Origin of the sequence: Segatella baroniae B14 (genome assembly GCF_022024235.1) — a bacterium.
Taxonomy (GTDB): Bacteria; Bacteroidota; Bacteroidia; order Bacteroidales; family Bacteroidaceae; genus Prevotella; species Prevotella bryantii.
The window spans coordinates 819,044-876,714 of sequence record NZ_CP091800.1; the positions used below are offsets into that span (position 1 = coordinate 819,044).

General features: G+C 39.0%; 50 protein-coding genes and 1 pseudogene (2 of these 51 running past the window's edge). 20 read left to right on the top strand and 31 right to left on the bottom strand.

Annotation, left to right across the window (positions count from 1 at the left end):
- The 6 genes from L6469_RS13390 to L6469_RS13415 form a co-directional block, all read left to right on the top strand.
- Positions 1 to 1,041, top strand: the end of a protein-coding gene (locus tag L6469_RS13390) for a SusC/RagA family TonB-linked outer membrane protein (RefSeq protein ID WP_223918717.1). Its footprint begins 2,301 nt before the window's first position; the window shows 1,041 of its 3,342 coding nt (coding positions 2,302-3,342); its start codon lies off the left edge, out of view; its stop codon occupies positions 1,039 to 1,041.
- A 20-nt stretch (positions 1,042 to 1,061) separates the two neighbouring features.
- Positions 1,062 to 2,702 (top strand): RagB/SusD family nutrient uptake outer membrane protein, encoded by a 1,641-nt coding sequence (locus L6469_RS13395; RefSeq protein WP_006283881.1) that lies wholly within the window; start codon positions 1,062 to 1,064, stop codon positions 2,700 to 2,702.
- Between the two features lie 12 nt (positions 2,703 to 2,714).
- Positions 2,715 to 3,605, top strand: a complete 891-nt coding sequence (locus L6469_RS13400) for a hypothetical protein (RefSeq protein WP_006283880.1) — start codon at positions 2,715 to 2,717, stop codon at positions 3,603 to 3,605.
- A 2-nt stretch (positions 3,606 to 3,607) separates the two neighbouring features.
- Entirely contained in the window at positions 3,608 to 4,630 is a 1,023-nt protein-coding gene (locus L6469_RS13405; protein WP_006283879.1) for a thioredoxin-like domain-containing protein, read from the top strand.
- A 7-nt stretch (positions 4,631 to 4,637) separates the two neighbouring features.
- The gene (locus L6469_RS13410) at positions 4,638 to 6,008 is read left to right on the top strand and encodes a TlpA family protein disulfide reductase (protein WP_006283877.1); all 1,371 of its coding nucleotides are present in this window, start codon (positions 4,638 to 4,640) and stop codon (positions 6,006 to 6,008) included.
- 1,195 nt (positions 6,009 to 7,203) lie between these two features.
- Entirely contained in the window at positions 7,204 to 7,866 is a 663-nt protein-coding gene (locus L6469_RS13415; protein ID WP_006283872.1) for an ABC transporter ATP-binding protein, read from the top strand.
- Positions 7,867 to 8,021: 155 nt separating this feature from the next.
- Here the strand turns inward: L6469_RS13415 and L6469_RS13420 are convergent, their stop codons facing one another.
- From L6469_RS13420 to L6469_RS13450, 7 genes are all read right to left on the bottom strand, one after another.
- A complete protein-coding gene (locus tag L6469_RS13420) occupies positions 8,022 to 8,435 on the bottom strand; it encodes a hypothetical protein (RefSeq protein WP_039871361.1) in 414 nt (137 codons plus the stop codon).
- A 158-nt stretch (positions 8,436 to 8,593) separates the two neighbouring features.
- Positions 8,594 to 9,298 carry a hypothetical protein gene (locus L6469_RS13425; RefSeq protein ID WP_006283870.1) on the bottom strand — a complete coding sequence of 235 codons (705 nt, stop codon included), beginning with the start codon at positions 9,296 to 9,298 and terminating at the stop codon, positions 8,594 to 8,596.
- Positions 9,299 to 9,394: 96 nt separating this feature from the next.
- Positions 9,395 to 9,901 carry a hypothetical protein gene (locus tag L6469_RS13430; protein WP_039871359.1) on the bottom strand — a complete coding sequence of 169 codons (507 nt, stop codon included), beginning with the start codon at positions 9,899 to 9,901 and terminating at the stop codon, positions 9,395 to 9,397.
- 122 nt (positions 9,902 to 10,023) lie between these two features.
- A complete protein-coding gene (locus L6469_RS13435) occupies positions 10,024 to 10,647 on the bottom strand; it encodes a hypothetical protein (RefSeq protein ID WP_006283868.1) in 624 nt (207 codons plus the stop codon).
- A gap of 86 nt (positions 10,648 to 10,733) precedes the next feature.
- A complete protein-coding gene (locus L6469_RS13440) occupies positions 10,734 to 11,225 on the bottom strand; it encodes a hypothetical protein (RefSeq protein WP_143067236.1) in 492 nt (163 codons plus the stop codon).
- Positions 11,226 to 11,940: 715 nt separating this feature from the next.
- The gene (locus L6469_RS13445) at positions 11,941 to 12,819 is read right to left on the bottom strand and encodes a DMT family transporter (RefSeq protein ID WP_223918716.1); all 879 of its coding nucleotides are present in this window, start codon (positions 12,817 to 12,819) and stop codon (positions 11,941 to 11,943) included.
- A gap of 16 nt (positions 12,820 to 12,835) precedes the next feature.
- Positions 12,836 to 13,204, bottom strand: coding sequence for a winged helix-turn-helix transcriptional regulator (locus L6469_RS13450; RefSeq protein ID WP_074549999.1), 369 nt, complete (start codon positions 13,202 to 13,204; stop codon positions 12,836 to 12,838).
- Between the two features lie 239 nt (positions 13,205 to 13,443).
- Here L6469_RS13450 and L6469_RS13455 point away from each other — a divergent pair, with 239 nt between their 5' ends.
- The 6 genes from L6469_RS13455 (at position 13,444) to L6469_RS13480 (ending at position 23,382) form a co-directional block, all read left to right on the top strand.
- Positions 13,444 to 13,890 (top strand): cupin domain-containing protein, encoded by a 447-nt coding sequence (locus tag L6469_RS13455; RefSeq protein ID WP_006281128.1) that lies wholly within the window; start codon positions 13,444 to 13,446, stop codon positions 13,888 to 13,890.
- A gap of 333 nt (positions 13,891 to 14,223) precedes the next feature.
- Positions 14,224 to 15,321: a DUF4876 domain-containing protein gene (locus L6469_RS13460; RefSeq protein WP_039869265.1), complete on the top strand. Its 1,098-nt coding sequence runs from the start codon at positions 14,224 to 14,226 to the stop codon at positions 15,319 to 15,321.
- Between the two features lie 16 nt (positions 15,322 to 15,337).
- Complete coding sequence (locus L6469_RS13465) at positions 15,338 to 18,070, top strand: TonB-dependent receptor (protein ID WP_006281126.1); 2,733 nt, start codon at positions 15,338 to 15,340, stop codon at positions 18,068 to 18,070.
- Positions 18,071 to 18,080: 10 nt separating this feature from the next.
- Positions 18,081 to 19,604, top strand: a complete 1,524-nt coding sequence (locus tag L6469_RS13470) for a DUF6850 family outer membrane beta-barrel protein (RefSeq protein WP_006281125.1) — start codon at positions 18,081 to 18,083, stop codon at positions 19,602 to 19,604.
- Between the two features lie 17 nt (positions 19,605 to 19,621).
- Complete coding sequence (locus tag L6469_RS13475; RefSeq protein ID WP_039869261.1) at positions 19,622 to 22,447, top strand: S8 family serine peptidase; 2,826 nt, start codon at positions 19,622 to 19,624, stop codon at positions 22,445 to 22,447.
- Complete coding sequence (locus L6469_RS13480) at positions 22,444 to 23,382, top strand: hypothetical protein (RefSeq protein ID WP_006281123.1); 939 nt, start codon at positions 22,444 to 22,446, stop codon at positions 23,380 to 23,382. Before L6469_RS13475 ends, L6469_RS13480 begins: the two co-directional genes overlap by 4 nt.
- A gap of 88 nt (positions 23,383 to 23,470) precedes the next feature.
- Here the strand turns inward: L6469_RS13480 and L6469_RS13485 are convergent, their stop codons facing one another.
- The 18 genes and pseudogenes from L6469_RS13485 to L6469_RS13570 form a co-directional block, all read right to left on the bottom strand.
- The gene (locus L6469_RS13485) at positions 23,471 to 25,147 is read right to left on the bottom strand and encodes an ABC-F family ATP-binding cassette domain-containing protein (protein WP_006281122.1); all 1,677 of its coding nucleotides are present in this window, start codon (positions 25,145 to 25,147) and stop codon (positions 23,471 to 23,473) included.
- 206 nt (positions 25,148 to 25,353) lie between these two features.
- Positions 25,354 to 26,493: a substrate-binding domain-containing protein gene (locus tag L6469_RS13490; protein WP_006281121.1), complete on the bottom strand. Its 1,140-nt coding sequence runs from the start codon at positions 26,491 to 26,493 to the stop codon at positions 25,354 to 25,356.
- A 236-nt stretch (positions 26,494 to 26,729) separates the two neighbouring features.
- A complete protein-coding gene (locus L6469_RS13495) occupies positions 26,730 to 28,106 on the bottom strand; it encodes a glycoside hydrolase family 43 protein (RefSeq protein WP_006281120.1) in 1,377 nt (458 codons plus the stop codon).
- A 19-nt stretch (positions 28,107 to 28,125) separates the two neighbouring features.
- Positions 28,126 to 29,208: pseudogene (locus L6469_RS13500) on the bottom strand (alpha/beta hydrolase-fold protein); the annotation flags it as partial.
- A gap of 292 nt (positions 29,209 to 29,500) precedes the next feature.
- On the bottom strand, positions 29,501 to 29,824 hold the full coding sequence (locus tag L6469_RS13505; RefSeq protein ID WP_039869268.1) for a hypothetical protein: 324 nt from the start codon (positions 29,822 to 29,824) through the stop codon (positions 29,501 to 29,503).
- Between the two features lie 16 nt (positions 29,825 to 29,840).
- Positions 29,841 to 30,380 (bottom strand): hypothetical protein, encoded by a 540-nt coding sequence (locus L6469_RS13510; RefSeq protein WP_006281117.1) that lies wholly within the window; start codon positions 30,378 to 30,380, stop codon positions 29,841 to 29,843.
- A 49-nt stretch (positions 30,381 to 30,429) separates the two neighbouring features.
- Positions 30,430 to 31,029, bottom strand: coding sequence for a hypothetical protein (locus L6469_RS13515; RefSeq protein ID WP_074803399.1), 600 nt, complete (start codon positions 31,027 to 31,029; stop codon positions 30,430 to 30,432).
- 165 nt (positions 31,030 to 31,194) lie between these two features.
- Entirely contained in the window at positions 31,195 to 31,518 is a 324-nt protein-coding gene (locus L6469_RS13520) for a hypothetical protein (protein WP_074803403.1), read from the bottom strand.
- Between the two features lie 247 nt (positions 31,519 to 31,765).
- Positions 31,766 to 32,089, bottom strand: coding sequence for a hypothetical protein (locus tag L6469_RS13525; RefSeq protein WP_006282825.1), 324 nt, complete (start codon positions 32,087 to 32,089; stop codon positions 31,766 to 31,768).
- Between the two features lie 247 nt (positions 32,090 to 32,336).
- Positions 32,337 to 32,660, bottom strand: coding sequence for a hypothetical protein (locus L6469_RS13530; RefSeq protein ID WP_006282824.1), 324 nt, complete (start codon positions 32,658 to 32,660; stop codon positions 32,337 to 32,339).
- Positions 32,661 to 32,907: 247 nt separating this feature from the next.
- Positions 32,908 to 33,231 (bottom strand): hypothetical protein, encoded by a 324-nt coding sequence (locus L6469_RS13535; protein WP_006282823.1) that lies wholly within the window; start codon positions 33,229 to 33,231, stop codon positions 32,908 to 32,910.
- Positions 33,232 to 33,298: 67 nt separating this feature from the next.
- Entirely contained in the window at positions 33,299 to 34,132 is an 834-nt protein-coding gene (locus L6469_RS13540) for a hypothetical protein (protein WP_039870727.1), read from the bottom strand.
- Positions 34,133 to 34,190: 58 nt separating this feature from the next.
- Positions 34,191 to 35,345, bottom strand: a complete 1,155-nt coding sequence (locus L6469_RS13545; protein WP_006282821.1) for a BACON domain-containing protein — start codon at positions 35,343 to 35,345, stop codon at positions 34,191 to 34,193.
- A gap of 63 nt (positions 35,346 to 35,408) precedes the next feature.
- The gene (locus L6469_RS13550) at positions 35,409 to 36,029 is read right to left on the bottom strand and encodes a hypothetical protein (protein ID WP_074549968.1); all 621 of its coding nucleotides are present in this window, start codon (positions 36,027 to 36,029) and stop codon (positions 35,409 to 35,411) included.
- Positions 36,030 to 36,158: 129 nt separating this feature from the next.
- Positions 36,159 to 37,466, bottom strand: coding sequence for a DUF4302 domain-containing protein (locus tag L6469_RS13555; protein ID WP_006282820.1), 1,308 nt, complete (start codon positions 37,464 to 37,466; stop codon positions 36,159 to 36,161).
- A gap of 13 nt (positions 37,467 to 37,479) precedes the next feature.
- Entirely contained in the window at positions 37,480 to 38,394 is a 915-nt protein-coding gene (locus tag L6469_RS13560) for a putative zinc-binding metallopeptidase (RefSeq protein ID WP_006282819.1), read from the bottom strand.
- A gap of 20 nt (positions 38,395 to 38,414) precedes the next feature.
- On the bottom strand, positions 38,415 to 39,983 hold the full coding sequence (locus L6469_RS13565; protein WP_006282818.1) for a RagB/SusD family nutrient uptake outer membrane protein: 1,569 nt from the start codon (positions 39,981 to 39,983) through the stop codon (positions 38,415 to 38,417).
- A gap of 20 nt (positions 39,984 to 40,003) precedes the next feature.
- On the bottom strand, positions 40,004 to 43,318 hold the full coding sequence (locus L6469_RS13570) for a SusC/RagA family TonB-linked outer membrane protein (RefSeq protein WP_039870725.1): 3,315 nt from the start codon (positions 43,316 to 43,318) through the stop codon (positions 40,004 to 40,006).
- A gap of 489 nt (positions 43,319 to 43,807) precedes the next feature.
- Between L6469_RS13570 and L6469_RS13575 the strand changes: the two genes are divergently transcribed.
- Positions 43,808 to 45,157 carry an MATE family efflux transporter gene (locus L6469_RS13575; protein ID WP_006282816.1) on the top strand — a complete coding sequence of 450 codons (1,350 nt, stop codon included), beginning with the start codon at positions 43,808 to 43,810 and terminating at the stop codon, positions 45,155 to 45,157.
- Between the two features lie 165 nt (positions 45,158 to 45,322).
- Here L6469_RS13575 and L6469_RS14730 read toward each other — a convergent pair whose 3' ends face one another.
- The 4 genes from L6469_RS14730 to L6469_RS13590 all read right to left on the bottom strand — a co-directional run bounded on the left by L6469_RS14730 (position 45,323) and on the right by L6469_RS13590 (position 49,069).
- On the bottom strand, positions 45,323 to 45,457 hold the full coding sequence (locus L6469_RS14730; protein ID WP_256208006.1) for a hypothetical protein: 135 nt from the start codon (positions 45,455 to 45,457) through the stop codon (positions 45,323 to 45,325).
- Between the two features lie 422 nt (positions 45,458 to 45,879).
- A complete protein-coding gene (locus L6469_RS13580) occupies positions 45,880 to 46,998 on the bottom strand; it encodes a competence protein CoiA family protein (RefSeq protein WP_006282815.1) in 1,119 nt (372 codons plus the stop codon).
- 12 nt (positions 46,999 to 47,010) lie between these two features.
- Positions 47,011 to 47,496: a helix-turn-helix domain-containing protein gene (locus L6469_RS13585; RefSeq protein ID WP_006282814.1), complete on the bottom strand. Its 486-nt coding sequence runs from the start codon at positions 47,494 to 47,496 to the stop codon at positions 47,011 to 47,013.
- A gap of 187 nt (positions 47,497 to 47,683) precedes the next feature.
- Complete coding sequence (locus L6469_RS13590; RefSeq protein ID WP_143067196.1) at positions 47,684 to 49,069, bottom strand: IS66 family transposase; 1,386 nt, start codon at positions 49,067 to 49,069, stop codon at positions 47,684 to 47,686.
- 436 nt (positions 49,070 to 49,505) lie between these two features.
- On the opposite strand from L6469_RS13590, the gene L6469_RS13595 reads away from it, so the two are divergent.
- Both L6469_RS13595 and L6469_RS13600 read left to right on the top strand, forming a co-directional pair.
- Entirely contained in the window at positions 49,506 to 49,778 is a 273-nt protein-coding gene (locus L6469_RS13595; RefSeq protein ID WP_006282812.1) for a hypothetical protein, read from the top strand.
- Between the two features lie 190 nt (positions 49,779 to 49,968).
- Positions 49,969 to 50,379 (top strand): hypothetical protein, encoded by a 411-nt coding sequence (locus L6469_RS13600; protein ID WP_050787939.1) that lies wholly within the window; start codon positions 49,969 to 49,971, stop codon positions 50,377 to 50,379.
- A 71-nt stretch (positions 50,380 to 50,450) separates the two neighbouring features.
- On the opposite strand, the gene L6469_RS13605 is transcribed toward L6469_RS13600, so the two are convergent.
- On the bottom strand, positions 50,451 to 51,926 hold the full coding sequence (locus tag L6469_RS13605) for an ATP-binding protein (RefSeq protein ID WP_006282810.1): 1,476 nt from the start codon (positions 51,924 to 51,926) through the stop codon (positions 50,451 to 50,453).
- A 768-nt stretch (positions 51,927 to 52,694) separates the two neighbouring features.
- On the opposite strand from L6469_RS13605, the gene L6469_RS13610 reads away from it, so the two are divergent.
- Entirely contained in the window at positions 52,695 to 53,516 is an 822-nt protein-coding gene (locus tag L6469_RS13610) for a DNA/RNA non-specific endonuclease (protein WP_039870716.1), read from the top strand.
- Positions 53,517 to 53,540: 24 nt separating this feature from the next.
- Here L6469_RS13610 and L6469_RS13615 read toward each other — a convergent pair whose 3' ends face one another.
- Positions 53,541 to 54,251 (bottom strand): DUF4236 domain-containing protein, encoded by a 711-nt coding sequence (locus L6469_RS13615; RefSeq protein ID WP_006282808.1) that lies wholly within the window; start codon positions 54,249 to 54,251, stop codon positions 53,541 to 53,543.
- A gap of 147 nt (positions 54,252 to 54,398) precedes the next feature.
- Here L6469_RS13615 and L6469_RS13620 point away from each other — a divergent pair, with 147 nt between their 5' ends.
- The 4 genes in view from L6469_RS13620 to L6469_RS13635 are tightly spaced (at most 15 nt apart) and all read left to right on the top strand, a layout consistent with a single transcriptional unit that may run on beyond the window.
- Positions 54,399 to 54,761 carry a TerY-C metal binding domain-containing protein gene (locus L6469_RS13620; RefSeq protein ID WP_006282807.1) on the top strand — a complete coding sequence of 121 codons (363 nt, stop codon included), beginning with the start codon at positions 54,399 to 54,401 and terminating at the stop codon, positions 54,759 to 54,761.
- 12 nt (positions 54,762 to 54,773) lie between these two features.
- On the top strand, positions 54,774 to 56,048 hold the full coding sequence (locus L6469_RS13625) for a serine/threonine protein kinase (RefSeq protein WP_006282806.1): 1,275 nt from the start codon (positions 54,774 to 54,776) through the stop codon (positions 56,046 to 56,048).
- A gap of 11 nt (positions 56,049 to 56,059) precedes the next feature.
- Positions 56,060 to 56,815, top strand: a complete 756-nt coding sequence (locus tag L6469_RS13630; protein WP_039870714.1) for a vWA domain-containing protein — start codon at positions 56,060 to 56,062, stop codon at positions 56,813 to 56,815.
- 15 nt (positions 56,816 to 56,830) lie between these two features.
- Positions 56,831 to 57,671, top strand: partial view of a protein phosphatase 2C domain-containing protein gene (locus tag L6469_RS13635; protein WP_006282804.1) — the 5' portion only. The gene runs 416 nt beyond the window's last position; only the first 841 of its 1,257 coding nucleotides appear in the window; it begins with the start codon at positions 56,831 to 56,833; the stop codon falls past the right edge of the window.

Genomic DNA, 57,671 nt, shown 5'->3' on the forward strand with positions numbered 1-57,671 from the left:
TTTTTCAACAGTCGCTTGCTGCTGTCTGCAGAATATTATTATAAAAAGACCAATGACGCATTCATGAACAAAACCATCTCGGATGTGAATGGTTTTACTTCTTATGTCGTAAACTCTGGACAGATTATCAATAAGGGTTACAACTTTGCAATCACAGCAACACCTGTTCAAAATACAGACTGGAACTGGATGGTGTCTGCTACTTTGTCTAAGGTGATGAACAAGATGAACACTGCTCCCGGAGAGGATGCCTATGACATAAACGATTACCTGAATGGTACAGCCATTGTAAACGGTGAACCTATAGGAGTGTTTTACTCCTATCGCTTTGCAGGATTGAATCCTGAAAATGGTGGTCCTACCTTTGATGACTGGAAAGATCGACAAGATGAACTGATTGGACTCAGCAAATATGAAACCGCTACACGTGTACTTGAACTGAGTGGAAAAAGAGATCCTGATATAACTGGCAGTTTGAGTTCTACGCTCACCTACAAAGACTGGCGTCTGGGTATCTTTATGGATTACTCTCTCGGCAACAAAGTGCGCTTATTCCATTTGTTTAACCAAGGTACAGGAACAAGCCTCGGTCCTGGATATATTTATCCTGAAAATAACTTGAATAGGGCTTTGCTCAATCGCTGGATGAAACCTGGTGATGAGAAATTCACCAATATTCCTTCTATCATGAGCCATGATCAATATGGATTTTATGACTATACTACACACTGGTCAGAGAAGATTTTCTATCAGGGCGTACCGTTCGGAAAGGATGCGTGGAGTATGTACGATTACAGTAACGTACGCGTAGTAAACGCTGATTATCTGAGACTTACGAGTCTTAGTCTTACCTACGAAGTACCCGTAAAAGTACTCCTCAACTATGGTCTGCAACGCCTGGCAATAACGCTCACAGGAAACAACCTTTATACCTGGTGTAACAGTAAGCTAAAGGGACAAACACCAACACAGAGTGGATTTGCCGAAGTACAATTAAGCGATACCCCATATTACACCATCGGTGTGAATATTCAGTTCTAATACGTAGAATAGATAAAAATATGATAAAGATAAATAAAAATATAAGAAAGAAGATCATGGCAACTGGTATTATTCCACTTGCCCTTCTGCTATTGACTTCATGTGGCGACTTTCTGAAGGAATATTCTCAAGACACAGACTATGTGCGATCATGGCGAGATCTTGACGAACTGCTGATAGGTTCTTGCTATCAGAACATCATATCTGCTGATTTGCTGAGTACAACAAACGATAATCAATACTTTATTCATTTCCTGGCCGACGAACTTGACGAATACGATGGTCCAAGTCACGAAAAAGGAAGCATGGAGTATGACGGCAAAGAACGTGTGTTTGGTTATTATACATGGCAGGCACGTAGTGGACAGAATGATACATACACTGGATTTAACAAAGAAAATGACAGTTGGGCTGAATACTACAGACTTATCAATGTGGCCAACAATGTAATAGAGAGTGCAAAGACATTGGACGACAACACAGAAGAGCAGCGTAAAGGCAAGCTCAAGGTATGTGGAGAGGCCCACTTCCTGAGAGCATACTACTACTTTATGCTTACCAATTTCTATGGAAAAGCATACGACCCCGCAACAGCTTCCACAGACTTAGCTGTACCTATCAAAACCTCTCAGGAGGTGGAAGACCGATTTTTCAGTCGCAATACGGTGCAGGAATGTTATGACCTGATTCTCAGCGACCTGCTCTCGTCTGAAAAGGAACTGGAAGAATATGGTACACAGACTTCCAAATATCGTGCCAGCACTACTGCCGTACATTTGCTTTTAAGCCGAGTATATCTTTACATGCAAAACTGGGAGAAAGCTGCTGAATACGCTCAAAAGACCATTAACGAGCATCCTTCATTGGCTAATCTTAAAGTCATGAGTCATACATCAGGTATCATCTCACAGACCTCGCCAGAGCTTATATTCAGCATGGGTAGCAATAGTGTTATGGAATATACTATGAATGAAGCGAAATCATTTACTATCAGTCAGCATATTTATGACATGTATGGTGATGACGATTTGCGCAAAACTCAGTATATCTGGACAAATGGCAAATTCCATGGCTACAAGAAACATCCTGCCAATACCAATGCCTTAAAAACAGAAGACGGCGAAGAGAAAATATCAGAAGATGATGTGAACTATTATTTCAATGGCTATTATTACGGTTTGCAGAAACAACTCAATGATGTCAGCGATAAAAACTTCTTCCGAAGCAGTGAGGCTTATCTAAACCTTGCTGAGGCTATGGCTTACATGGGCAAAGAAACAGAAGCACGCAACGCGGTGAACACCCTTAGAAAATATCGCTTCACCGATGGAGCTGATTACGAAATTACTTCTACAGGCAACAAACTGATAGAAGATATCAGAGATGAACGTGAACGAGAACTGTTACTCGAAGGTCACCGCTGGTTTGACCTTCGCCGCTATGCCGTAAATACAAAATATCAGCAGAAGACGGAAATCACTCATCACTATTATTATTATGAAGATCGTCAATCGGATGTGATTAAATCTATGTGTACATTCAAGCTTTCGGCTGACGACTGGGGATGGGTATTGCCACTGCCACAAAGCGTTATAGACTATAACGTTGGAATGCCACAGAATACTCGTGGAGAACGTACATACACCACCATAACTCTATAAAGGAAAAAGTTTATGAATAAAATATTAGCTACAATATGGCTTTTTGCTGCTGCCATGTGTTTCACAGCCTGCGAGAGTGAAGACCCGTTACAGCCTAGCAACGCCGATACAAATCCATTTATCACCGATGATAATGCCGATGACGAAGAGAGTTTGCTACGTAAGGAATTCTATTCTAAAAACAGCTGTTATCTGCTTTTCACTGACACCTTAAATACAGGCGAACTGCTTGATCTAGGATATATGATGACAGCTTCTGAGAATAACAATGCTTACACGTATGATTATCTTACGACAATAGAAGAAAAGCACCTTGCAATACAATTTGTAGAGCAGTATCTTCTTCCACATTTAGGAAAGAAATTGCGTCCCTTCTCTTTTCTTCTTGTCAATAACATCAACCACTTCAAGTATGAAGATGGCCAACTACGGGAGCCTGACGATGGAATCACAAATCCATCGTTTGTCGTGGGTGTCAGAGCTACTGCCATAGCCATGAGTGCTATAACAGAAATGGGTGAAAGCGAGAAAAACGATTACTCCAAAGAGTTGATCATCGAAATCTTGGCCAACATCATCTCACATCAAACTATAGAAACCTTCAATGCGTTCACAAGCTATGGTAAGAAGTACTATGGCGTATGGATGGAAGGATGGGTTGAGGGCGAAGAAGATGGTATGCCTCTGCAAAATGCCAAGAGTTTTATCGCACCCCATCAGGACATCTGGGGAGTATGGTGGACTGCCTACCCTACTCTTGACGAGGACGTAAAAGCGTTTATTAACTTGGCTATGAATACTACGTTAGAAGAAGTAGAAGAAAAATATACAGAGTATCCTGATATCATCAGCAAATATAAATTGATGAAACAAATCATCACAGAATTAGGTTATATAAAATAAGTATGAAGAAAATATTATTACTGCTACTTGCTACATTAACGATTAGCAGCTACGCCCAAAAGGGCTTTGTTATCCAAGGATATGTTCCCTCACTACCCGATGGAACGGTAGTTGGTATTGGCGAGAATGAAGACTCTATCACAGAGTGTGCTACAACTGTAGTAAAAAACGGCCATTTTACGCTGAAAGGAAGTGTAAAACGACCTGTTAAGGGCATGTTGACTACCAATAATCTTGATTTGGTAGCTCAAAATCATTGGCCTGATGATTCTATTCATTGGAACTATATTGATATGTTCATTTCAAATGACGAGATTACAGTTGACAAGGATCTGAAAATACACGGAACGCAAATACAAAGTGATTTTGACGAGCTACAGGCCATGGGAGAATGGCTGTATAACGATACTTTGGCGTGGTCATTCATTCAGACACATCCCACATCTATTGTTTCTGCCATGCTCGTAAATAATATGCTGAAACGTGGATATGGTTTGCAAAAAAATGAAGTGGAACGTTTGGCTCAGGCCATAAAAGCTGTACCAGATGACCCTTCTCGTTTTGAAGAATTCAAATGGCGTGTGGAATTTGCCAGGAAAACTACTGTAGGGGCAGAGCTGATAGATCTGGAAATATACGACACGAACAACAAGATTACTCATCTCAAAGATGTCGTGCCACAGAATGGAAAATTTGTTCTTATTGACTTTTGGGCAAGCTGGTGTGGACAATGTCTTGCAGCCTTCCCTAAATTGGAAGCTATCGGCAAAGCATACCAAGATAACTTTACTATCATAGATCTTTCCATTGACGTGAAGGAAGAAGCATGGCGAAAAGCTATGGCCAAACATCCACAGATATGGCAACAGTATCGCACCACAAATCAAGGATACAAAGATCTGTTTACTAAATATCAGATAGGAAACGGTGTACCTTATTTTGTATTGATTGCTCCCAACGGAAAGGTGATGAAATCACCACAAAGCGTAGAGGAAATTAAAGAAATATTGAAACAGCATTTATAAAACGAGAATGAATACGAAACTGAAAAGTATATTGGCATTTACAGGCATGATGATGATTCTGCCTGTAAATGCCCAACAAATCATTGTTGAGACAGCAGATACCACAATAACAAGCAATCATTTGTTTACAACACCTAATGGCGAATACACCCAATTAGCCTTCAATGCAAAGGGAGTGGCTACATATAGCTGCAATACCATAAAAGAAAAGGCGAATACAACGCTAATACTGCAAGATGGAACCATGTATGTAATGGTGTGTGAACCTAAAAAGACACAAAAACTAAAACTGGAACGTAACAAAACGGGCAAAGTGATAGGAAAACTGTCTGGGGCTAATGCTGATATGGCAGAACTATTTACCGAATATACAAAATTCTCACCAGTGATGGATTATAATGAGGAGACTAGTCCTGCAGATATCAAGAAAAAGAGCACAGAAGCTTCAAATAAGCTTGATGAGCAATATAAGCGATTGGTCATTTTGGCTAAAAAACTCAAGAATAAGGAGGATGTTGAGCAAAACTTGGTAGACATCGAAAAGGCATATCTGAAAAATCGACTCTCGCTCCTTGAAAATGAGGATTACTTAACCCATCGTGACCCAAGAGAAGACAACAGAGTGATGCAGCTTGTAGCAGAGATTGACCCTAACGATACTCTGAGCCTCAGCAATGACCTTATAACATCATTTATCTATGCTCATTTCCCAGAACGAATAACGAAGGATATGTCTGCCGAAAACTACGGCATCGGGTATATCAACACGGTTGACAAGTATGTAACCAACAAGAAGATTCGCGATTTACTCATGGAAGGTATCATCAACAATATGTTGGGCACAACCACACCTTTCAATATAGACGCTTTCTGGCAGGTAGCTAAGGAAAAAGTAGACCATTCTATCATCGAACGGTTTCAATATATTGTTGATGCCAAGAAAAACACGAAAGCAGGTATGAAATGTCCGGATATCACTTTCTCTGATGCTGAAGGAAACAAACATCACTTGAGTGAATTCAAAGGCAAATTGGTATATATCGATTTATGGGCTACATGGTGCGGACCATGTGCCATGGAGATTCCTAAACTCGCCAAGCACATAGAGGAATATCAAGGAAACAACAAGGTTGAATTTATCAGCATCAGTCTTGATGAAAACATGAAGGCATGGAAAAACAGAATTGCCAAAGAGAAACTTCAATGGCCACAATTCATAGCCAATGCTGAAGAAAATAAGATGATATCAAAAACATTCGGTGTAATGTCAATACCACGCTTTCTACTCATCAATGCCGATGGAACAATAAACGATGCAGATGCGTTCAGACCATCAGACGAAAAATTCAAAGAAAAACTCGATGCTGCTCTCCAATAGTGCTAGAAATGAAGAAGATCTTTAATATTCCAACATATATATTATATATATTCGTAGTAATTTTGATTATAAGTGCAAACAACAACAAATTTATGTCAACACCCTATATTCTTGAAATGGGTGTAGGATTTTTAATTATTGTTTTAATGTTTGTGAAACTATTACGTGATATGAATAAATAATAAGACTTCTTTTATCGCTAAAAGATACCATAATATGAATCGTGATAGCAATTATACAGTTTCTCATTATCTGCTATATTATATTTGAATATTGAATAATATGGTTAACTATTTACAGTTACATGTAAAGATACTATCGAGATTATGCCAAGCTGTTGGCATAATCTCGATTTTAATATTTTTTTTGCTAGCGATTTTTCTATATGTTGTCTCAAAACTATCTCCAATAGAAATAATCGCTATAGCATTTTCACTAATATTGAGTTTACATATTAAACGAGGGGATAAAAGAATTGTAAAAGAAATATATAGGAAAAAAACAAAATGGTTATTTTGCATAGATTACCTTATCATCTTAATACCATTTTCTATCATTTGTATTTTAAAAGATTCCCTACTAACTGCTATATTATGCTTATTACTTGCTTTTATCCCTTCATTCTTTCCTAATTGGCATATTCATCTAAAGTTATTTACACACCCTTTACTTTTAAAAGGAAGCTATGAATATCAAAATAGCTTAAGAATATTAATCGTACCATACATTCTATGTATATGTGCTTCTTTTATAGGTTTAATCTACGAAAATAATAAGATCTTTCTGGTAAGTGTTCTGACATTTATATACTTACTGGGAATCACTTTATTTCAGAAACCAGAAAAACAACACTTACTTTTGTACAAATCTGCTAATAGAATTATATTCAATAAACTAAAATATTCTGTAGGAAATAGTATAGTATTGTTATTTCCATTTCTTATTATATCCTTATTTTATCAACCTAATTATTTCTTTTCATGTATTATACTCCTATTGATATCCATTATTTTCCTCTTTGAAGCAAATTGTCTAAGATATATATACATAGGAAATGATTTCATTTCAATTATTCTTCTTACCACTTTATTTTCAGTGAATGTAGCTGCACTAAAATACTTATCTATAATAGTGATCTCATGCATAATATCACTCATATTTATCAAATATATCCAATTAAAATATAAAGATTTTTATGATAGAGTTGAAACACATTAAGAAAAAATACGATACCTCATATGTTATCGAAGATATTTCGTTAACATTAGAACCTGGAAAAATTTATGGCTTTATGGGCGAAAACGGAGCTGGGAAAAGTACTCTCTTTCGATGTTTATCTGGTCTCGAAAAATACGAAGGAGAAATTATAATTCCTTCCAGCACAGACATCGGATTTCTCTCTGACACTTTATATTTTTATCCACTAATTACTGGCAATGAATTTGTAAAATTTTGCCTGGAAGCTGGAAAAATAAAATATACCCAGCAAGATATAGACCATCTGAACCAGATTTTCAAATTACCGTTAAATCGTTTTCCTACAAAATATTCTTTGGGTATGAAAAAACGACTCATGCTTATGATCATGATGCTAAGAGATAGCAATCTATATATTTTAGATGAACCTTTTAATGGCTTAGATTTAACAGGTGTAGTTGTCTTGAAAAAATGGTTGAAAAAAATAGGTGCTCAGCAAAAAACAGTTGTCTTATCCTCTCATATCATATCATCGCTAACTGATATTTGCGATGTCATTTTTTATATTCACAACGGAAAAATCATAAAAACCTACTCCGGAAATATTTCTCCTGATCAAATTGAAAAGGATTTGCTAGAACAAGTGAATGTGATCATATAATTCATGTAATAATGTTAAATTTTGAAGAATGTCAGAAACTCTTATGAACTGCATCTAAAAGCTGACTATTCAAATGAATAAACATATATATTAAATTACTGTTACAGATAAATACAGCCATTTCTGGCTATATTTATCTGTAATGTTTTATATTTTCAGCCATCGTATTCATGAATACTTTTAAAACAAGTTATTCGATGAATCACATATAGTATTACTCCACTAAAAATACAAGCTATAATATCTATCCAATCATATTGCTTTGCTAAAAAACCATCAACGATTTCCCACCCTATCAAAAAAACTGTGGCATAAAAAATATTAGTAGGTATACTCCATTTTTCTTTTCGTAAAGCTTGTGTCAAAAATACGATAATGGGAACACCCAAAAAACTTGTGTAGCAATCAGCTATATGATAATCGTTTATGTGATGAGAATAAACATAAGGGCGATATACATAACTTAATAATACGCACAATATTAAAAGAAGAAATGCAATGAAACCATAAATTAATTTTAACTTCTTTCGTTTATTCTTTATGTATTGAGTATCTTGTAAAGATTTCATGATATAGTTATTTATTACAAAGGAATAAAAAAAATTGAAATCTCAACAAAAAATGGTTGTTTTTTTTAAAAAAACAACCATTTTTTTGTTATCCTCTCATATCATCACTAACTGATATTTGTCGGATGAACCGAATTTATTCGTTTTCCTTTTACAGTTCATTGTTTCTTCGTTATTCTATTTATACCACTTTGATTATTTACGATATTTATTTTGATTGGAACAGCAAGAATTTTTTGAGGTATATCCTTAATAGATGTAGTGCGATTTGATAAAAATAATTCCTTATTCATATAAATACCTTTTGCTTCTAAGTCTAATGATATGGATTGTACGCTCATATTATACATTCCCAATATTGCGGTCAAATCTGCTGCTAATGTAGTATGGTTTATACACTCTTCTATCTGAGATTTATTCTTACACTTATATTCTGGGAGGCATTGCGAAACAATGATGGCAATATCACTAAAATCAGACAGATCACAATGTATGTTGATGTTTTTTTCTTTTGAATACTTGCTTAAAATAACTTTTAAACATGTATTCATTTCTTGCAAAGTTTCTTTATACCCCCTCTGTCTTTGGGATATTGGAAAAGCTGAAAGGCCCTTGCCCTTTCTCTTTAAATCATCAATAATATAATTAGTACAATATGGTACAGTTATACTTATTTTATCGTTATCTCCTGTAACAATATAACATTTATTTTCTATTGTATCTGCTTTCTGAATGAAATAGACACTTTCAGATTCAGTCAGAGCAAGAATATTTACTTTCAAGTCTTTGTTTTTGACACGGGTACAAGAAACAAATGTAAATATCGTAGAGATAAGCATATATAATATATTGAGTTTATTCATCTTAATTTAAGAATATGTGAAAGTCAAAGAATTTGTTAGACACTATTTTTTTATTATTACTGTCCGATAAGATTGGAGCCAATTGATATACTTGGTTTACGTGCTTGGTGATCCAAAGCTAATCGTTGGCAATAAAAAATCCAATAGCCATCCTTTGAATTCAAGTAAGTTCCCAAACCTGTTTCCATGCACATTACTTGTAAAAAATAAATGCTCTGTATATTCCCCTGTTCTTATTTCTACTTTAATCTTATCTCCTACATATTGATAATATACTTTGGACTTACTGTATTTTTCAATTTGATATTTTGGCCAAGAATATAAATTGATTGTATATTGGAAGTTAGATATAAGCATCCCTTCTTTAGTTGCTTTTGTCATGACAGGTTGCATCTCTCCACCATAAGTAAGGACATATAAGCATCCATTATGTAATTCAAAACCTTCAATAGGGAAGATATACTTGCTTTGTAGGCTCTTCTTATTTATGATTTGAAGTGCAAACCGCTCCGAAATCCATGCTTTATCACCGTTGCCCGCTAATATATTATTAGCGTAATTGGCAAATACTATCATGTAAATAATTAGAAATACTTTTCTCATAATGTTAAACTACTTTATATACCAAAACAAAACTTCTTCTGACTTATATATTCCAGAACCAGGCTTCCCCTTATTCCAAAGGTCTAAATAGAATACTAAGTATGCTTTTCAACATACCATTTCTATCTCAAGATCTTAATATTCATCAGTTTTAATTCCTCATTATTCATGCGAACCCATTCATCCCAGTCTTCGTCAAATAATTTTAGCAATGGGCTTGGATGTGTCCTTAATAGTTCTGACAAATAAATCTTTGCTTTCTTCTCTCCATCGCGCAGATAAATTGCCTTAATCTTATTAATAGCCATATCTTCGTTATACTCTTCATTCAATGAACTGTCACAAACAGCAATTGTCTTTTCAATGTAATAAGCAGCCGAGTCTTTATTATGTTCCCTTAAGTATTTTGCCGACATAAAGATAAGCCGTAACGGATTATTTGCTTGAAGGGTCAAAACTGCATGTTCAGCGTTGGCCATAGCCTCATCCATGTGTCCCAAAGAAAAGAAAATCATGGAACGGTGATGATAACAATGCCTCTTACCGATGTTCGTAGTATCAATACTAAGTAAGAAGTCTGAAAGTTTCAATGCTCTTTCGAGCATTGTCGTGTCGTTACGCAGAGTCCCCCAAAGGACCATTTTGGCTAAACTATCACGAAGGGTATTGAGATTTTCTGTATTCTGTCCTTTGGCACATACTACAATCAATACGAAGACAATTAAAAAATACAATATTTTTTTCATAGAAACTTATTGGTTTATTATTTAATTCTGAATTTATGATTATATCTTCCCCATACACCAGTGATGAAACCAATGATTGATTGATGTCACATATATATTATTTTTTTATTAATGTTGACGGGAACATGTTCTCCAGGCAGTCCTCTACTTCTATATTTTCCAATGAGCTTATTCCCTAAGAAAGTAAGATATATCAAGTCTGGCTCGTATATTATCTGAGGATAACGTGAATCTTTCAAGCCATATTTCTTGTATATTTTTGGAAAGTATTTCTTTACCTCCTTGCCAAAGCTTTTGTCATCTAATTTGAAAACGGGGCTCATAGCCAGCGATTGTCTCGGATCCACCGTCCACATCACAAACAAGATGTCCTTACCATGAACTTTGCTTTTAAAATTATATGGACATCTATTCCACGAATCATAATCAATCTCATCGGATATTGTATATCGCTTCAGAATGTTGCTGATATCCCGACAATATACTCTTATGACATAGTCCTCGCCTTTATGAATGGAATCCAAGGAGTCAACATAAAAAGCCAGTTCCCTTTTCAAATCTTGATTGTCTATCTCCATGTACCTGTCTGTCTCCTTATAGCCTTCATTGTTACATGAAAGACATAAGAGAGTTATCGATATTAAGAAAAATATAACTTTATACATTCCTTTAAATTTAAAATATTATGAAAAAACTTACCATTTTTTCTCTACGGGAAAAGCCTGTCCATTTCCATTTACCGAGACATTGAATATGTGTAAACAATCGTCTGTCCCTCTGCCTTAGTATATGTAAAGACAAATAGCAGTATAGATAAAATGGCTTTGTTTTTCATCGGTTTATAATTTTAGTTAGCTATTAAATGGATACTTATAAAACATTTACGTTAATAAGAAATTAAACTTATAAAGGATATTTTGGTAATATCCAGTATAAAGGCAAAAAGGTACTATGGGGAAGAAAAAATTGGAATTGTGATAGACCAACCGAAAAGTCAAACGCCACGAATCGGAAGGATATGCGACATGTACAAGGCATATAGCAAAATAGTCTACAGGTATTCCATACTCCAAGATCTTTTACTATTATATCGCAAAGATAAAGTATCAAAATGAAATTGTCAAGAAAATCGAAGAAAATTTCTGCAGAAAGTGCATTTTTAACATTTCAAGCACTGTAAACACATGGGCGGAGTCAATTAGCCGACAGCGAAGGCTTGTCTGATGAGTAAGACACCGTCTGAAATGCAAGAAATTAACGGAGGTTTTTGTTGGGGGGAGATTTCAATCTCCCCTATTTATGTTTCGATCGCATCGTTTGCAATATCACACTCAGTACAATCAATGCTATTCCGACATAAAAGGAAAAGTTTAATTCGCGACCTTCACCAAAAAATAGGAAGGCGATGATGATACTGTATACGGGCTCAAGATTAAAACTTAAGTTCATGGTAAAAGCAGATAAGCCGCGAAGAGACTTGATAACTAATAAATACTCTCCTACTGTACAAAACAATGCTAAACTTAACAACCACCACAAATTACTTCCTTCTGGTATAACGACAACAGATTGTGTACTTGGAAAGAAATATAGGTAAAGCGGTATGATAGCCGATAAAATAGTAACACCGCCACTCATCTGATAAAACAATGACGTTCTACCCTTCACTCCCTCACTCTCCTTCTTATTAAGTACACCATAAAGCGAAGCTACAACCGCTGAGACGGCTCCCACTGCAATACCTGCACGATAACGCGAATCGAAAGAGAAGATAAGTAATAGACCAGCCATGGTGAGCATCGAATAAAATAGCTCTGTAACCGATATCTTCTTATGATATACCCATGGTTCTATGATGGCCGTACAAAATCCTACGAGAGAATAACAGATTACACCTATGGAAATATTCGACATCTTGATGGATGCATAAAATAATATCCAATGCAGTCCTAATAAAGAACCCACGCCGGCTAATCTGAGTAATTTCGTGGCTGATATCTTTGGGATTCCTGCAATTACCATGAGAAAAATGGTGGCAAAAGCCATGCGATACCACGCGATGTCAACTTCATTAAGGGTTACCAATTTGCCAAACAAGCCTGTAAAACCACCTAATAAAACAGCTAAATGGGCTGAAATATAATATTCAAGTTTGTTTTCTTTTTTCATCATATTATCGGCACACCTTTTATTTTAAGAGATAATTCTTTCTATTTTCCATAATGTCATTCATATTGTCAAGAGCCCAGCCAATAAGACTATCGATATGAGGCAATAAACTCTTACCTTTATCTGTTAAAGTGTACTCTACTCGTGGTGGAACTTCCGGATAAGCTTTACGTAATACCAATCCGTCTGCTTCAAGCGTTTTAAGAGTAGCTGTAAGCATCTTTTGTGAGATATCAGGGATATTGCGCTGCAACTCCTTGAAGCGCTGATTGCCATTGCGCTCCATCGTGAAAAGTACCAATAATGACCATTTATCACCTATGCGTGTCAGCACATTACGGATAGGACAATTTGGAAATAACGCATCTCTAACTTCGGTTCTGTTCATTCCTATATTTTCTTTTTGTTATATTACTGCACAAAAGTAACTATTAAATTACTCAGCAAGAAAGTATATATGTTAAACTATGTAAAACTATGATTGCGTTTCCCTTGTATTCAGACATTAGTTACCTTAAAGTAACCGACTTACAAAAGTGTGCCTACTTGTATAATTTATTGAATCACAATAACTTTGCAACCGAAAATTAGAGTTTAACACATATAACAATTAAAAAGATAAAGAAAATGAAATCAGTAAAGACTACAAAAACAGGTAAGAATTTTACAGCAGTAAATGTCGGCAATCTCAACGAGATTAAAGATTATGTTCTTCCATTGGGAGATATTCAGATTCCTGGCAAGGTATTTATCGGTCAGGCACTGGGAACAACAGGCAGCGAACTTTCATTCCAATCATTTGCTCCTGGACACGATAATGGTTTTCTTCATACTCATAAAAACCATGAGGAACTTTACTTCATTCTCAAGGGTGAAGGTCTCTATCAAGTAGACGGTGAAAACATCCCTGTATCTGAAGGAAGCATTATCCGAGTTTCTCCTGAGGGAAAGCGTGCTATCAAGAACACGGGTTCTGAAGAAATGATTATGCTCTGCGTACAGTATAAAGGTAATACTTTTACTGCAGAAGATGCTACCGATGGCGTCATCTTGAAGGATGAATTGAAATGGTAATAAACCGATGATGCACTCCTTCCTTTTGGAGTGCATCATTCAACAGAAATGATAGGTTGACTTAGTTATATATTATCATTATTAGTGATGACTGAATATTGATTTCACTTTGAATTCTTTACAAAAAATCATAGTTTTTAGGTATTTTTAATGCGTATAAATATCCGTACTTTTGCAATCGCAAAAAAATTTATAAAAAAATAAACTATTAATATGATTTTTTCGATAATGTATCCCAAAACAGTAAAGAACTTATTGTGTTTACTTCTCATGTTATGTACGCTAACTTTTACCGCCTGTACATCTAGTGATGACAGTGAGAATTTAAACACTATGACGATTAAATTAATCAGCGATAAAGACAATGTAGACTTCACCTCATTTACAGTAACAGCTATTGAGTCGCGATCAGCTACCAAGTTTACAGCCACACCTGACGCATCTGGAACAGTCGTATTCTCTCTGCCTTTAGGACAATATAACATTACCGCAGAAGACCTCGTGAATGGTGCAAGTACCATGTATGGACATGTGGATGACTTTACACTCAGTTCAACCAACACTTCATGTTCTATTCCATTGAAAGATCTTCAACTCAGCATGGAAAAGACCTTCGTGTTGGATGAATTATTTTTCAACTGTTCATCTAATGGCGATTGGGACAACAATTACTATGAAGAGTACTTTACTATTCGCAATGTAAGCAATCGCCCACTTTATGCAGATGGACTCTCTTTTGCCATTGCAGGCGATTATAACTGTACCGAAGATGATGGTATCAAGAGCAGTAGACTGGATCACGACTCTATCGTTGTAAGTCAGCTATATACTATTCCAGGCAATGGCCGTGACCATCTTGTACAGCCAGGAGAATCACTAGTCATAGCCCATTCTGCGATAGACCATACTCAAAATGGCACAAAACCAGCAGCACGCGATCTGAGTGGAGCAGACTTTGAGGTATATGTACCTTACGAGTATTCTATGACAACAGATAATCCGGAAGTACCTAATTTGATTGTAAACTACTCTATGTTTCAGGCATTCTCATGGGGATATGGAGGGTACGCACCTATCATGCTTCTTCGTACAGGTAATACAGACCTTACGACATACGTCAAGAACAATCTTAGAAACATGAAAGTTACAGGAAGCTGGGGCAACCAGATGCAAGACTATCTCGTAATACCAACCTCATGGATTATTGATGGTGTGGAAACGGCAAGTGTTGACAATATGTTCCACAAAGTGCTGCCTGCAAATGTAGACAAAGGTGTAATTTACATACAGGATACAGGTATGTATGGCGGTTTCCAAAATCAGTTTGTACAGCGTAGACCTACTTCTAATGGTTATGTACAGGATACCAATAATAGTGAAAACGATTTTGTTGTCGTACCAAATGGTCAGAAAAACTATTCTAAGAAATAGAAAACAGACTGAATAAGTGAAACGATTTTTTATTATCTTTTTTGGTGTGTGTTTCTTCCTCTTTACGTGCTGCACCAACTTATATGCGAGCACTCCTATAAAGGGTAGAATCACAAACACCAAAAATGGAGAGGCTATAGCCTTTGCATCCATTTATGCGAGAGAAATAGGTAAGAGTACGGTGTCTGATATAGATGGTAATTTTACTCTTTCATTTGACATCAAACAAAAAATTCATCTGCAGATCACTTGTTTGGGGTATCAAACGAAAGAAGTCGTTCTTGTACCAGGAACAAAACAGATACACGTCAGCATAGAAGAACAGAGCATGGGCCTAAAAGAGGTCGTAGTTTCAGCTCAGTACCGAGACAAAATTGGCAGTAAGGCCACCATCGAGCAAGAGGCCTTAGAATATATACAGCCTACCTCACTGATAGACATTTTTGCCCTATTGCCTGGGGGAAAAATGGGTGATACAAATATGCAAAACGGTGGATTAGTCAACAGTAGACAAGTGGGTACTGATTTGAGTTCTTCCTTTGGAATGGGGCTTACCGTTAATGGTATTCCTCAGCATAACGACGGTATGCGCATTCAGATGAGCGGTGTGATTGGAAATTATGCTGCTGATGGGGAAGGCAATGTAAGAGTCAATGCCGGTACAGATTTGAGAACGTTATCTACAGACCATATTCAAAGCGTTACCATTAACCGAGGCATATCTTCTGCCAAAGAGGGAAACCTAAGTTCTGGGTCCATAGATGTTCATGTAAAACAAGGGGCCAGTCCACTTAAAGTTCGCACAAAATTTGATCCTCAGAATAAGTTGGCCTATTTAGGCAAAGGGTTCTATTTATCTGAGAAATTGGGTACTCTTTATGCTGGGTTTGATATCGTACGTTCACAGGCTGATATTTCTGATGCCCGTGGTGCATATCATCGCATTACAGGTCAGCTGAATTGGAATAACCAGCGCCGCTGGTGGGGCAAGAAGGTCGATATGAATGTTTCTGGCAGTTATATCACTTCATTCAGCAATAATAAGACAGATGAATTAATAGAATCTTATCACGAGAAATATAATTCACATTACCAGCACGCTACATTTTCAGGTAAACTAAAGATGACCTTAAATAAGGCATGGATAGATGATGTGGAACTAACAGCTTCGTACGATTACACCCAAGATGTACTGAAGCACGATAAGCATGTGATCAACCGTACTGTTATGCCATTGCAACAGAGTACGGAAGAAGGTGAACATGAGGGCACTTACCTCCCTTCTACCTATGACACTTATTATGAAATAGACAATAGGCCCCTGACCATTTTCTCTGAACTTAATGCCCATAAATATGGACTGTTGAATGAAAACTGGAATTATAGCATTTTACTAGGAGGATCATACAACTATACCAAGAATTTGGGCGATGGTGCTGTGGTAGACACCAACCGGCCACCATTTCCTTCAGAAGAGTTTATTCGTCCACGCAAAAACAGTGATATTCCAGCACTAGTAAATCAGGCTGGATATTTGGAAGCCAAGTTACGCTATCGCCGCAACATGCATGAATGGAATAATTCTCTGGGCATTCGTGAAGTGATGATGATGAATCTACCCGATTCTTATAGTCTGCAACACAAGATGCTGTTTGAACCTCGCCTGCAGACGGCCTATACGCTCTATCACCAGGCTGGAAGACACGAAATGAGTCATACGATTCGCATAGGTTATGGTGTTGAAAACAAACTACCATCAGCAGATTATTTATATCCAGATCTGGTTTATCACGACTATATAGCACTCAATGCTTATTTCTCTGACCCTTCCAAGCGACTGCTCATTACCAATACGAAGATTCAAAATCCTGTAAATCCACAACTAGAAGCCAACCGTAATGTGAAGATGGAAGTGGGGTATGATATGAGATGGAAGGGATTGGAACTTAATCTGACCGCCTTCCACGAATTGATGAAGGGGGGAATAGAATATTTCACAAGCTACACACCAGCCCACTATACCTACTATTACCAACTCAAGAATCAAGTTGACGGACGTCCGACACGAGACGATTTCCTGGCAAGAGAAATGTACACATTCATGTCACTACGCCAACCTGCAAACAGTGCCAAAACGGAAAAAAGAGGACTTGAATATCGTATTCATATTCCTAACATAAGTGCTATTAAAAGTGAAATAGAAATCAATGGAGCATATTATTCTACTATCTATTCCAGTGGTGTACCAGTCATGTATCGCCCTTCTGTTATGGTTGGCGATCAGATGTATCCCTATGTGGGCATATATGATGGATTTGACAAACAGTATGCTTCAAGTTTCAATACAAACTGTTGGATAAATACCCATCTACCTAAATGGAAACTTATCTTTACTAATTTCATCCAGATAGTATGGTTTCAGGAGTCACATCTTTCAACCGATGTAGATGAATACCCAGAACACTATATGGATACAGATGGCAAAATTCATCCGTTTGATCTGACACATGATTCCCAGTTACAGAGTCTGAAGCGCGATTTTCTTTCTTCCCGCTACAATAAGACAAGACAACCTGTATCTCTATTATGGAATCTTAAAGCAACAAAGGAATTTAACGAACATGTAAAGCTATCTTTCTTTGCCAATAATATCGTACAGATTTCTCCAAAGTATAAAGATGGCAATCAACACACTGTAAGAAACTGGCACAAACCTTTCTTTGGCGCTGAGTTGATGATATCACTCTAAAAGGAATAGAATGACAAAAAAAATAATACAAATACTTTTGCTCTTGCTAACACCTATCATGGCAAGGGCACAGCGTATGGATGTTGAAAATGCACCTATAGAAATGGCTCAACATATGAGTTCACTCTATAACTATCTGATTCAACTTACCGATAGCACGGATTATCTATATAAGCATATCCCCAACAGGATACAAGCCTCTTTTACGAATGACAACTCATCGGGACAATTTGTTCACTACCTGGGTAAACGACATACCTTCGGCCAACTTCTTGCCCAAGGTCAACTTCATATCAAAGAATCGGGTACATTATATGGGCAGGCCAGCTACCAGTCAGGAAGACGTACCCAAACATCGTACAGCTACTCGGCTTATCCGGAAGAGATGAGGCCTTATCTGGTCAGTGATACACTGGGGGCAACCACGATGGACATCGAGACTTACCATGTCTTGGGGGGATACAGTTTTAATCTAGGCAAATACGCATTAGGCACAGAAGTTGATTATGAAGGTATCGCACTATCGCGTTCCAATGATCCCCGACTTGCCAACTATGCCCACCATATCCGTATGGGACTCGCTTGTTCTAGAGTTTATGCCCACGATATTCTGGCTATCAAGTTCTCGCCAGAATGGATTCGTGAGAGCATTTCAGCCAACAGTATTATGGATGGTGTGAAATACTTCCAGTTTTATGGCTTCGGTCTTTGGAATCGACGAGAAACGCAAGGGGCAATAACCTATGGCAGACAACAAACCCAATTATCAATTGGTACTGATGCAGCCTGGTTTCATAAAGGCACATGGAATTGGGCACTTCATGCCTTCTGGAAATACAGTGCCATGAACTGTGAGGAAGCCAATTTCAAGGAGCTCTTTACCTCTCGCACCCATCATTTTCAACAGCAACTGCTCCTATCTCGTCAATTTACGAATTCCTCCCTCCATTTCCAGTTTACGGCCCAAGAACATCTAAGAAAAGGTAGCGAAGCTGTATACCAACAGCAGATTCAGGATGCCCAGGGCGGACTATACGACTATGTAAAAGTTGGTAGTAATGACCTTTATGCCAACAACTGGCAGTCTGCAGACATCAAAATGAAATACATACAAAATCTTACACCGACATCATCTCTTGACGTTTTCGCTGGATTTACATACAACCATTTCGAAGAGAAATACAAGAGTCCTATTATGAAAATTGAAAACCAGACAACATCTGCTCTTCTTGGTGTAGGATACCAATCAATCCAAAAGTCATTACAATGGAAGATTTCTGTATATGCAAGCACACAGGGTGGAACAAAAAATACCTATTCCATCCCTGGCAATGCAGATAAGACGCAACTCACCATGGCCTACATCCCCTATCTGCTGCGCGGAGAAAATCACCAAACAGCAGGAGCCTCTGTACAAATATCTGTGCCTGTAAAAGCACATCAATCTGTAGGTTTTTATTTCGCACAAGATTATCTTAATTCAGATTATCGGCAACAGATGGTAATGACTACAGGCTTATTCTATCTTTTTTAAATTGAGATTATAACGACATGAAATTTAGAACAATACATCATCTGGTTATTGCTTGGCTTATTATCGGGTCTACAAGCTGTAAGGACAATCTGTCAATGGTAGACTATAGTAATGCTCCACAGACAGAAAGCATTAGCCATGACAAGATTAGCATAAAATTAAAGAGCGAATATGCTGCTCAGATCAACAATAACTCAAATACACTTACACTTCCAACAGGTTGTAGTGAACTTGATTCCTATCTGCGTCAAATAGGATCCAGTCATATAACACGTATTTTCCCATACGCCGGAAAAGATGAAGACCGACAGCGCATGGCAGGATTAAACCTATGGTATACTGTCTACATTGATAAAAATCCGACATCAATAAGCAGAGCGATGGCCATGACTACAACCACAGACGTGGCCACATATGTAGAACCCGTTTACCACCCTCAGTTGGAATCGTATACGATAACGAGAGTTGATTCCAAAGTAAAGAAAACAGATACACGAGCCACCACAGGTTTTAATGATCCTCTATACATACGCCAATGGGACTTCAAGAATGACGGCACCATCGGAAACTATGTTGATGCAAAAGGTCAACAAATTATCAGCAGTATGAAAGGGGCAGATATAAACATAGAGCCAGCCTGGAAAATAACTACAGGAAGTCCCAATGTCATAGTAGCCGTGACTGATGGAGGTGTAGACTTGTCTCACCCAGATCTTCAAGGCAGTTTATGGTGTAATGAAGGTGAGATTCCCGGTAATGGTATTGACGATGACAACAATGGCTATGTGGATGATTATTACGGCTATAACTTCGTGGATGATACTTGTGCCATAGAACCCACAAGACACGGAACACATGTTGCCGGAACGATAGCTGCCCGCAACAACAATGGTCTTGGGGTATGTGGCATAGCTGGTGGTAATGGAAATCCAGATACAGGAGTAAAAATCATGTGCTGTCAAATATTCAAGGACAATCCGGATTACGATGAAAATGATCCTAACTCAAGTGAAACAATAGGTACCGGTGATCGCAATCTGGACGCTGCAGCCATAGTATATAGTGCCAATAACGGCGCCATCATCAGTCAAAATTCCTGGGGATTCGGACAGATGTATCAATTTACACCTCAGGTAATTAAAGAAGCTATTGCCTATTTCAACGAGAATGCTGGTGGCGAGCACACTAAAAAGCCCGTCATGAAAGGAGGAGTCGTTATCTTTGCTGCAGGAAACGACGGAACAGATTCTCCACAATATCCTGCTGCAGAAGAGAATGTCATCAGCGTTGCAGCATTTAACCCTGATTATGAGGCTTCATGGTATACCAACTATGGCGAGACCGTAGACCTGGCAGCTCCTGGGGGTACACAAACTATCTATAGCAAATATCCGGAAGAGAACGGATCACCTACTTCTGCTATACTTTCAACAGTTCCTCGTAATGCGGAAGGAAGATATGGCTATGCCTATATGCAAGGTACCTCAATGGCTTGTCCACATGTATCGGGCATTGCAGCGCTGATAGCCTCACATTTCGGAGGTCCTGATTTCACCGCTGCAGAACTTCGCCAACGATTACTCTCTTCGGTGAAAGGAATGGATTACAATGAATATGTATCACATACCTATCATGATGGTATGGGACTAGGCTATGTTGACGCACTCATGGCACTGACCGATTACAATCAGAATATTAAACCTGAAACTCCTGTATTTATCTCAGACAGCATAAGACAAGGATATGGAAGTGTAAGTGTAAGCTGGAAATCCAAGAATCAGGGCAGTGACGGTTCCTTGCAGTACTATCGCCTATACTATAGTACATCGCCTATCACCCTAAGCAACTATCAGCAGGCTGCCAGCCACCGCATCAATGCCAATTACGCTGTAGCAGACCAAATTTTCACCCGTACAAACAGCCGTGCCCTATCTAACACGACTTATTATTTTGCCGTACAGGCAGTAGCCCGAAATGGCAAAGCATCAGAAGTAGCTATACTGGATCACGGCATCTCCACGCTTAAGAATCATCCACCTGTTATTACTACGAATGTAGAAAACAAGCGGATTACTTTGGCCGGTAATGACCAAGCTGATGTCATCTTTCACGTTTACGATCCTGATGGCCATAAATGCTCTTATTCATTGACTAATGGTAGTCAGCTCAGCGTTTCCCACACTGGTGATGACATTAAAGTACATATCAATGCCAGCAAATACATTCCAGGAATATATCCGTTTAAATTGACCGTCAAGGATGAGTACAACGCAGAAACTACCCTGAACTTCGTGGTAGAGATCATAGCAGACCATATTCCATCTGTTAAGTCTTCTACACCTCGAGTACATCTTGCAGTAGGGCAAACAACTGTTGTCAACCTGTTACAATACATCGATGACGAGAAGCCTGAAGCTTTGCAATTAACCGTTACCCCAAGCACCAACCTCACCCTCCATCAAGAAGGCAAAAACGTTACACTGAAAGGAACTTCATGGGGTGAAGGCTACATCAAAGTGGAAGCAACAGACGAACATGGACAGACCGGCAAGTTTCAGATACCTGTGTTTGTATATACCAATCCTGGCATTTACGCTCTCTATCCAACCATAGCAACTTCTACTATCTATCTTCGTGTGGGTGACGACATAGAAGGACAATGTACTGTCAGCATTCGAAATGCAGCCGGTAAACGCGTACGTAAATTATCCTTTAACACGACCAATCTCGATGCCCAAAAACGAACCTGGCTTATAGATATATCACAACTTACCAGTGGCAGCTACACATTGACCCTGTCCCATAAAAATCAATCATACGAAGAAAAATTTATTAAAGAATGACAAAAATTAAAATATATATAGCAAGCTTACTCATAGCAGTTCTGCTTGCTACCCCAAATCGACTTCAAGCACAGGGGCGCCGGTTTGCCGTATTGGATCTTCCAGGTTCAGCTGTATCTCTGGCTCATGGAGGTTCCACCTTTAGCTATGCAGATGGTGGTAATATTTACGCCAATCCATCGTGGAATACAGAATGCTCTATGCGAGAAAATGTAGTCAGCTATTCACTGGGATGGATTGATCAAAAATCTTCCAAACCGACTTTTCATACTTTAACAGCTGCCCATCGCCAACAAAACAGTATGATCATGCTTGGAGCCAGATATTATGAACAAGGCACCCTCAACAATCTCCTCGATGACAATATGCAACCTGTTGAAGGATCCATCCATATGTATTCCTATACTATAGATCTAGGCTATGCCCACAAATTTCATCACTTCAGCATCTATACCACACTAGGTCTTGCTTCTGAAAAAACGGTTACACAAACAAACTCCTATCGCATTGGTCTGGGGGCAAGTTATGCTAATCATTACAAGAAAGCAACCTATCAAATAGGAATTGGTCTTCGTGATCTTGGCATAGTATCTACACATAATGCCAATAAATCGCTGTCACCTCTAATACATGCAGGGGGTGCAATAGCACTACAGGTAAACCAGAACCATAATATTGCTGTTAATGTAGATGGTGGCGTCTATCCTACCGTAGAATATGCCAAACAAACTTCTACACTGGCAGGAGGCATAGACTATCAGTTATACCATCACTATACCATCCGTATAGGCGGACATATAGGTGACGATGATAACTATCTTGCTCCGGGATTGGGATTATCCTTCGGTAAAATTAATGTAGACGGTACTATAAAATTAACGCTTGAAAATGATGGTGTAAACTATGGTATGATTGGGGTAAACTATAATTTCTAAACTTAGAAATAAACCGTTCCTAATCAAAAAAAACATCCTCCACTTATTCTAATAAATGGAGGATGTTTATATTGAGCCATTCAACTCCTTACTTTTGGAGTGCATCATTAATCGTTTCAGCATTGTGATGACGAAGGTAATCATAGATACCCCCAAGGTGCTCTCTAACCTTACCACCGCCAAACTCATATACTTTGCTTACCAGTCCATCCAGGAATTCACGGTCGTGACTGACGATAATCGCAGTACCATCAAAGGCTTTAATTGCTTCTTTAAGCACATCTTTACTCTGAAGGTCGAGGTGATTAGTAGGCTCATCGAGAATAAGCAAGTTAACCGGTTCTAAGAGGAGTCTTATCATCGCTAATCGAGAACGCTCACCACCGGATAATACTTTTACTTTTTTCTCTGAAGTTTCACCACCAAACATGAAAGCACCCAGCAGATCATTAATCTTGAGTCTGATTTCACCTTTTGCCACACGGTCGATGGTATCATAGATACTTAAATCATCATCGAGAAGCTGAGCCTGATTCTGAGCAAAATAACCAATCTGCACATTATGACCGATTTTCAGATTACCTTCAAACGGAATCTGTCCCATAATACATTTTACCAATGTACTCTTACCTTCACCATTCTTACCGACAAAAGCAACTTTTTCCCCTCTTCTTATCGTCAGATTTACACCAGAGAATACGGTATGATCGCCACTACTTTCTAGATGCTGACGCTCCTGATAAAGACGTTTAGGATAAGTTTTGCTCACATTCTCACAAATAACAGGAAAATCGCCAGAGCGAAGGCAAGGTGGAAATTTGAGGTGCATAGCCTTATTATCCACTTCGTCTACCTCGATAGGTACTATTTTATCCAACTGGCGCAAACGCTGTTGCACCTGTACGGCTTTAGTTGCCTGATAGCGGAAACGATCAACAAAAGCCCTGATATCAGCTATCTCTTTCTGCTGGTTCTCATAAGCACGCAACTGCTGTTCACGACGCTCTTTGCGAAGCTCCAAGTATTTATCATATTTTACACGATAATCTTCTACATGAGAACATGTAATTTCGAGTGTACGATTGGTGACATTATTAATAAAGGTACGGTCGTGCGAAACGAGAACTACGGCTTTGGCAAAAGACTGCAGATACTGTTCCAACCACTGGATAGATTCGATATCGAGGTGATTGGTAGGCTCGTCGAGCAAAAGCACATCCGGTTTGCGAAGCAAAATCTTAGCTAACTCAATACGCATGCGCCATCCACCAGAAAACTCACTAGTAGGACGGTCGAAATCAGTACGTTCGAATCCCAAACCGATAAGGGTACGTTCCATCTCTGCTTCATAGCCATCACCACCGAGCATCATATATTGGTCGTAAGCATCAGTAAAGCGCGTAACCAGTTCGGTATAGCTATCGCTTTCATAGTCGGTACGTGTATTCATTTCCTCCTGCATCTGGTCTATCTTCGCCTTCAACTTGGTAGTATCGGCAAAAGCCTTGCGAGTTTCCTCACGAACTGTGGTATCATCGCTCAGTTTCATTACCTGAGGCAAATAGCCCACAGTGGTATTGGTACCTATATTGACAGAGCCTGAGGTAGGTTTCTGTAACCCACAAAGAATCTTGAGCATAGTAGACTTACCTGCTCCATTTTTGCCGACGAGGGCGATACGATCTTTCTCGTTTACGACATAAGAAATATTCTTGTACAGTGGTTTTACCCCAAATTCAACCGTTAAATTATCTACTGAAATCATGTTTTATCTTTTTACGGCTGCAAAGGTACATTTTATTCTTGCAAAGAGCACTATGTGTGCAAAGGATTTTTATGTTAAAGTTGATCTCTTTCGGCTTGTATTCCTAAAAATAAAACTTTTCTCGCCAAGACGCCAAGATACAAAAGCCTTTGCGTCTTGACGTTCTTGGCGAGAATTATCTCTTACAGAACTATTCTGGGTACGGTTTATCTTCTCGTTAATCGTATAATACGGTCTTGCAACTCTTTAATCTTTTTTCCCTTTTTCCGATTAGCTATATAAAGAATGATTGTACGTGTAATAATAAATAGAATAAAAACAAAAACGAAAATATTAATCATGCGGTATTGCTTGTATTCCTTTAGGTAGTCATCTATCTGATGGTAAAGCAATTCCAAATTATTTTCCTGGCGCTCTAACTCCTCAGCAAACTGTATCATAATACCTACATTAGTAGGTGTTATCACAGTCGTTTTCAGTTTATTAACTTTGGCATATTTTTCACCATGCAATATTTTCTGAGCCAATTCTATGACCTTATCACCGCGCGTCGGATAAGTACAAGTAGCACTGATTTTACCATCACGCACCAATTCCAGTCCACCACCAGGTATGTTAAGCGCATCTACGCCAGAATAAAGAATAGTACGCTTAATGCCATGTTTCTTTACGCATTTGTATGCAGCATTCGCCATAATATCATTATGTCCGAAGACATAATCGATATCCGTACGCTTATTAAGAATACTATCCATCACCTTAGTAGCCGGTTCTGCTTTATAGTCGGCATATTCTGATGCAATAATACGTATACCTGGGCATTTAGCGATAGCATCCATAAACCCCTGATGGCGCTCTATGGTAGGCATATAATCTTTTAAGCCTTTTAATTCTACGACATTACCCCTGCCACGAAGTCGGGCACACATATATTGCCCGATAGAATAGCCGATATCATAATTATCAGCACCGATATAGGCCGTATAATGACAGGTATCCACCTTATGACCGTAAAAAATAACAGGAATGTGATTTTCATACGCACGATTGATAGCTTCGACAAGAGAGTCATTATAATTAGGTGCTACCACCAGCACATCTATACCTTCATCGATAAGCATATTAATCTGATCAGACTGCTTTTGCGAATAGTCCTCGTCAGAAACAATATTTACATCAATATTTGGATCGAAATACTTAAACTCCCTCATCTCCTTACTCAATTGATTTCTCCAATTGTCCATGCTAGATAGAGAAACACCAATAACGTATTTTTGTTCTTTTTGTTCTGTACAAGAACAAACCAAAACGACTAGTAAAATGCAAATATAAAAATAGTGCTTCATAAGCTATTACTTGATATAATTATGTCTACTTAAGCGAATATATACTACTTTTTCATCTCTATATACTATTGCCAAATATACATTTTTTTGGGGATAGTATATAGATTTCTTGCTATTTTTTTTAAAAATACGTGTAAATATCTCGGAAATGACATAAAATATAAGATAAAACCTGTACAGAAGTTGTCAATTTACTTCTGCACAGGTTTTATCTTATACTATTGGATTGTAGACTTTTAATCCATCTTCCACCAGTCAAAGTTCATGAGTTTGCGTCCCTTCTGCCCACGGAAAGCAAAATAGATATCATGCACACCGACAGGGCTGTCTTTGAGATGAGCAGAAAGGGTTATCCAGTTTTCCCATCCCTTAGTAGAAGGCACCTCGATGGTTGCGAGAGGAGTTTTACTGATACTATCAGCAAAGATATCTATGTAGCCACCCTGTGTAGCACTGGCCACACGAACGGTAATATTCTTGGCACCACTATTCATATCGACCTCGCGTACCTTTAACCAACTACCATTCTTAACTTCGCTCACATACACACCATCTTTGTCATTCTGATCGGTCGTAAGTCCATCGCAATAACCGATGGTTTCTGCTTCTACACGTTCGAAAGGATTAAGTGTACCTACAGGAGCTACACCCTCTTTAGTAGGCATAATCGTTGGAATAGTACCATCAGCATTCCAGGTAAACTCCTCGATGGCTGTACTGCGGTCGAATCCACCGCCACCAGGAAGATTTCCAGTATGATAGAAGAAATAGCTATGTCCTTTGAAATCGACAATACCGCAATGATTAGTAAACGACTGCGTACTGTTCAGTTGTGGCATAATCGTGCCTTTGTAAGTCCACGGTCCCATAGGTTTCTTACTCATCGAATAAGCGATATGTTCTGGTACACCACCTGCAGCATAAAGCATATAATAGTTTTTACCATGCTTAGAAAGCCATGGACCTTCGGTATAGATATCCTTATATGCATGATTAGCTACTTTAGCAGAATCACGGAACAGCGGAGAAGGTGCTCCAAAACTCTTCTCATCTTGATGCACGAGGGTAACATCGCTTACAAAACTAACCATATTATCGTTAAGTTCTGCCTGGTGAATCTCTGGATTACCCCATACTAGATAGGCTTTCTTACCATCTACAAGTACGGTAGGGTCGATATTATCCCACTTACCATCATCGTATAGTGGATGTCCGAGTGCATCCCTAAAAGGCCCCGTCGGACTGTCGGCTACAGCTACGCCGATAGCCATACCACCAGAGAGTTTGCTATGGGCACATACATACCAGTAATACTTACCGTTACGTTCACAACACTGTGTGGCCCAGGCACGGTCATCAGCCCATGAAAATGTATTCAGTCCGATAACTTCACCATGATCAGTCCAATTCACCATGTCTGTTGTCGAATACACACGCCACTGATACATCCAGAAGAAATCTGCATGCGGTTCATCCACATCAGCATAGAGATAAAGTCTGTCTTTTGTCGCCAACGGAGCGGGATCAGCCGTATAACGGGTTTGGATAACAGGATTTTGAGCTTGAGCAAAAGTTGATGCTGTCAAAGCTAAACCTAAGAGAATATTTTTCATTTTAATTATAGATTACGATTTACTTGAAAAGATGAGGAATAAACTGATTCAGGCATCGACGCCACGTAAGCCACTCATGGTCTGTACCTTGTGAAACGTAGGTATCCAGCTTGATGCCTGCTTGCTGTAGCTGTTTAGCCAACCCTTGGGTACCAATCCAGTGTTCTTCAGAACCATACCCCATAAATAAATAATGTAACTTACTGTTCACCTCCTTAGGACGAGAGAATATACCATCGTAAGTAGCATGAATATCGAGTCCAAAGATAGCTCCACTGAAAGCACCCGCATACGAGAACTTATCAAGATTTGTAAATACCATATCAAAAGTCTGATGACCACCCCAAGAGAGACCAGCCATCGCACGATGATCTCGATCAGTATACGTACGGAAAGTCTTCTCCACAGTAGGAATCAGGTCATTGAGCAAAACCTTATAAAAACTGGCACCATACTGACTATTACCAGCTTTATTACTTGCCCCTGAAGCAAAATTGAAAGGAGCTTTCACATCACCACTCTCCATGACCACGATCATAGGAACGGCATCACCCTTGGCAATCGCATTATCCAGAATATTCATCATCATACCCTGTTTGCTCCATCCTGTTTCATCTTCACCCATACCATGCTGTAGGTAAAGTACAGGATAGCGCTTATTACCCTGTTCATATTCTGCCGGAGTATAGACCATTGCTCTGCGCCACTGCCCTGTACTCTTTGCAAAATATTGCATAGAACGAACCTGTCCTTTCGCCACGCCCTGCTGCAGTCGATAGTAATCGCCCTCTTTTCCTTCTGGTATCTCGATACCACTTGCTTGCACATGACAGCCAAAGAACGTATCACTGGCAGGGTCTGACATACGCACGCCATCAACAATCATAAAATAATAATGAAAGCCCACTACGAGCGGATCAGTAACAGCGCTCCACACGCCTTTCTCATCTCGCTTCATATCATATTTTTTGCCACAAATATCTACTTTTACATCTTTCGCTTCCGGAGCAGAAAGAGTAAAATAAGCACGGCGCTGTGAGTCTACTTTAGGAAATTGATTACCCGGCTCTGCAGTTGAAGCGACAACAGCATCTGCTGGTACATTTATCGTTTGACCAAATGCCGGGGCTACATGTACACTGGCCAAGGTTAAAGCCAGCGTAAGCATACATTTACTCGCAAAAATAATTTGTTTCATTGGTTTAGGTATTTTAGTTCGGCTGCAAAATTACCAAAAAGCAATGAGATAAACTTTGTGAAACGTACCTTTTACTATTCTCTATGTTACATTTGGGGATTAATTATGTTTAAGATGGGTAGCATGTCAAGTATTTTCGTTAGGTGCGTGAATTAGTTTCCTCCTACTTTTCATGAATTCTACCAATATTATAAGCTCATTTAACAGGTACTAAACAACTAACATCGCCCCACTGATTTTTCATAACGAGTGTATCCTTGCGAAATGAAATATGTTGTACGATAGTATCACCATCACTAACTATAGTCATACTATCGCCTGCAAACTGATAAGGGACTGCCACAATAGGATATTCATCTACATAATACAAACTATCCTTATCGATTTTGAACACTGTAACTTCATAATCACTTGGCGCCCAAAAACCAAATAATCGGGACTGTAGACTTTGTTGAGGCGAAGAGGCCATGCAAGACAACAGGGCAAAAGCAACTATTGAAATAAAAAATATTTTTTTCATATTTTCAGATTCTGCTTTAGTTTTCATTCCACCACATAATGCTGATTATACCTGCACAAATTGCGCCAATGAAAAATATAGAAGAAATGACATGCCAAACTGCATTATTCTTATGACTTTCAAATTTATGGAAATAGTCTATATATTCCTCATTTTTGGGGTCCAAGAAGTGGGTAAACAGTAAAGAGAGACCACAAGTGATTATAAGAAATATATTGAAATGGGAATTCTGAATAGGAAGTATTCTAAGTTTCTTGAAAACTGATAGAATAAGCATTTCATAAGGAACAAACATAAAAACTAATGTTCCTTCTGCACGCGTAATACCCATTCCTATATTTATATCATAAAAAACGATGTCCATCGTTTTATGTATATTTCTTATGTAGTGCTCCAAGGTTGGATTGTTTTTTTGAATAAAGCCGAACGGATTCCAAAAATATAGCCGTTTGGCTAAACGATCTAACATAGGCCCAAGTTTTCTCATCGGCATGCGATAAGTCCAGCATTCTGCACAATATAGTGAATATAACAGTCTTACTACAAATAGTTTCATATTTATTAAACGTAAGCTTATTAAGTTTGTTTGATATTTGTTTTAATTTTTAACAAGAAATGGGGGCACTTTTCAACGCCACACCCGTTAAGTTCGCTTTTTTTATATTTTTGCGAATATCATCTGAAACGAACAAAGTTGGTAATATCTCCCACCAATTGTCCATATTTGGTATTGGGAAGATGCTATATTTCTGAATCTTGGATTGCGAATAAACACGTTTAATTATTCTTCCATTTCCTGCAAAAATACATTTACTTTCATCTAGAATGTCAAATTGCTCATGGAACATAGGAATATAATAATTTCTAACTTCATGGTTATACACAACATGGCATCTAATCCACTGAAGTTTTTCTTGTCCTGTCAAGCAAGTATCAACACATTTTTTTAGTTGTGACGAAAATAAAGGCCAAGCCTGATTATTGGGTAAATAGTCAAGCCATATTTCTTTCAGACCAGAAAAGTCTTGGCTGATCTGCAACCCATCATGAGTTACACGAATGCAATAAAGTGTAAGATCATAAGGCAGTTGTAATAATCCATCGCTATCATGGATAATTTTACAAGGCATTGTAACATCATCGGATAAAAATGCACTTGCACCTTCTTTATTTTCTTTAGGGTATAAGGAATAATACTTCTTCATATAATAGTTATTTCCAGAAATTCTTTCTAAGCATATTTGGATTATCACGTCATTAGAATTAAGTGGATCTAGTAATTTTGTCACTCGCTTCAACAGAACTCTATCAATTGAAGTTCTTCTACTGTACAATTCCTACTTTTCATGAATTCTACCAATATTATAAGTTCATTTAACAGGTACAAAACAATTAACCTCGCCTAATTTATTTTTCATAACAAGTGTATCCTTGCGAAATGAAATATGTTGTACGATAGTTGCTCCCCAATAATCTAGGGACATACTATCGCCTGCAAACTGATAAGGGACTGCCACAATAGGATATTCATCTACATAATACAAACTATCCTTATCGATTTTGAACACTGTAACCTCATCACCACTTGGCGCCCAAAAACCATATAATCGGGACTGTAAACTTTGTTGAGGCGAAGAGGCCATGCAAGACAACAGGGCAAAAGCAACTATTGACATAAAAAATATTTTTTTCATATTCAAACAAATCTTATAAGATAAACTTTTTTTTCAAATAATTAGTATAACTAATAGCATCATTTTTTAATGATACTATTAGTTATTAAAGATATTGCTAGTATTGTTTTATTTCTATATGAAATGCAGGATCATGAGAATTAAATGGATCTAGTAATTTTGTCACTCGCTTCAACAGAACTCTATCAATTGAAGTTCTTCTACTGTACAATTCCTACTTTTCATGAATTCTACCAATATTATAAGCTCATTTAACAGGTACTAAACAACTAACATCGCCCCACTGATTTTTCATAACGAGTGTATCCTTGCGAAATGAAATATGTTGTACGATAGTATCACCATCACCAACTATAGTCATACTATCGCCTGCAAACTGATAAGGGACTGCCACAATAGGATATTCATCTACATAATACAAACTATCCTTATCGATTTTTAACACTGTAACTTCATAATCACTTGGCGCCCAAAAACCAAATAATCGGGACTGTAGACTTTGTTGAGGCGAAGATGCCATGCAAGACAACAGGGCAAAAGCTACTATTGAAATAAAAAATATTTTTTTCATATTCAAACAAATCTTATAAGATAAACATTTTTTTAAAACAATTAGTATAACTAATAGCATCATTTTTTAATGATACTATTAGTTATTAAAGATATTGCTAGTATTGTTTTATTTCTATATGAAATGCAGGATCACGAGAATTAAGTGGATCTAGTAATTTTGTCACTCGCTTCAACAGAACTCTATCAATTGAAGTTCTTCTACTGTACAATTCCTACTTTTCATGAATTCTACCAATATTATAAGCTCATTTAACAGGTACTAAACAACTAACATCGCCCCACTGATTTTTCATAACGAGTGTATCCTTGCGAAATGAAATATGTTGTACGATAGTATCACCATCACCAACTATAGTCATACTATCGCCTGCAAACTGATAAGGGACTGCCACAATAGGATATTCATCTACATAATACAAACTATCCTTATCGATTTTTAACACTGTAACTTCATAATCACTTGGCGCCCAAAAACCAAATAATCGGGACTGTAGACTTTGTTGAGGCGAAGAGCCCATGCAAGACAGCATAATAAATGCTGCTATTGAAATAAAAAATATTTTTTTCATATTCAAACTAATCTTATAATATAAACTTTTTTTTCAAATAATTAGTATAACTAATAGCATCATTTTTTAATGATACTATCAGTTATTAAAGATATTGCTAGTATTGTTTTATTTCTATATGAAATGCAGGATCACGAGAATTAAGTGGATCTAGTAATTTTGTCACTCGCTTCAACAGAACTCTATCAATTGAAGTTCTTCTACTGTACCATTCCTACTTTTCATGAATTCTACCAATATTATAAGCTCATTTAACAGGTACAAAACAACTAACATCGCCCCACTGATTTTTCATAACGAGTGTATCCTTGCGAAATGAAATATGTTGTACGATAGTATCACCATCACCAACTATAGTCATACTATCGCCTGCAAACTGATAAGGGACTGCCACAATAGGATATTCATCTACATAATACAAACTATCCTTATCGATTTTGAACACTGTAACTTCATAACCACTTGGCGCCCAAAAACCAAATAATCGGGACTGTAGACTTTGTTGAGGCGAAGAGCCCATGCAAGACAACAGGGCAAAAGCTACTATTGAAATAAAAAATATTTTTTTCATATATCGTTAAACTTTTCCTTTAAAAGGAAAAAATGATTTATGCTAAAAAAATGGCTCCCTTTAAACATTATTTACTTGAAAGAGACGAGCCTTTGAGATAGTCAGCATCAAGCTCTTCGTATTTCCGGTCGTCATATTCGGGAGGACGCTGGTATCTGTGTTCGGGATACACGATGCGAAGACATTCTTCCATAAAATCATCGTATTTCCGATACGGATTCTTTCCGTTGCGTTCCCTGAACACAACGAATTCCTTCTGTGCATAATGAGCCAAGCTGTCGTAAACAGTTTTATATACCATTTCATCATCATTCTCCGCACAGATACTTGTGTGGACTTCTCCCTGCTCAAAAGTACAATACAACCAACGTTCCCCTTCCTTCTTATACCACCAAACGAGTTGGGAGGAAAAATTATTGTTCATTAGTCGAACCAGCGGCACATCGTATGCAGTAATCTTCTGGAGTATGGCGGCAGCTTTCTGGTTGATCGCATCAAAGACTGGACTGTTAGTAATCATATAGGTAAGTGAAGCTTGATCTATGTTTTTAAAGATATAGGAATCGCAGTAGGCTCGAAAGCTTTCAAACTTGTTGAGTTGAGAGTTGCTTTTCTCCCAAGACCATTTGCGCCGTGGTGGGAAAAGTTCATAGCCATACGAGACCATACTTCCGTGGGCAAGACTCGCTATTGCTTCCTCGCACGTTTCGCCAAGAAAAACGTAACATATTTCTCCGTGATCAATGCATAAACGCCTAATATATGCTCCATCGGTGATGAAAATATCATTGTTTTCCATCTCAATCACGGGCATAGCCATTTGATAGTCGGGGATTGTAGCTAAGAGCTTATTAACCTCGGCCAGCAAGCCCCTCTTCTCATCCATTGTTAATTCTTTCATATTTCATCGTTAAACTTTTCCTTTTAAAGGAAAAGTTTAATGATTTATGCTAAAAATACTATTTGACAAATGGTGTAATAAGCTTGTTATTCGCTTTTTGCTTCTTTTTGAGCAAAGCTGCTGGAATATTACTTTTTGCAGCAGCTTGGGCTGGCAATTTGATGAGTGATGGATAATACAAAAATGCAAGATTAATACCTGTATAGGTGTCTTCTGTAGCTTTCTCTCCATCAAAAAGACCAAAGGCGATACCCATTTCTGTTGCGTCACTGCTATTGAGACCTAATAATTTAAATTCCGATAACGTTATCCCGTCTTCACCTACGAAATCGGCACCAATGCCATAACCAGATTCAAAGATTGTAGCACCATCTGCCAAAGAAACGAATATCGGATAAATGCTGTAAGCTGTATTCTGATAATTGAACGTACCAAGTTGGGTTCCACTCAAGAATATAGCTTGATGTGACTTCTGATTCCATTGGAATGGATAAGTTACTCCTAAATCTGGAACGACCAAGTAAGGCTTATCGTCTTTTGCCACTTGGATAGATGCAGAATAACTAACTGTCTTAAATTTGCTATTATAACCTGTAAGAATAATATCGCCTACTAAATCGGCCAACTCACCCTGAGCAATCAGGATAGAATCTGCTACATTACCCGTTTGTATCTTAATATAATCTCTACGGAAAGCACCCGTTTTATTCTCTTCAACTTGATAAACAAACCCATTGTCAGTAGACGTAATATCCACCCACTCAGGTACATGTACCAACTGTACCGGTAAAGTGTGTTGAATAGTAACTTCGCCCTGTTGCGCTTGATCATCCAGATAGTTCTCCTTATCAGCTTCTATATTGAACGTAAGACCCAACTGCGAAATAGAGGTCGTCACGGAGTCACTACCAGAATAGATTTTCAACGAAGCTGCTCTACTGGTAATATTCGGATTTTCTTTTGCTTCGACCGTTATGGTATTACCCGATACCGAAACGGTTGCCCAGTCTGCATCAGTTACCGCTCTTACCGTTGTTAAAGTATCTTCAGGATTACCTACTACAACACTTCCAGTACCGCCGACACTGGTAAAGGCGACATTCTGAGAAGCAATCGCCAACGGTGTGGTAGGTGTTGGCAGATCATCGTTCTCACAAGATACACAAAGCAGTGCACCTGCAAATATATAAATACATCCTAATAGTTTATTCATTGTTATTTTGTTTTAATGTTATTATTCGGTACGTTTTTTATGATCTCATTTCGTGGTGTCATTTCAAGAGTATGATTTGTGGCTATACATGAATGTCTGTCTACGTCGTTTGGGTATAAAGCATTTTTGAGGAATAACATTCTCCCAAACTGTCCAGCTATCTATCTGATGTTTTATTCGACGAACAGCATCTTCACATTCTACAGGATAAGAGAGCGACTGTACAAACCACAGTTTTCGGTGTCTTACATATTTAGCATAACTACGATACCCATCTACGACTCCATCTTCAGCATACAGTGGACTTGAGATGATGAGGGTATCCGCAAGAGTACGTATCTTTACATCGTGATTTTCATGCACAAGACTATCTTTCATCTGTTGTACTGTTAATTGTTCAGGATTACCAAGCACATAACCAGAAAGATTGATCTGTTCTACATTCCAAAAGCGGAAAGTGCAGCATCCAGGCTCAGGATCAAGAGAATCAGGAAGTTGTACGAAAAAGTCTGGATATCGCATGATATAACCGAAAGTGCTATCATGATAAGTTTTCATATGAGCACCATTAATTTTCTGTTGCAGCAAGTTAGCAATCGGTATTACATTATCTCTGTGATGAAGATAAATGAATGTCGATGCCACAACCGTCAGAAAAAATGTTATGATGAAAAATCGTCTCATAATTGATTATTACTTAAATATGACACAGAAATAACATCCCCGAATGATGTATATATGGTGAGGCTATTGCAAAGCCTCACCACACCCAAGAACTCTGTCTAATACTTTTAAGAGACTGAGAGTATCGTATTATTTAAACAATACTTCCTTACCATCAGGTACAAGTTTGAAGGTATTTTCAGGATTAGATTCATCCGTCATCAAAATGTATGAAGGATTTCTCGTGTCGTCGGCTGTAAGCTTAAAGGTACGAGGCAGATTGACGTAGCCTAATGGGAAAACCATATAGTCGTAGTTAGCATTCTTGGAATACCATGAAGCATTGCCCAGACCTTGACCTGTAAATGATAACACGACTTCGTCTTCGCTCTTAATGGTACAGTTCATCGTGTACATACCATAATAGTATCCATCTTCCGCTGAACCACTATAGAAGCTTAAACCAAAACCTTCACCATAACTACTTGTTGTAAAGTTACCAAAGATAACATACTTGAGTGATTCGGCAAGATCACCAGCATTTTTAATGGCAACATTAAAGTATTTTTTACCGAAACTGCCAATAGCATCATAAGTAAGATAGAATGTTCCATCTGCAATCTGGTCTGCTAATGATGGTAAAACGGCAATTAATTTGATATTAGACTTACCTTTCTTCTCTGACCATTCCGTGCCTTTCGCATAGTTGAATCCATCTAAAGAATAGTTGTTAATGGTATTGTTTTCATACAACTCGATACCATTAGGAGTAATGATATAAGGCACATCAAGAGTCTTTGTCGTCCCGTCTGATTCGTATGTTACTGCGAGGTTACGATAATGAGACTTGGCACAAGCTAATGTATCTTCGCCTAATACCAACTGATATTTCTTATAATTCATTACTGTTTCTACCTGAGCAACCTTGTTGATATAGCCAGCCCATGTCTCATCTTTCGCCAATGGGGTAAGAACGATTTTGGAACCATGCTTTTTACCCTGAAGGATAACACTATCAGCAGAACACTGCTGTACACGGAACTCAAAGTCACCTAAGTAGCCTTCTCCACTTTTACCTACACCACCATTACGCTTGGAAGATGGCTCAGAGAAAATATGAATAAGGTTATTAAATTCGTCCATTGACAGAATAACACCATCACTCTGTTCAAACTTATAATGAGAGGTCTGCAAAGAATCGCCAAACAACTCGTTACCGATGGTTACCTGGTCATCCTTAAATTTCAAATAGAGGTTATACCCACCATATCGTGTATCAGCATAGTAGTGTGCAACCCATCCGTTTGAAGCACTCTCAAGTATTTGTTGATCTGTCGTAATAGCCTCCTGAATACGCTGAGCTGATGATTTTTCAAACAGATCATCTACCTCATTGGTACAAGATGCTGTCAACAATAAAGCAGCAAAGCTTAAAAGTATATATGATATTTTTTTCATAACGTATACGTCTTTAGTTTAATTTGGTAAGATCAAGGGTTTTTACTTCATTGCATCGACGGTTTACGACAGTACGCAACTTGTCGATATCTATACCCCATGAGTCCTGCATATAGGTACGGATGATATCCAGTTTCTTCAGAATAATAGCAGCGCCTTCATCGCCAGCCTTCTTGAGCAATGCATTCCAGCCCTCATCTGAAAGGGTGATATATGTAGAATAAGTTTCTGCAAAATCTTCGTTATACTGATCTGATGCGTAACCAGTAACGAAACCCTCTTGACCTGATTCTTCGTCAGACACATTAATCCAGTCTGTAGAATGATACTTACCAGCTGAAATAGCCTGGAAATCGGTAGTATACTGCTTCTTCTGAGTTAAGATATGACAGAACTCATGGTGCATGGTATGAAAATACCAGTGGTTTAAGTCGAGTGGAAGCGCACCTCTTGAGCGGAAAGGATCGTCCTGCTCGATATGGATGTTATGAATATCCAATTCGTTCAGGCGGAATAAAGTTACCATAATACCACCTTCTGCAGTACCCAGCACGATACTACCCTGACCACTAAACTCTGGTGAACCGATAAGCTGGACAACACGGAAGGTATTAGCTTTCACAAAGTCCTCTCCTACTGCCTCACGATATGAGTCGAGCCATACATGCTTCAAGAGAATGGCCATCGCTTTAGAATTATCCAGACGAGCAGGAACTACATTATACTCATTATCAGAGAGCTTGTCATTATAATGATATTGGAAATCAATATTATAAGGTAGTGTGAAATTATTTAATATCCAGGTATCAAACTCGGTACGTTTCGGAGAAGACGTATCAAAGATAGACTCGTTCTCGATACCATTGTCCTGACAAGCAGCCAAGACGATGGTAAAGAAGGCTATAAATAATAATTTAATATATTTCATTGTATAATATGCTTAGAAAATTAACGTGGGTTAGCTTCGAGACCAGTAGATAACACATCAGCTGGAATCTGAATAGCCAAACGAAGATCGCCCGGCTTAATGTAGATTGGATTCTCGTGAGAAATATAATGCGTATAAGGTATACCATAACGTTTCAAATCCATGAATCGCTGTCCCTGCCAGAAAGTTTCGATACGACGCATCTGCAACAAACAGTATAACAAGTTACGCTGGGTGGCATTGCTGATGGTAAAGCCCTGAGGATGCAAAGTCTTCTTCACATTCTGCTTTTTTACTTCCACTTCATTGTCAGCCACAGTATCCAACTGATTAAAGAATTTATTCACATTGTCGACCGTCAGTCTTTGACGGGTATAGCCACCATGTGACGCCTCACAGTGGGCATCGCACCAGCTGTTCATATCGGCAATAGCAGCTTCGTTCTCACCCAGGAGAATTTCTGACTCAGCTCTAACAAGCAGCGTTTCGTCGGTGGTGAAAGCAGCCTCTACGATGTGAGGATAACCTGTGTTGTTAATCTTATCCGTAACTTCGAAGAACTCTATCTGCTTAGGAATCCATACCGTCTGGTTATTACCATACATCATATGAGATTCATAGAGCGTATTGGCAGAAGAACCGATGCTCTTGGTCCAAGGCATAAGTGCCCAGAATGTTTGTGATGAAACGACATCCATATTATGGTTATATCGTTTCGTGCTTGTCGCGTAAGAAGCACGTCCCATCAGAGAATACGATGTCAAAAGCAACAGATTGGATGGATTACCACTCTTGATATAATTATTACCGATATCCTCTGTACCAGCAAGGTTGGAATAGCTAGACATCTGTCGGAGTACAGAACCAGGATTTGAACCTACTACAACAGAAGCATACTCTTTAGCCTTCTTGAAATTCAGATAGTACAGATTGAATCGAGCAGCAAAAGCATAAGCAGCACTCTTATTAAAATGATATTTTGCTGAAGTCAGATGACTGTCATCAATCATTGGCAGAGCTTTCTCAATATCTTCATTAATATTTGCATACAGCTCTTTCAGCGTACCACGCTCTGGCACTGTTACACCCGCCTGCTTCGGATAGGGCAAGCCTAAGTATTTTTCGGCTTTGTCAGGATTATAAGCCATACAAAACAGATTACTGAGACGGAACATGGCAAACGCTCTACAAAGAAGAGCCTCAGCACGAAGACCACGATTATAAGCGTTATCTTCCATCTTATCGAGTGCTTCTAACGCATTATTAGCAGTTGCTACAGAACGGTAAGTATCACTCCAAATTTTATACGGTACATCGTTATAAGATATCGTTTCAACATCCTGCAAACGATAGATTTGGTCGATGTAATCGTAGGTAGCATACTGTGTACCGTTATCGGTTACATTATCTGAAGAGAATTCCTCTACCAGAAGAGGAGATTTATTCGGATAAGCGGTAACCAAAAGGCTTTTTACTTTTTCTACAGAGTTGACTTCTGTACGGTTATCAGGCATCTTATCGAGATAGTCACCACATGAAGTCAAGCTCAATAAGGCTGCAGCTATATAGAAATATTTGTATTTTTTCATTATTATACTCTTTTAAAAAATTAGAGGCCCAAACGCAAAGTACATGTAAACTGACGTGGCATTGGAACTGCTACACCACCAGCATTGAAGAATTCAGGATCTTGACCGTTTAACTTCTTATCAGAATAAATCAAGAAGAGGTTAGTAGCCTGAAGTTTAATACTTGCATTCTGAATACGTAATGCTTCTGCGAAGCTCTTAGGGAAATCGTAGCTCAGAGAGATTTCTTTCATACGGATAAAGTCGCCCTTAGCGATACGTGCTGTACTACGATTGTAAGCATTATAGGCATATTTCAAATAGAGATCATTCTGTATCTGGCGAAGATCTGCAATAGCAGGAATGTTTGTTGTTTTTTCGTCACCAGCTTGGGTCCAACGATTCTTGAAATCCTTAGGCATTGCATCGAGATCTGAATATCTGTAGTTGAATGAATCTGCCAAGCGAACTACATTACCAAAAGAGTAAGTCATGAAGACATTTAGGTGCCAGTTCTTATAGGTGAAGTTATTACCAAATGAACCAGTGACAGTTGGGTCTGAAGGACCTTCATATATCAGATAATCAAGATTAGTAGACTGGAAGTTGATATCACTGGTAGTCAAGTTGCCATCTTCATTTATAAAGGTAGGGATACCATCGTTGTTCAAGCCTCTGAAATCAAGAGAATAGAGGGCACGGTATGGATCACCCTTACGAGTAAAACCGACACCACCTTCACCAGCAATCATGTCGATGATACGGCTATTATCATCCAGTTCGGTTACTCTCGTCTTTACATGAGAGAAAATGAAGTCTGTATTCCACTGGAATTTAGGAGTCACGATGTTTTTGCTTGAAATGGTAAGCTCCTCACCATGCGATTTCATGGCAGCAACATTAGCCAACTGGCGAATAGCACCCTTGGTACCATTCGTAGTCTGATAACCAATCAAATCGTAGTTGTTACGGGTATACCAGTCGAAGACTACATTAAGACGATTGTTTAAGAAACCAAGATCTAGACCTACGTTAAACTCGTGTTTCTTTTCGTATGTCAAATCAGGGTTTGCGATATCCTTGATTTCGAGACCAGACTCTTTATCTGAAGCAAAAGGACGCCATACATTGGTACTTCTAATAATCGCTTCGGCATTAGATACAGAAGGATCATCACCGGTAAGAGAGTATGAAGCACGCAAAGTGGCATGACTGAAGGCAGGCTCAATACGTTCAAACCACTTCTCCTCATGGAGGTTCCATGCAGCAGAAACGTTCCAAGTAGGCAACCAGCGAGCAGAAGTAGCTTTACCCAGACGGTTACTACCTTCGTAACGGGCTGTAAGGTTCAAGCTATAACGACCTTTGTAAGAGTAGTTTACATTACCAAAGAATGCCGCTTTACGGTTGTAGAAGTTTTTAAGGTAATAGTAGATATCGTTCTGCTCAGAAGCCTGCTTGAAGTAATAATAGCTGTAAGCACCGAGATAACCCATGTCGTACTGCATACCTACACCATTGAAATAGCTACGGTTGCGCTCGATATTATTCACCTCCATACCGCCATAGAAGTTGAAGATATGATCTTCATTCCATACATCATTATAGTTGACAGAGGCACGGAAATCATAACCATTCATTTTATATTTGGTTTCACGATAGAAACCACCTTCAGGGAGTACTGAGAATTTCTGTGTATTTACCTGATCAGGATCTTGATATAACCAAGGGTTAGAATCTATCATGGTAGCATCATCCATAGCGCGGAAAGACTGAGCCATGTTAGAATACTCTGTGATGGTATTCGCTTGTGTGGTAGTAGAGTACTTATAGGCTCCCATCAGTGACAATTCTACCTTAGAGATAGGCTTATATTTTAACTCTGCCTGGAATCTAAGATCTACGATGTCATAATCCATATAGTTGTTAGCCAACTCATGATGGATGTTAAACGGAGCATAGTTACGCACGTAAAAAGCATTATGATCAAGAGTACGAGAAGAGTTAATCGCATAAGAGTAAGGGTTGATATCGAAATCACGACTAACTTTACCAGTTACAGCATCTACACTCTGAGAGGTTGTACCCGGAGCCTTCTGCATACGATAAGAAGTATTGGCACGAAGACCTAAAGACAGTTTAGAGCTAAGTTTATAGTCAGCATTGATAGCTGCAGTAAAACGCTGCATCTTGCTGGCTTCTGTCCATCCTGGGTCTGTCAAATAAGAGAAAGAGGTATAATATTGTGCCTTATCCGTACCTGTAGACATGCTGATAGAGTGATTCTGCATGATAGCAGAACTGAAGAGCTCATCAAACCAGTTAGTATTGCGGAATTCTGCAGCCTGCAAATAAGCAGCACGGGCTTCAGGAGTATTCGCAAGTCCGAAAGTGCCGGTAGAAGCATTATAAGTACTCATCAACTGATACATCTTACCATAGACACCGCTCGATTCAGCACGTAAGGTTCTACTGTAAGATAGCAATCCAGCACTTTCCATTTCTTTGTAAACACCCATTTGCTCCTGAGAGTCCATGATGTTAAACTGGCTGTAGCTTGGACGAAGACGCATGGTAAACTCACCAGTATAGTTAATACGGGTACTACCCTGGCGACCCTTCTTGGTTGTGATAACGATGACACCAGCCATCGCACGCGCACCATAAATAGAAGTAGCACTACCATCCTTCAATATCTGAAAGCTCTCGATATCATCTGCATTCAAACCTGCAACCGCAGATGACAAAACGGTAGAAGCATCACCCGAAGAAAGCTGATCAGCATTGACCTCAGTAACATCTTCCATAATGACACCATCAACCACCCACAACGGTTTACTACTACCATATATAGAAGTAGCACCACGAACACGAATTTTAGGAGCAGCACCAAAGGTACCAGAAACATTCTGAACACTTACACCAGCAGCACGACCTTCGAGCGAACGGCTGATATCAGCCACACCATCAATTTTGGCTTTAGCAGCATCCACCTTGGTAGAAGCACCAGAGAAAAGTCGCTTGTCGATTTTGTGCATACCAGTTACCACCACTTCACCAAGTGTTTTGTCGTCAGCAACAAGGCTAATCTTCATACCTTCCTTGGGAGAAACCGTAATGGTTTTCATGCCAAGATAACTGACAATCAACTTTTTACCCGAAGGTACACTGAGGGTGAAATTACCATCAATGTCGGTAACAGCACCAGTCTTCGTACCTTGCACGATGATAGAAGCACCGATAATCGGTTCTCCATCTGAAGCTGAGACAACGGTACCTGTAACTTTGTTTTGGGCAAGAACGGTTCCTACGAAAAGGAACAGACTTGCGAAAAACATTGCTAGTCTTTTTTCCATAAAAATCTCTCTCATAAAAATTAAAAATTAAACAATACTTCTTGAGACGATGGTGTAAGTATCACTGAAAATGCAATTAATTTCATCCTATTTACTAGTGATTTTTCACGTTTGGTCTTTCCGAAGGTTACTTATATATTCACATTAATAGTTGACATCTACTTTCAGTCTATTATTATATAGTGGTATATGATTCTATATTGAAAACGTATGCAAAGATAGAGTATACTACTTGCATAGCCAAACATTTGTATAGAAAACATCAAATGCTTTACATTTTTTAACGCTAATTCTGTTGAATATACCGTACATTTGGTATACAACTTGCTTTTTTGTTATCAAATAGTTAGCATTTATCGATTATTTGTTTCATACTGAAGATTTGCGTATTAATATTGATAGTATATTCATAAAATATTATAAATTCTTACTAGATATTTAGCAATTATTTAAGGGAAATAAGAAAAAATGAGTAACTTTGCAATAAATATGAAAAATTTCAGCAAAAATAATTATTATAGAGATTTAATTAAGTTAGGTATTCCTATTATTATCGGCCAGTTGGGTACTATTGTTTTGGGGTTTGCAGATACCTTGATGATTGGTCATCATGGTACAGAAGACTTGGCTGCAGCAGGACTCGTGAACAACGTATTCAACCTAGTACTTTTGTTTTATCTCGGCTTTTCGTATGGTCTTATTCCATTAGTGGGCAACTTATATGGAAGAGGCAAACATCAAGAAATCGGTCAGAAAGTAAAGAATAGTTTATTGGCTAATTTCTTGATCGGCCTATTGCTAATGTTGGTGATGACGATTGTTTATTTTAATCTAGAGAACATGGGGCAACCGAAAGAACTTTTATCACTGATACGTCCGTATTTTATCGTTAATGTGATAAGCCTTCCTTTTATCGGCCTTTTTAATGGTCTCAAACAATTCTTTGATGGTATCACCCATGCTAAGGTATCTATGTGGGTTATGATTATCGCCAACCTGCTAAACATCCTATTTAACGGTTTACTCATCTATGGATATGCTGGTTTTCCCGAACTAGGACTGCTTGGTGCCGGTATAGCCACACTTGGGTCGCGCGTGTTTATGGGCATAGCACTACTATGCATTCTACTTGGAAGTCGTAAATTTGCCATATACAAACAAGGCCTGATGCAAGGTATCATTAATCGTAAAGATATGAAAGATCTGAACGCACTGGGATGGCCTATAGCATTGCAGTTGGGTATGGAGACAGCAGCCTTTGCGCTGAGTTGTATTATGGTAGGATGGATAGGCACCACAGCTCTTGCCGCTCATCAAATAATGGTTACCATCGGACAGTTGTTCTGTCTGATTCTTTCGGGTGTTGCCACAGCTGCATCTATCCGTATCAGTGTATTTTATGGACAGAATAATTATTCGGCAGTTATCGAGAATGCCAAGGATTGTTTTCGGTTAGAACTGATTATCGCAACGATTATTGCGATACCGGTTATTATATTCCGTAATCAAATAGGCGGTTGCTTTACCAATAATACAGAGGTTCAGCATATGGTGTCAATAGTTATCTTCACCTTGATAGCCTATCAGTTTGGCGACGGTTTACAGTATACCTATGCAAATGCACTTCGAGGTATTGCTTGTGTGCGTCCGATGGTACTTTATGCCTTCATCGCATATTTTGTAATTAGTTTACCTTTGGGATATTTATTAGGTATTCATCTGAAGTTTGACTTAGTAGGTATTTGGACAGCCTTCCCTATTTCACTTTCAGTTGCTGGCATACAGTATTATCTTCGATTTAAGAAGGAAATGAATTTGAAGATGGCTCAGGGGTATTAAAAAAGATTAACACGATAGAGACGTCTGCGTTTACAGAAAACATTGCAAAAGTAATCCCTCGTTGATTTTCGGTACATCATACTCTCGGCCGTGGGTATCATACAGTAAAAGGTTCATTGTAATCTAGAGTAACAACTCAGCACCCCTACAGCATGAGTAGTTGCCTTACTGTTGTACTACAGCAAGTATTGCTTTGAACTTGGAGTTTCCGTTCTTCATGGCATTCTCTGCGATGGAGTGTAGCATGTACCAGCAATCCAGTAAATTCTCATCTGTATCTCGAAGTCTCGTTCTCGGCATAATAGGAACCATATGGGGTTCTGACTTATGTCGATGGGAATCTATGTATTCCAAATAGGTGGTTATTGAGCAGCCTTATAACGGGACTTGTTTTTTTTTGCTTACAGATGTCATTCACTACTTTTGGGATTCCATGAGTTATTATGTTGAATCCTACAAACTTGACTCTTACAAGACCATACGAGACATTGATAGGAAACATGAACCCAAAATGGACGAAATCAACAAAAGGAGTCATTGGTTTATTGTGGCAAAATTTTGCATTCTAATGATAGCCTCCATATTATTCGGCATTGGTTTATCACTAAAAATAGCACTCGTTTAACTAAAACTATAATACTTGCCTTTATGATTGACTCATAATGGCAAGTATTTCACATATAATTCAATAAATAAATTATTGAACACCAGTATCTCCCAAGTTACGTTTTATGCCAGACATCAACTTTGTTATTCTGCGAGAATTTAATAAAGTCATTGAGGTCTTTATTATAAAAGTCCTCTTCCACTTTATATTTACCACATGATATAGCCTGTGATGCCTCACAGGGTTCATCAGGTTTCAGGTCACAAGTAAGTTTTTCCTCGTCATAATCATAATGATGATGACTGCACAGATAGCAGTTCCTCACATCACAGCCTTTGCTTCTTGCTAATGCCAGTCCCCAGTTGTAAAAACGTCCGAAGGAAAATGTTTCTGAACTTACTTGAATTTCTGGGAACATACCCATATTATAATTATTGTTCTTGATTGTAACTTCCAATAAAGCACACCTTCTTCTGTTCCTAAAAGTCTTACAATCGCACGCAGACCTTGCAAAAGCTTTGCCTGAACTGTAATAGATAAATTTTGAGAGAGAATATCGGGCTGGCATGGTTTCATCAACCTTTTCTTTAGGGCAAAAACCATAAAATCTCACAGTGTCACTCTCATGAATGTCATTGGTGACAATATTTTCCACATCTTCTTCAGAATGAACTTCAAATTCGATGATTCGTTTATGGGACTCCTTCTTTTTTTGAGTACATTCATGTGTAACTTTAATCTCAATTAGAATATCATTCTTTGAATTGTCGGGATTACTCCATAACAGATCTGCCCTGAATCTATCATCATCTACATGAACAGTTTTTTCAATTCTGCATAGATTGAGAAATTTCTTCAAGTCAACAGATTTTTCGACAAGTTTAGAACACTCATCACCACTTTCCTTCCAAATGCAATCTGTGGCATACTTACATGCCATCGACTGCTGAAAATGGAGTATGATGCTATCGGACTCTTCAAACCACTGTTTGAGTCTCAACTTTGCAAAGGCATGGAGATAGGATTCATAAGAACATTCCTTATTAACATAGTTTTCATACCTACAGTCATGTGCAAAGTGCCAGGCACGGATATTTCCGCAACGTTTGAGCATTCTGCATCCACAATGAGGACAGAAACAATCCTCCTTACTTTCATGAGCTTCGTTGATATGTACCAATACACCGCTCTTGGAAACAGCGTAATGCTGCTCCATTCTATTCTCATATTCCATAGAAATTTGTGTTTACTGATCAATATCAACAAAATCCACTTTCTTTCCTAAGGCAGTGGCAATCTTCGCAAGAATGTCAAGTCCAACGGAGTAGCGACCATTCTCAATACGACTGAGATTGGCTGCATCAATGCCTACAAGACGTGCTAGGTCTCGTGCTTCTATACCACGCTCTTCACGTATTTCCTTAATACGATTGCCAATTCTGGCCCTGTCCTCGTACCTAGTACCACTACTAATTCCGAGAATACCACCACCAATACCAAAACGTAGGGACTCACGCCAGATGTTATTAATCATCTGCTCTTTGTTATCGGAGAAATTCTTGTCAAACAAAGTTTCAAGCCAGAAAAGTTCCTGTTTCCTGGTTTCCTCGTTAATATAACTGCCGATTTGACAAAGGACTGTAAACACTTCTCCATCTGGAGCAGTGACTTCAACCTCTTTTCTGTTAATAATCTGGGCTGAAGATTGATTCTTAAACTTTGATATATCCATATTTTTAAATCGTTTTTATAGTGGTGTACCCCACTTCTAAAATGAATACCGCTGCAAAGGTAAGAGAAAATTTATAATTGGCAAATTTACCAATTATAAATTTACATATAAAACAATTGTTTTATGTTTTTTTAATACTATAGGACAAATTTGTAACTACTCAGCACCCGTGTCATGAGTAGTTGTCTTACTGTTGTACGACAGCAAGAATCGCATTGAATTTAGAGTTGCCATTCTTCATGGCTGTCTCCGCTATGGAGTGTATCTTTGCAAAGTCGTTAGCGCCGACATCCGTACGAAAACAACCGCTGACTTTCTGTTTTACCTTTATCTTCCTCACCCCTCGTTCACTTGCATTATTCTCATAGGGTACGTGAAGGTCTGTGAGGAAGGTAAACAGATAGTTCTTTACTTTGAGGATACCTTTTTTGAAACTCTCAAACTCTTCGTCAAGATGCGTAAGGCTCTCACCCAAGAGGTTCTTCATTTTGGTCTTCAGTATCTTTATCTTCCTTTTTGTGATGTCGCCCGCCCGTCTGAGATCGATGGCATGAGCTATCAGATGGATAAACCTTCGCGACCAGTCTTGCTTCGTGTCCAGCTCGTTTAGGTCTTCGGCATTCCTAAGCAGGTGGGCCAGGCAGACCTGGTGATCCTTGACGTTCATATTGAAATAGTTCCTGTGCCTGTCCGTCACAAGCGTAGAGTTGGGCTGACCGTTAGGGAACTTGGAGTCTATGGCCTGCTGGCCTCTCGACTTCATCTGATACACATAGGTAAGCAGGTCGTTCTGGAATATCCAGTTCCAGTGCAACTCTTTCCCGACAGCGGCGCCGGTCTCGTCGGCTCCTACTACTGAGGCACACTCAATCCGCTTTAATGGGATGCACTGCACGACATTGAGATAGGTTACGAGTGCACGGATGTTGTCGCCGTACTTGATGCGGCAGTTTGGTGCATCGCAGTTGTTCACACAGCCGCACTGGCAGACCTTCTCGTAATACTGGTGCTCATTGGTCTCGACGATAAACTTGATGTCTATGACTTGTGTCGTGCGAATCTTCCTAAACCCAACGCTCAGCGGACGACCGCAGCACTTGCAGTAGTGTGGCTTATGCTCTATGATCCTGTCTGGTGTAGTGACCGACTTCAGGGTGCTTCCCTTGTGACCGGGTTGACCGCCACTCGGCTTCCCGCTGGGTTTGCGAAGAGACTTCGTCCTTCGCAACTCACGTGCCGCAATACTTTCCTGAGATGGCGGGACGCTGCTGTTGCTACTGCTCTTTTCTGGTTTTCCTGAAGTGCCGGAAGAATTATCCTCATCGTCATCGGACGATTGGTGCTCACCTGCGTTTTCTTCCAGTTCCTCAATATGGGCTTTGGCATCGGCAAGCTCAGATCTGGTTGAAGCAAGATCCATCTTCAGGCGGTGTATTTCCTTGTCTTTCTGCCCGATGATGCGGTTGAGCCGCCCAATCTCCTCGGTCTTCTCGGAGTCGGACTTCTCAAGTTTGCGCAGACGCAGGTTTATCATGCGCAGGACTTCGTCAGTGTCGGTGAACTGCTTTGCCATTTCATCGGCAATGATATACATCTTTCACGAAATGGCAAAATGCAGGTTTACATTCCTTAACAGCAATTTCGTGATGAACAAATATGCAAAATCCTCACTCGTGCACGTTCTCTTGCTTGATGGACATGATCGACTCTACGGATAAGCCAATGAAACTGACGACCTCATACAGCCTTGTGGTGAGTGGCGTAAACTGACTACCCACTCAACGACCTTACAGAAAAGCTTTTTGCTTTTGTTTGAAATCGGCACACAAAGAAGTTTATATTTTATTAACTCGCTTACTTCGCTTAGTAACTACTCATGCACTATAGGGTGCTGAGTAGTTACAATCTAGATTATTTAAGTTAAAAAGAATTAAGCATCTGTCAATATTTATCATGAAATGGTTAGTTTTGTAAACGAATCATTTTATAACATCAACAAAAAGACCAACATGAAAAAGATTTTGTTTAGTGCCATGGTTATGGCAATGATGTGCATGACAACAACCGTTAGCGCACAATCTAACGAGAGTAACCAGAACAAGAAAGAGTGTTGCCAGAAGAAGGCTAAAGCTTGCTGTGAAAAGGAAGCTAAGGCTTGTTGCAAGAAGGACGCTAAGACTGGCGATGAGAAAAACGAGGATAAAGCTTGCTGTAAGAAGGACAAAGCCAGCAGTGATAAAAAGGCTAAGGCTTGTTGCAAGAAGCAAGTTAAGAAACAATAAAGTTCTCTCATAAGCCTTTGCGTCTTAGCACTCTTAGCGTGAATGAAATACTTATCTTATCTAAGAAAGTTTGAATAAGTTATGATTCTCGCCAAGTACGCTAAGACGCAAAGGCTTTTTTATATGTTTTCAAGTTAAAGGGCGAGTCTCCCCGTCCATTTGTTTTCACAACGGAATAATCCTTATTGTGATGTTAGTTTTAATGTGGGTATTGTTTTTTGCATCAGCAAAGATAGTAAAAATTCAGCTAATCACAACGAGACGGAAAGACACAATCGCTGCAGTACTGGATTATGCCAGATATACCATGTCGCCCTTTGTCTATGACAACGAAGAGTTGGAGAACCTATGTGAGGAAGTCAGGCATTGGTCAGAAGAATATACCTATACTCCAATCCCAATCAGGTTGAAGCAGAGGCTAACCACTCTTGACCTACGGCATTTTGTATGGAATATCGGTGAACGCCTGGGTACCAAGAACGGCTACAACGGTTATGCACACGCAGACTTCATCAGGGCAATGTTTCCCGATGTGATGAAGGATATCGAGCAGGATAGCATCCATAATTTCAAGTTCCAACCTAACAAGGTAGCATCGTGATAGACGAGCCTAATAAAGGTGACTATCATTTCCATATACTACCTGCCAATCAATAGCTTTTCCCGTATGAGTCAGTTGGAAAACAGGTCATCCAATATCACCGAGGCATGGATGGAGTCTGCATACATTCCCCTAGACAGACCAAAGGTGGTGATGAGCGTAGGGACGATGCCGTAATGTGTCTGAATGGCAACTCTGAAACTTTCAACCCTACGCCCAATGTTCAAATACTCTTCCTGCGAAAGACTGTATTCTGTTTCGCTGTACTTAATCTCACAGAGATTGATCATCTTGTCGGCACGTTCTATCAACAAATCGATTTGAGCAGGATGCTCTGAGTCTTTGCTTCGCCATGAATAAGCTTCCGTCACAACACTGCCAATACCCAAAGCTCTCTTTATCTGCGATACATGGGCCATACAGACACGTTCATACGCCAATCCGAGCCATGTGTTCACTGTGGGCGTGCCTTGCAGGCGTGTCCAATAGCTTGTATTCATGGATGCCTTGCCGATAAATGAGTGGTAGAACAGTGTATAAAAGTCCACCAATTTGAAAATGGACGAATTTGTCTTCACCTTCTTCTCCCTTACTTTATATTGGCGCAGGAAATCACAATAGACAAGGTCTGTCAGCAGGTCACCCAGATGCCCGTTGTTACTACCGCCTAACTGTTTGCTTATCTCTTCGCGAGTCATTCCCGATGGCTTTGCCGCCAGCAGTTTGATGACAGCAAGATAAGGTTCTGGATTCCTGAAAAGAGAAGCAAATAGCCGTCTGTATTCTTTCTGTAGTTCTCCATTCTCAGAGAAAAACAGGCGGTCAATTCCTTGTGCCGGACTTTCATCGGGGTTGAACAGGCTGAGATAATAAGGTACGCCACCCACTGCCATGTAAGTATGCAATACACTTAAACGTGACCAAGGGAAACCAAAGGACTGAAAATATTCTTCCGTCTCACTGAGCGTAAATGGTTTCAATGCCATTTCGTGAGTCACGCGGTCGTGCAGTCCACCGTGATTGTCAATGATATTTCGTACCATCCATGAGGTTGCAGAACCACAAACTATCAGTTTTATCTCTGCCTGCCATGCTGCCCAGCTATTCCAAAAATGCCCCAGCGCATGAACAAAACCAGATTTTGGAGTGTCAAGACAGGGCATCTCGTCTATAAATACCACACACGGCTTTCCTTGTTCCAACTTTTGTTCCAGTAAATCACGCAAGGCAAAGAACGCATCCAACCAAGTAGCAGGCTTCCTGCCTTTGTAGCCATATTGTTTCATAGCATAATTGAAAGCTGTCAATTGCTCCGCCTTCTTTCCTTCAATAATGCCAGTCATGTCAAAGGCAAATTTATTTTGAAAATACTGTCGTATGAGGAATGTTTTGCCCACACGTCTGCGTCCATAAATGGCTATGAACTCTGAGTGGTTGGAAGTCATATACTTCTCCAGCAGAGCGATTTCTTCTTTGCGACCAATAATTGAGTTTTGCATATGTTCCTGTTTTTGCCGCAAAGGTACAACTTTTTCTTGAAAAACCATCGATAGCGGGCGAAAACATGCACAAAAACATCATCTTTCGCCCAGTATCGAGGTATTTTCAACAATTCCTTCCTCTTGTTCTAATTCATTTTATACGTCTAAAAACAAAATAAGAGACCATTTCGATACCTTCTTTTTCCCTTTCTTCATACCTGAAATCATTTGTTTTTTATGCAAAACACCCACGCCGGACTTTTTATAAAAGTCCTTATGCATTGAATATCAATACATACTACTTACTTTCTTTTATTAGTGATACCTTTATGTTCCCAAACTTTATAGGAGGGAATGAAGATGCATGGACAGGGTGCTAAAGGTGGAAATTTTAACCGAATTTTGAAGAATATGCAATTTACATTCGTTAACAGCAAATTAACATTTTGCTAACATTTTAATTAAGTCAAAAAAACTCATAACAACATAGTCCTTTTCAAATTCAGACATAAAGTATCATGCTAAAAATACAGGTAATCTCGCTTTTCATACACGCTAGAAAACAAGAAGTCTCAAAACAAGAAAGTTGAGGATTCATTTACTTTTCTAATAAAGGGTATGCACCTAGTTATGTAGAGTCTAATAGAACTTAACAACGTCTAAACTTGTTTTATTCTAGAATTATTAACACTTATGTACTATATATATATAAAATATTTGTGTTTTAACGGTATAAATGACAATAATTCATTTCTTTTCATTAACTTTGCGCACAAAAGTGCGCCAACAAAAATAATACACTTCAGTATGATGCGATTTCTCCTCACTACCATAATGTCTTTTTCCCTGTTTGGATGCCAACCTGGGTCAATAGATAAGATGATTATTGGGATGTTTGCCAATGCACAAGAAACTTCTGCAACGGAACATCCTATTACAACGAAGAAAGCAAATGAGAACGTTGGTAATAATGAACAAGTATATCAGAATTTGGAGATACCTGCCTATTCGGATAATGACATTATACTGAAGAGGATTGCCTATACTACTGCATACGATAAGGCTAATAAAATTCCGAAGTGGGTGGCTTGGCATCTAACTTCTGACCATACAAGTGGCGATCAGAGGAGATTGTCAAACTTTATAGTAGATGATGAAGCACCTGCTCCACGTGCAGAACTTGTGGATTACAAAGGTTCGGGCTATGATCGTGGACATATGTGTCCTGCTGGCGATAACAAATGGGGATTTGAACCCATGAAGGAATCGTTCTACCTTACAAATATTTGTCCACAAGACCACAACCTTAACTGTGGCGACTGGAATGAGTTGGAGATAGCTTGTCGCGATTGGGCAAACAAGTATGGTGACATTTATATTGTTGCTGGACCTATTTTGTACAAGGGCGAACACGAAACAATTGGCCCTAATAAAGTGACTGTACCAGAGGCGTTCTTTAAGGTTGTTCTCTGTATGACCGATACACCAAAAGCAATTGGTTTTATCTACAAGAATCATCCATGCAACAACCCTCAGTCAAGTTATGTCAACAGTATTGATCAGGTAGAGCGCATCACGGGTCTTGATTTCTTCCCCAACCTGCCTGATGACATAGAAGAAAAGGTCGAGGCTACTTCTAATCTTTCAGAGTGGTAGGTTTCGTGCAGACATCTACGTGTCTTACGAATTTAATCGTTTCCTATAATTTTCCAATATTCTTTGTTTTGCAATCTCAATTGGAATACCTTGGATTTCAACGCCATTAATTTTCTCCAACTTATAGACGATTGACATAAGTTTGCGGTAGATTGATGGCAACTTTACTTTGTCTGTAGTATTATCTATTTCTGCAATAAGATGCTCAACTTCTGCTACTGCAACCTTTACATCTATATCATCTGATGAAGGAACTTGCTGTGAAGAAGTTGGAACGTTTGGCGTGGAAGCTGATGGTTGTTGAGTTGGTTGGGGGGTATTCTGATTTGATTGAGGTGTATTCGGAGTCTTTCGCGACATAAAGAACCAACATACTCCGGCAATGACGACAACCAATGCAGCTGTAATAACGTTACCTGAGAGTAATAATGAGAGAATGATAGATGCGACAATAGAAACCAAACATCCTTGCTTTGAAAAACCGAAAGTTGTTTGAGTGTTTGTATTTGTAGGATAAGATCCACCATTAGAAGAACAGCTCGACTTGGAACTACCACCGACCTTTTGACGGTAATAAAGACCTGTGCCTGGAATGCCTCCAGACACGTAAGTTCCACGCTTACCAATGTTCACTTTTGCGCCTCTTGGCCCCATTGATATGCTTGGTCCGCTTTTGCTCCAGTTGATACGAACACCTGGAAGAATTTTTGTGCTTCTACGCCAATATAAACCCATTATAATTGCAAATTTGCTTGCAAATTTAAAGAAAAAATACCCAAAACACAAAGATTTTTCGGAAAATCCTTGGTTTTTAATGAAAAATTTGTAATTTTGCTGTAAAAACGTTAATTTTGCACCTAATTTAATAACTTATAGCAAATTATGACAACATTGAGCAATGAAGCATTTGCTGTAATGGCGGTTTGTGAACGAACCAAACAACCTTTCGGCATAACAGTCGATAAGATTTGTTCGGGCCAGTACAAGTTCGTATGGGCTTTTAAGATTGACAAGGAGAAAGCGCAACGAGAAGGTTATGACAAAACCAATGTCAAGGGCAATGTAACCTTGGATGCTGAATATCCAGGGTGTCCTTATTGTGGCGAGAAACGACACATCATTTGCTCATCGTGCAACAAGTTCTTCTGCTACCATGGACAGGAATACGTCACATGTCCCAACTGTGGAGCAAGTGGAAATGTTGTTTCAGTCGAACAGGTTGACCTCAAAGGTGGAGGCTACTAAAACAGATATACAATGGCAGATTTAGCAAAAGGAACAAGAATATCGCTAACAGATGGCGGTTGTGTAACCATTATCAAGGAGTTAGGTCGAGGTGGACAAGGAATTGTCTATCTCGTCGATTTGAATGGTGAGCAAAAAGCCCTTAAATGGTACTTGACTGCACCCGATGAGAAATTCTACAGGAATCTCGAAAAGAACATCATGAATGGTGCTCCTTCTGACGCATTCCTTTGGCCAGAACATTTGACAAATCGTCAACTTGGCAGTTTTGGTTATGTAATGCAGTTGAGACCCAAAAACTACTATGAGTTTGGCAACTACCTGCTAGCTAAAGTCAGCTTCAAGTCTTTTACCGCAATGCTTGCAGCTGCCATGAAGATTTGCGACGGCTTCATGATGCTCCATCGTTGTGGCTACAGTTATCAGGATCTCAACGATGGCAACTTTTTCATCGATCCAAACAATGGCGATGTGCTCATCTGTGATAATGACAACGTAATGCCTCAGGGAGAGAAATCCGGCATCATGGGTAAAGCCCGTTACATGGCTCCTGAGATTGTTGCTGGTGGCATTCCTGACAAACGAAGTGATAGATTCTCGCTTTCGGTTATTTTATTCATGCTTTTTTATGCCAATCATCCATTTGAGGGAGAACGAGTTGTTGCATGCCCTTGCATGACAGAAAAATTTGAACGCAAGTTCTATGGAAGTGAAGCTATCTTCATTTATGATCCGACAAACAATGCCAATCGTCCCGTAAGAGGAATCCATCAGAATGTCATCAGACGTTGGCCGGTTTTCCCTTCTATCCTGAGAGAAACATTTGAACGCGAGTTCAGTCAGGAGTACCTACAGAATCCGGAGAAGCGAATGATTGAGCAGAATTGGGAGAAAATCATCTCACAAGTTCGTGACCAGCTGGTAATCTGCCCTACTTGTAAGGAAGAAACGTTTGTTGAGACAAATGGAACTGTCGGCAAGTGCATCAACCGAGGTTGTACAATTGACATCTCAAAGCGCTTGCTTATCAACAACAGGTCATTACCTCTCACAGATAAAACAGAAATCTATATTGACAATGACAATACACCAGATGCTGTCGTTTCAAAGGATGCCAATGGTGTGTTGCTAATAAAGAACATCTCACCTGATAAGTGGACTGTAGAGACACCAAGCGGTAAGGTGAAGACAGTAGAACCACAAGATATCATGCCTGTAAAAGAAGGCTTAAAGATAACATTCAAAATTCGTGAAATTCCGTATCGCGGAGAAATTACAAGCATTTAAATTTTACAATAATGGGACTTTTAGATGACGTGGTAAGTGTCCCACGCAGAACAATGACACTTTTCTTTGTAATCGACACATCAGGTAGTATGATCGGTAACAAGATTGGTGCCGTTAATGATGCTGTTGAGAACGTACTTCCTATGCTCGATGAGATTTCTGCTTCTAACCCAGATGCAGAGATCAAGGTTGCTGCTCTTGAATTTTCAAGCGGTTGCAATTGGCTTTATGATGAACCAAAGCTTGCATCTGAGTTTGTATGGCAGGATGTAACAGCAAGTGGTCTCACATCACTTGGTGCTGCATGTCTTGAACTCAACTCAAAACTTTCTCGTAGTGGCTTTATGCAGACTCCAAGCGGAAGCTTTGCTCCTGCTATTATTCTCCTTTCGGATGGTGGTCCTACCGATGATTTCCACGGAGGTCTGTCAAAGCTGAAGGCAAACAATTGGTTCAAGAATGCCATCAAGATTGCTATTGCCATTGGTGATGATGCCGACAAGGACGTACTCACTCAGTTCACTGGAACAAACGAAGCTGTATTTACCGTTCATAACATCGATGCTTTGAAGCAAATCATTCGTGTTGTTGCTGTAACCTCTTCACAGATTGGTAGTAAGAGTAGTACTGCTGGCGATACCACTAAGCAGGAACAGGTTATCAAAGATGTGACAGAAGCCGCCAAGGATATAGATGGCGCACAATCAGAAGCAGAAGCAGCACCAGCTCCTGCAAATTCAGCAGATAATTACGACGATTGGGATTAAACCAAAGTTTCTGTAATGGAGAAATTAGTTCATTTTTGTCAAGGAGAAAGCCATAAAGCAACGGGCAAAGTATGTCAGGACTATGCGATGTGTAGTACTGACAATGGTATTGCTGTGGCTGTCTTGAGCGATGGACATGGTGGTAACAGATATTTCAGAAGTGACGTAGGCTCAAAGACGATTGTTGAATGCACCTTCAAAAGAGTAACAGAATTTGTAGAAAATGTGGATTCTAGCATTTTTGAAGGTAAGCCATTTACTGCAGTTTCGGCATTGACAACAGAACGCAAAGAAGAAAATCTGCGAAAGAACAGTAAAGCAGATGATCAACTGAATCAACTCTTCAAGTCAATAATATTCGGGTGGAGAACTGCTGTTGAAAAGCATGCAGAAGAGAATCCATTTACCGAAGAAGAACTGAAGTTGATTACAGATCCGCAAGACCCACATTCCATAGACAAGACATACGGCTGTACATTGATGTGCTATGTAAGGACACCAAAGTACTGGCTTGCTTTCCACCTCGGAGATGGGAAGTGCTTCTCGTTTGATGGAGATGGCAATTGGAGTGAACCGATTCCTTGGGATGAACGATGCTTCCTGAATAAGACAACATCCATTTGCGATACAGATGCACTATCCGAATTCCGCTATTGCTACCAAGGCAATGGAGATTTTCCTGTAGCAGTATTCCTTGCTTCTGATGGATTGGATGATTCTTTCGGAGAGTCCTTCAATCAAGCAAACTTCTATATCCAGATTCTGAAACTCATTGTTAACACGTCAAACAAAGATGCCCAGAAGGAAATAGAAGAAACGCTCCCACAGTTAAGCAAGATTGGAAGTCAGGATGATA

Bases quoted from the DNA above. Each gene is read 5' to 3' on its own strand.
- L6469_RS13475 (WP_039869261.1), top strand. From the start codon at position 19,622: ATGAAATTTAGAACAATACATCATCTGGTTATTGCTTGGCTTATTATC.
- L6469_RS13585 (WP_006282814.1), bottom strand. From the start codon at position 47,496: ATGGATATATCAAAGTTTAAGAATCAATCTTCAGCCCAGATTATTAAC.
- L6469_RS13575 (WP_006282816.1), top strand. From the start codon at position 43,808: ATGAAAAATTTCAGCAAAAATAATTATTATAGAGATTTAATTAAGTTA.
- L6469_RS13620 (WP_006282807.1), top strand. From the start codon at position 54,399: ATGACAACATTGAGCAATGAAGCATTTGCTGTAATGGCGGTTTGTGAA.
- L6469_RS13520 (WP_074803403.1), bottom strand. From the start codon at position 31,518: ATGAAAAAAATATTTTTTATGTCAATAGTTGCTTTTGCCCTGTTGTCT.
- L6469_RS13630 (WP_039870714.1), top strand. From the start codon at position 56,060: ATGGGACTTTTAGATGACGTGGTAAGTGTCCCACGCAGAACAATGACA.
- L6469_RS13510 (WP_006281117.1), bottom strand. From the start codon at position 30,380: ATGAAACTATTTGTAGTAAGACTGTTATATTCACTATATTGTGCAGAA.
- L6469_RS13455 (WP_006281128.1), top strand. From the start codon at position 13,444: ATGAAATCAGTAAAGACTACAAAAACAGGTAAGAATTTTACAGCAGTA.
- L6469_RS13420 (WP_039871361.1), bottom strand. From the start codon at position 8,435: ATGAAATCTTTACAAGATACTCAATACATAAAGAATAAACGAAAGAAG.
- L6469_RS13460 (WP_039869265.1), top strand. From the start codon at position 14,224: ATGACGATTAAATTAATCAGCGATAAAGACAATGTAGACTTCACCTCA.
- L6469_RS13525 (WP_006282825.1), bottom strand. From the start codon at position 32,089: ATGAAAAAAATATTTTTTATTTCAATAGTAGCTTTTGCCCTGTTGTCT.
- L6469_RS13605 (WP_006282810.1), bottom strand. From the start codon at position 51,926: ATGGTTTTTCAAGAAAAAGTTGTACCTTTGCGGCAAAAACAGGAACAT.
- L6469_RS13450 (WP_074549999.1), bottom strand. From the start codon at position 13,204: ATGAACAGAACCGAAGTTAGAGATGCGTTATTTCCAAATTGTCCTATC.
- L6469_RS13470 (WP_006281125.1), top strand. From the start codon at position 18,081: ATGACAAAAAAAATAATACAAATACTTTTGCTCTTGCTAACACCTATC.
- L6469_RS13400 (WP_006283880.1), top strand. From the start codon at position 2,715: ATGAATAAAATATTAGCTACAATATGGCTTTTTGCTGCTGCCATGTGT.
- L6469_RS13570 (WP_039870725.1), bottom strand. From the start codon at position 43,318: ATGGAAAAAAGACTAGCAATGTTTTTCGCAAGTCTGTTCCTTTTCGTA.
- L6469_RS13440 (WP_143067236.1), bottom strand. From the start codon at position 11,225: ATGGAGATAGACAATCAAGATTTGAAAAGGGAACTGGCTTTTTATGTT.
- L6469_RS13565 (WP_006282818.1), bottom strand. From the start codon at position 39,983: ATGAAAAAATACAAATATTTCTATATAGCTGCAGCCTTATTGAGCTTG.
- L6469_RS13415 (WP_006283872.1), top strand. From the start codon at position 7,204: ATGATAGAGTTGAAACACATTAAGAAAAAATACGATACCTCATATGTT.
- L6469_RS13405 (WP_006283879.1), top strand. From the start codon at position 3,608: ATGAAGAAAATATTATTACTGCTACTTGCTACATTAACGATTAGCAGC.
- L6469_RS14730 (WP_256208006.1), bottom strand. From the start codon at position 45,457: ATGCCGAGAACGAGACTTCGAGATACAGATGAGAATTTACTGGATTGC.
- L6469_RS13590 (WP_143067196.1), bottom strand. From the start codon at position 49,069: ATGGCAAAGCAGTTCACCGACACTGACGAAGTCCTGCGCATGATAAAC.
- L6469_RS13580 (WP_006282815.1), bottom strand. From the start codon at position 46,998: ATGGAATATGAGAATAGAATGGAGCAGCATTACGCTGTTTCCAAGAGC.
- L6469_RS13560 (WP_006282819.1), bottom strand. From the start codon at position 38,394: ATGAAATATATTAAATTATTATTTATAGCCTTCTTTACCATCGTCTTG.
- L6469_RS13395 (WP_006283881.1), top strand. From the start codon at position 1,062: ATGATAAAGATAAATAAAAATATAAGAAAGAAGATCATGGCAACTGGT.
- L6469_RS13485 (WP_006281122.1), bottom strand. From the start codon at position 25,147: ATGATTTCAGTAGATAATTTAACGGTTGAATTTGGGGTAAAACCACTG.
- L6469_RS13615 (WP_006282808.1), bottom strand. From the start codon at position 54,251: ATGGGTTTATATTGGCGTAGAAGCACAAAAATTCTTCCAGGTGTTCGT.
- L6469_RS13535 (WP_006282823.1), bottom strand. From the start codon at position 33,231: ATGAAAAAAATATTTTTTATTTCAATAGTAGCTTTTGCCCTGTTGTCT.
- L6469_RS13505 (WP_039869268.1), bottom strand. From the start codon at position 29,824: ATGAAAAAAATATTTTTTATTTCAATAGTTGCTTTTGCCCTGTTGTCT.
- L6469_RS13600 (WP_050787939.1), top strand. From the start codon at position 49,969: ATGTTAGTTTTAATGTGGGTATTGTTTTTTGCATCAGCAAAGATAGTA.
- L6469_RS13625 (WP_006282806.1), top strand. From the start codon at position 54,774: ATGGCAGATTTAGCAAAAGGAACAAGAATATCGCTAACAGATGGCGGT.
- L6469_RS13550 (WP_074549968.1), bottom strand. From the start codon at position 36,029: ATGAGACGATTTTTCATCATAACATTTTTTCTGACGGTTGTGGCATCG.
- L6469_RS13435 (WP_006283868.1), bottom strand. From the start codon at position 10,647: ATGAAAAAAATATTGTATTTTTTAATTGTCTTCGTATTGATTGTAGTA.
- L6469_RS13540 (WP_039870727.1), bottom strand. From the start codon at position 34,132: ATGAAAGAATTAACAATGGATGAGAAGAGGGGCTTGCTGGCCGAGGTT.
- L6469_RS13595 (WP_006282812.1), top strand. From the start codon at position 49,506: ATGAAAAAGATTTTGTTTAGTGCCATGGTTATGGCAATGATGTGCATG.
- L6469_RS13425 (WP_006283870.1), bottom strand. From the start codon at position 9,298: ATGAATAAACTCAATATATTATATATGCTTATCTCTACGATATTTACA.
- L6469_RS13515 (WP_074803399.1), bottom strand. From the start codon at position 31,029: ATGAAGAAGTATTATTCCTTATACCCTAAAGAAAATAAAGAAGGTGCA.
- L6469_RS13610 (WP_039870716.1), top strand. From the start codon at position 52,695: ATGTCTTTTTCCCTGTTTGGATGCCAACCTGGGTCAATAGATAAGATG.
- L6469_RS13495 (WP_006281120.1), bottom strand. From the start codon at position 28,106: ATGAAAAATATTCTCTTAGGTTTAGCTTTGACAGCATCAACTTTTGCT.
- L6469_RS13555 (WP_006282820.1), bottom strand. From the start codon at position 37,466: ATGAAAAAAATATCATATATACTTTTAAGCTTTGCTGCTTTATTGTTG.
- L6469_RS13545 (WP_006282821.1), bottom strand. From the start codon at position 35,345: ATGAATAAACTATTAGGATGTATTTATATATTTGCAGGTGCACTGCTT.
- L6469_RS13445 (WP_223918716.1), bottom strand. From the start codon at position 12,819: ATGATGAAAAAAGAAAACAAACTTGAATATTATATTTCAGCCCATTTA.
- L6469_RS13490 (WP_006281121.1), bottom strand. From the start codon at position 26,493: ATGAAGCACTATTTTTATATTTGCATTTTACTAGTCGTTTTGGTTTGT.
- L6469_RS13410 (WP_006283877.1), top strand. From the start codon at position 4,638: ATGAATACGAAACTGAAAAGTATATTGGCATTTACAGGCATGATGATG.
- L6469_RS13430 (WP_039871359.1), bottom strand. From the start codon at position 9,901: ATGAGAAAAGTATTTCTAATTATTTACATGATAGTATTTGCCAATTAC.
- L6469_RS13480 (WP_006281123.1), top strand. From the start codon at position 22,444: ATGACAAAAATTAAAATATATATAGCAAGCTTACTCATAGCAGTTCTG.
- L6469_RS13530 (WP_006282824.1), bottom strand. From the start codon at position 32,660: ATGAAAAAAATATTTTTTATTTCAATAGCAGCATTTATTATGCTGTCT.